The following is a 57,671-nucleotide window of genomic DNA, read 5'->3' as shown; positions in this document are numbered from 1 at the left end:
TTAAGCGCCGAAAATCAAGCCATCCTCAAACAGGATTATCGCTATTTCGATTTCAAGCCCGCCACAGTCGGATATTGGGCCAAGCCCTTCATCGACGTCGCGAGCGACCTTCATTTTTTGAACAAAAGCGGATACAGCGACTTCCAAAGCGATATGACAAGAGAAAACGTGGCGGAAATCCTCTATTATACGCTCCAAGAAACCGAGTTTCTGGAGGACTCTCAGTATAGTCAACAACTGGCGCAATCTTACGGTGATTTAATCAGCGCATCGGAACGCGAGCAGAAGTTCATCGCCGAGGCGCTTGCCAAAGGAATCATGCAAGGCTACCCGAACGGCTATTTTGGAGTCGGCGATAAAGTTACCCGCGCGCAATCCCTCGTGTTGTTGAACCGACTAACGGAGAAAACGAAGAGGATCCCGGTCGAGGTATCCGATGCCGACAGCAGCTTATTGCTCGCCGTTCCTACGATAGGCGGAGGAAAGAAAACCGTCGCATTCCCGGACCAAAAAATGCGCGATGCCTATGAGATATTGCAGCAAGCCGGCCAATTACGGGGCACTAACCAGGATCTGCTGGACACGACGCTTCGATTGTTCAGAGATCAGAAAGAGAAGGATACCGTGCTGGCTCTCTCCTCGTCTTCCGTGATCCAGAAGCAGCAGGCGGAAGCGGCATTGTGGCTCGACCCTCAATACAATACTTACGGAATCACGATCCAGCTTCGGGACGGAACGCGAGCAAGGAATCAGGAAGCGATCGAGACGTTCTCCAATTATTTGTTCGGCTATCAGGCTGCCACATTCGTCAAGTGGTTTACCGAAGTCTGCAAGCATGTAGAAGCCGGCACGATAGTTTCCTCTAAGCAAGTCGCTATCGGCGACTACGCGGTGGATATTCTGATCGATCCGGATACCAAGACTGTCGTATTCTCCATAGCAAAGTCGAAAAATTCATAAGACGGAACGACACCCCCGACCTGTGCAAGGTCGGGGGTGTCGTTCGATTAACCGCCTTGGCCAACGGGATATAGCGGGAGAACGTTAACCGCGCACGATTTGAACCCCGGCATGCGACAAGTAGGATCCAGAGCGGGATTCGTAACCTTGTTCACGTTCTGGACGTCTCCCCAGTGCATGGGCACGAATACCGCGTCTTCCCTTATGCCGGCCGAGTAACGGCTTCTCACGACGATGTCTCCGCGCCTCGACCGCAAGCGGACTAAGGATTGATCCTTGATCCCCAGCTTTCTCGCGGTGCGGGGATGGATCTCGACGAACGATTCGAAATCCCTGGCGGCCAAGGAATGGCTCCTTCGCGTTTGAACGCCCGTCAAATAATGAGTAAGCACCCTCCCCGTCGTAAGCGTTAAAGGGTATTCGCCGTCCGTAGGTTCGTCCGGCAAATGGTTCGCCACGCTAGCGATGTCCGCCTTGCCGCCCGGATGCGCAAACGTCGTTTCGAACAATCTGCCGGAGCTGTCGTGCGAAGCGGAAGGGCAAGGCCAATAGACGCCCTCTTCCTTGCGAAGCCGATCGTACGTAATGCCGTAATAATCGGCGATTCCACCCTTACTCGCCAAGCGAAGCTCGTTAAAGACGGATTCCGCCGACCTGAACGCGAAATGCTCGCCTTTGCCCATTTTCCCCGCGATATCGCAAAGAATTTGCCAATCATGCTTCGCTTCTCCCGGAACAAGACGGTTCGCTTCCCGCAGCAGCACGCGCCCCTCCATATTCGTTAACGTGCCTTCGTTCTCGATGTATGCGGACACGGGAAGAATCAAGTCGGCCAATCGCGCCGTCTCCGATAGAAACATATCCGCCACGATCAGGTAATCGAGCTTCCTCAACCCTTCCTCCACGAAATTGGCATTCGGATTGGAGACGAGCGGATTGGATCCCATGACGAACAACGCGCGGATTTCCTCTTCGTGTATCTTCTCCATCATTTCGTAAGCGGAGACGCCTTTGCCCGGCAGTTCGCTCGGATCGATGCCCCATACGCCCGCTACGTAGGCACGGTCCGCCGGATTATCGATCATTCGGTATCCCGGAAGCTGATCCGCCTTCTGGCCGTGCTCCCGGCCACCTTGACCGTTTCCTTGACCGGTGACGGCACCGTAACCCGAGCCGGGCTTGCCGATCTTGCCGGTCATGAGCACGAGATTCAAGAAGCTTCGGACCGCCATGTATCCGTCCGTCTGCTGCTCTACCCCGCGCGCGGTAAATACCATGCCCGTCGCGGCTTTGCCATATGCGATCGCCGCCTTGCGAATAAGCTCCTCGGAGACGCCGGTCAAGCCCGCGATTTCATCGAGATTCAATTGCCTCAGATGGGCTTTCAGCTTCTCGAAGCCAACCGTTCTATTCGCCAAGAACCCCTTATCCAGCAGCCCTTCCTCCAGAAGCACCTTCTGCATTCCGTTCGCGAGAGCGGCATCCATTCCGGGCTTTACTTTCAAGTGAAGATCCGCGATCGCCGTCGTTCCCGTCTCCCTTGGGTCGATAACGATCACGAATGCTCCGTTTTCCTTCGCTCTCGTGAAATACGGCATCAACGTCGGCTGGCATTCCGCGATATTCGTTCCGGCTAGGATGATGCACTTGGCTAGCGGTATATCGGATAAGGGGTTCGTCAAGCCTCGATCCATGCCGAAGGTTTTATTGCCGGCCGATGCTGCCGCGGACATGCAGAACCGTCCGTTGTAATCGATATATTTGGTTCCAAGCGCAATTCTGGCGAATTTGCCGAGCAAATAAGCGGATTCGTTGGTGAGCGATCCTCCTCCGTATACCCCGATAGAGTCATACCCGTAGCGACCGCGCAACTCCGTGAATTTATGGCGGATTCTTTCGTAGGCTTCCTCCCACGAAATCCGAACGAGCTCCCCGTCGATTCTAGCCATCGGGTGAAGAATTCGCTCCGCGGTAAGCGCGTGTTGGTACGCATTCATCCCCTTGATGCATAGTCTGCCTTCCGAAGCGGCATTGGGCTTAGGAATGACCGTATACGTCGGCCGTTCGGTACCCGTTCTATGCTCGATCACCTGCATCTTGCACTGCACGCTGCAGAACGGACATTGCGTATCGAATACGGACTCCCCGCGTACGGCTTGCGCCGCAATCGACCTCTCGTTACGATTCATTTACTCCACCCGTCCCTGCGCGACCGTTGGCTGCCGCTCCGTTATTTTCTCCAAACCGCCCATTCGATCCGCCTCCGCTTGCTCGATCAACCCGTATCGGTAAGCTTCGTCAAACAATTGCTCCCTTAGCGCGACAAGTCCCACCCTATCGATCCAGTTCCAGGTCGTTTCGCCGTAATGCGCCTGCTCCCGGTAAGCCTGCAAGAAAGCGACCGCTAATTCCAGCGCCGCTTGATCCTCGGACGGAGTATCGAGTAACCGCGCCTGCAGAACGGAGTCCCGCGTGCTGCCTCCGACATAAATCTCCCAGCCGCCAGGCGCTCCGACCAAACCGACATCCCGGGTTAACGTCCCTGCCCGATGAAGTGGGCTGGCGGATACGGCAACAGACAAGGGCGTCGGCAAATGCATGCCCTCGACTTGGCGTTCGAGAGCGACAGCCATGGCTACGGAATCCCTAAAGGCAAACCGGTCGTATCGCAAGCCTTCGCACGCCGTTACCGCGATCGGGTAGCCGCCGTGGCTGGCGTTCGCTACGGGCAATCCTAATTCCGATATCAACTGCCCCAGACTTTCGCGGGGAATTCCGAACAATTCGAAGCGGGCGCCTCCGACTTTCGCATGCGGCACATCGTATTTATCGATGACATAAGCGATTCTGCGCAAATGCTCGGGCCGAACCAAACCCCCGTGAATCCTAGGAACGACGGAATACGTGCCGTCCGCTAGCGGTATGGCCGCCTCGAACGAGACTCCTTGGTAATGTTGGCCTATATAATAATTAAGCGCGGGATTGCAAACCGAGCAGCCCTCTTCGCTCTTCCATCCTAGACCTAATCGGGCTTCGCGTAAATTAATGAATCGATTCGACTGAACGGCTTTCCTCAATTCCTCATGATCGAGATTCGTGCACTCGCACACGGTTCGCTTCTGTATGTCCGACTCTTCGCTCGACAGGGTTATTCTCAAGATAGAAGCAACCAACGGCTTGCAACCTCCGCATGAGCTAGAGGCTCTCGTGCATTCCCTGACCTCCTCGAAGGTTTCGAGTTTGTCCTCCCGGATAGCCGTCGCGATCGCCCCTTTGCTTACCCCGTTGCAAGAACATACCGTTTCTTTGTCGGACATCGCATGAATCGCGTCATCATCGGAATCCGTCCCGGCGCCGGCTTCTCGATCCAGCACCGAGACGTCGGCACCTTGCTTGATGTACCCGAGGAGCTTGTTACCCTCGCTACTGTCACCGAACAAGACGGCGCCCACGATACGGTTATTTCTGAAGGTGATTTTTTTATACCGTTTGCGAATTCCGTCCTGCAGCTTGAAGTTCGCGTCGCACTCGGCATCACGGATTTCCCCGGCCGAGAATACTTCAACGCCGGACACCTTGAGTTGAGAATATAAAACCGAACCTTGATAACCTTCCGTATCCAATCCGCAGATCGCCTTGGCCAGCACTTTCCCCTGCTCGTAAAGGGGCGCGACGAGGCCGTAAACCATGCCGCGATGTTCCGCGCATTCGCCGACGGCATAGACTCCCGGAATATTCGTCTCCATCCGGTCGTTAACGACGATCGCCCGATTAACCTCGATGCCGCCTTCCGCCGCGAGCTTTACGTTTGGCCTGACGCCGACGGCCATGACGACCAGATCGGCCGCGACCCTCGTGCCGTCCTTGAACAAGAGGCCCTCTACTCTTTTCCTGCCCAGGATTCGTTCGGTATGCTTGCCGAGCAGAAACCGCATGCCTTGATTCTCCAGTTCCTTCCTCAGCATCTCCGCCGCGTCCGAATCCAACTGCCTTTCCATGATATGAGAGTTGATATGCACGACGTCGACTTCCATTCCGAGATTGAGCAGCCCCCGGGCCGCCTCAAGACCGAGCAACCCCCCGCCGATTACTACGGCTTTCTTGTATTTGCGGGATGCATCCATCATCGTATTGCAATCACTAATATCACGGAACGCGGTCACTCCGGGCAAATCCGATCCGGGGAGCGGAAGCATGAAGGGAAGCGAGCCCATGGCCAAGATCAAGCGATCATAGGGTACGACTACTCCCTTGAAGCTCGCGATCGTTCTTGCCGTCGCGTCTATCTTGACGATAGGATCGCCGGCATGCAAAGTTATGCCGTTATCCTTATACCAATTCCAATCGTTGATCGTGATGTCGGCGATCCGCGTGTCTCCTTGCAACACTTTGGATAACATGATGCGATTATAGTTAGGGTGAGGCTCGCCGCCGAAGATCGTAATATCGTAAGCCTCGGGTTCCAGCTTAATGATTTCTTCGACGCAACGAACGCCTGCCATCCCGTTTCCGACGAGCACCAGCTTCTGTTTATTCATTCGTCCACCCTCCCGGAAAACCATCGCTTAAAGAGAGGGCGAGCGGTGCGAACGTATTTCGATTCATGAATTTTGCCGTCATGGCTTGGTTGGCGAACAATACGGGTAAATGCAACAAAACGGAGGTAATCATGATGCAGCTCTCCTTATGAGACAGAATGAGAAACGCGTTACAGAAACTCCAATAAAGCAGAGACTCCGTTGTCTCATTCCAAACCGCATGGAAAAGGGGGATTCTAGCTCGCAAGAGACGTCTTTGTCTCCTGGTTTATTTGTAATGTATGGTTAATTAACGTATGATGTCATTAACCGGGGTAATAATCGCCACGAACGCGATCAAATGTTATGAATAATTACATTTATATTTTTAACTTTAACTCAATCTCCGCCAATTTTCAACGGACATTATTCCAATTCACCTATATATCAGCATTCGAGTCATATAAGTTGACATTTGGGCAAAAGAAAAAGAGCACCTCTCGCGGTGCTCTCCTGCATAGCTTGGTTATCCGATTGAGACGCCTTTACGAAGGGACTTCTGATCCCTGCTTGTGTTAACAAGCTGCGGGAGCATCTTCATACCGCTTTCCATCGGGGTGTGGCACAACCCGCAGGTCGGGACCGTTTCGAATGCGAAATTATCCCTCATCCACCCATTGCATCCTTCACTCGTGCAGGACCAGACCGCCGTCATTTCTTCAGGAATTTCTTCGAATACTTTTTTCCGTGAGTACATGGACGAGCCTCCTTTTCCTATATAGCATAACCAAAAAAAATGCCCTTAACTAACCGTTAAGGGCATTTTTGTACTGGATTTACAGTTTAACAACGTTCTCCGCTTGTGGTCCGCGGTTGCCTTGTACCACATTGAATTGAACGCGTTGTCCTTCGTCCAAAGTTTTGAAGCCTTCACCCGTGATCGCGCTGAAATGCACGAATACGTCGTTGCCGCCTTCAACCTCGATGAAACCGAAGCCTTTGTCTGCATTGAACCATTTCACTGTACCTGTTTGCATGTAATTCACCTCCAACTTCTATTGCCTCATGAACTTTTTTATTCATACGAATAAAAAATCCACAGAATGAAAAGGGTTAAGTTTTACAAAATAATAACCCTTTCCATTTTGTGAATCCAGGTCACGATTTCGATAGGTCTTATCATATCAGGTTCCCGGCTAAAATGCAAACGGATTCTCCTTAAGACTTCATTTTCGCAACACCTTTTTTACGACAATCGCGGTTACCAGCCGACGGCCAGGCCATCTCCGCGGGGATCCGCAGCCCCGTTCAAGCAGCCTTTATTCCGGTCGATCAATATCCCTTGCGCTTGGCCCATGATCCAATCCCAATCCTCTACCCGTTCCACTTCGTGGCCCTTCTCTCCCAACAGACGAAGCTCCGCATCGGGGACCCTGCCCTCGACCTTGAGGCTATCGCTTTCCTGCCCCCAAGTTCTGCCGTACACCCATCTCGGATTCGCAATCGCTTCTTGAATCGTGCAGCCGTAATCCAGCACGCCGGTCAGGATCGATAGCTGCGTTTGCGGCTGTCCTTCCCCGCCCTGCGTTCCGAATAACAAATACGGCAAACCGTCTTTCAACACCATGGCCGGCATCAACGTGTGAAAAGTACGTTTGCCCGGCTGCAGACAATTGATATGTCCGGGATCCAGCGAGAAGAAGGAGCCCCTGTTCTGCATAATTACTCCCGTACCGACCGGCATATAGCAGGAGCCGAAATCGAAATACAAGCTTTGAATGAACGACACCCCGTTCCCTTCCTCGTCCACGACAGCGGCGTAAGCCGTGTCCTGCCCCATGAAAGGAGAGTGATGAGCGCCCGCTGAATTTAACGATATCCCCTCCGCAAGAAGATTCGCGTATTCTTGGGAAAGCAAACGTTCCAACGGAATATCCGCGAATTCCGGATCCGTCAGATAGAGATCGCGTTCGCGAAACGCTCTCTTGACGACTTCCGTCATCAGGTGATAATAATTCGCGGAATGGCGCGGAATCGCGTTCAAATCGAACCGCTCGAGCATATTCATCATGATAAGGGCCGTGAAGCCCTGAGAATTCGGAGGCATCTGGCAAATCCGGTAACCGCGGTATTCCGTGGAGATCGGCTCTACCCATTGGCCGGCATGGGAGACGAAATCCGTTTTATCGAGCAAACCATCGTTCCGCGCGACGTCGGCGACGATCCGCTCCGAGATTTCGCCTTTATAAAAAGCATCACGCCCACCCTGCTGCAGTAACCGGAGAGTGTGCGCCATATCGCTTTGAATAAGAGTTTCTCCCGGGAGCGGGATAATCCCTCCGGGCATGAATACCTTCTCCATTTCCCCGTTTTGCCTAATCAGTTCCTCGTCCCGGCATATCCATTCGTATAGATTGCGGGAGACGGGAAACCCATACTCCGCGTATTGGACGGCCGGTTCTAGCACCTGTACCCAAGAGAGCCTCCCTCTTCCCGTCCAGACCTCCCACCAAGCATCGACCATCCCCGGAACCGTTACGGCGCTAAGCGGCCCGCGTAACGGGATTGCGGTTAATCCCTTGTTGGAGTAGAAGGAAATATCGGCGCGCGCCGCGGATCTGCCCGTCCCGTTATAGCCGATCAATTCCTTGGAATCTGCCTTATATATCATGAAGAAGGCATCTCCGCCGACTCCCGTCATATGCGGGTATACGACTCCGAGCGCGGCGCTTACGGCTACGGCCGCATCGAACGCGTTGCCTCCTTGCTCCAATATTCTGGCTCCGACCATGCTAGCCAAATAATGAGGAGAAGTTACCATTACATGCTTCGTAACCGGCATTACGTTATTCATTCGCCTTCTCCCCTCTCAAGTCTTGCGACTTCGGCTTTTGCCTGTTTTAGTCCGATTATTCACCTCATGCGAGCAAGCGTCAAACCATTCCGCCGCCTTTTGTTACATATAATAAGATAACAACCCCGCTTTGTGCATAGACACGTTTCGGTCTCCCGATAACGTGAAGAGCGCAACTTAAATACCGCCTTCCTCCGCGGAAGACGGTACGATGTCTAGCGATTTCTAGATGTCGTTACCCTTTCAGCAACGACTCGGCACCGTCGATATACACTTTCGTGCCCGTTATAAGCGAAGATTGAGGCGAAGCAAGGAACAATACGAGATCCGCAACCTGCTCCGGGGAACCCGCATGATGCTCGAGCGGACTCGAGCCTTCGGGAAATTCCACCGGAATAGCCGCCGCTTCCGCCTCGGCCGTCCTATTCGTGTTCTGGCCGATATTCGTCTTGATCGCCCCGGGACATATGGCATTTACCCGGATTCCGAATTCCGCCAGCTCCAACGCCGCCATCTGCATGAAAGCAACCTGCCCGGCTTTGCTCGTGCTATAAGCGCTTGCCCCGATGTTCGAGAAGATGCGGTTGCCGTTAACGGAGCTCGTGATGATGACGCTTCCTCCTTGTCGCTTAAGATAGGGAATGGAATATTTCAATGTGAGAAAAGTCCCCTTGAGGTTGATGTCTATCGTCCGATCCCAATCCTCTTCCATGAGATCCTCGATCGTGGTCCAGGTTCCGTTGATGCCCGCGTTGGCAAAGACGATATCCAGCCTGCCCCAGCGCTCTGCCGCGTGAACGACCGCGGACCTGAGCGAATCCGCGTTGGAAACATCGGCTTCGACCGCAACGGCTTCGCCACCCCCGTGTACGATTTCCTCTCTTACGATTTCCGCCCGCTCCCTTTCCCGATCGATCACGCACACGTAAGCCCCATGCTCCGCCAATCTGAGCGCGGCGCCTCTACCGATTCCCGATCCTCCGCCCGTCACTAGCGCTACTTTGCCCTTGAGCTGTTGTTGTTGGACCATCACTCCATCCTCCTCTTCGTAAATGCCCTATTCCTCGTCGTCGAATCCATTGTTTCCCTGCCTGATATTTCTTACCCAAACAAGCAGAGAAATAATATCCTTTACGAATCGGGTTAAGAAAACCGGCTCTTCTGCCATTGGTTGAACGTATTTGATTAAAGTCTCTTTTTCGGATGAAGGGGCCACCTTATAGCTGCTGCCTGCTCGTTATGGTAGGAAAAACCGACTTTGGCGGGGTTGTGGTGGGGCGCTTTGAGTGTTTCTGCTCGTTATCGTCGGAAAAAGCGACTATGGCGGGGTTGTGGTGGGGCGCTTTGAGTGTTTCTGCTCGTTATCGTCGGAAAAAGCGACTATGGCGGGGTTGGGGTGAGGCGCGTTGAGTGTTTCTGCTCGTTATCGTCGGAAAAACCGACTTTGGCGGGGTGGTGGCGAGGCGCTTTGAGTGTCTCTGCTCGTTATCGTCGGAAAAACCGACTTTGGCGGGGTGGGGGTAAGGCGCGTTAGTCGGAAAAACCGACTTTGGCGGGGTGGGGGTAAGGCGCGTTAGTCGGAAAAACCGACTTTGGCGGGGTGGAGTGGGGTGGGGTGGACCCTGCCGCGTTGCGGCATGTAAGTCTAATAGTACAAAAAAAACCTCCGATAACCGCGTTAACGCGGTTGTCGGAGGCGATCATTCATCGTCTGAATAATTCTGCCATTCCGAAATTACCCACCCGAGACAAGCTGCATGACAAACAACTTATCGCCGGGCTGGAGCGGAATTTCCCAGTTGTCCAGCCAATCCAAATTGTCTTTGTTGTAGCAGAGGAGCACGTGTTTCCTGACTTTCCCCGATTCATCGTACACATGGCGCTTCAGCATCGGATAGTCCGCGAACAACCGCTCTACCGCTTCCTTCAATGTATCGGCTTCTAGAGGAAACTTTGCCCTGCCGCCCGTGCAATCCGCGAGCAAGCCCGGCACTCCAATTTCAATCCTCATCCTCCGCCTCCAGTATCCATGGCTTGACGGACAGAATCCGCGACAGCTGTCCGGGGAGCCGCTGCCAATTCACGCCGCGGTCCAACGAACAGAACAGCTCGCCCGACGTCGTGCCGAAATAAATCCCGTAGGGATCCATGGAATCGACCGACATGGCGTCGCGAAGCACGCTGACATGCCTTTGCTCATCGGGTAGCACGTCGCCGATCGGAAGCCATTCTCCCTCGTCCCGGTGCCTGCGGTACACGAGCAGCTTGCCGTCCCGCATCGAACGTTGCTCCGAACTCTCGAGAGGAATGATGAACAGGTCGCCCGTCGGCGATACGCAGAACGGGAAGCCGAACGGCTCATCCCCTTCTCTCAGCGTCAGGCCTTCCTCGAAGGGAATCCAGCTATCTCCGCCGTCTTCGGACCGGAAAACGCCGCAATGCTCCTGCATGTAGAGGTTGTCCGTGTTGTCGGGATCCGTAACCATCTTATGAATGCAATAGCCGACTTTATCGAAAGGCTGGCCGGTAGGAACGCGCGCCAGGCCCGCGTTGCGGGCTTGCCAGGTTTCCCCCCCGTCATCCGACCGGAACACGCCAACCGCCGATATCGCCACCCATATTCTCTGCGGGCGGTTAGGATCCACGATGATCGTATGCAAGCACATTCCGCCCGCTCCCGGGAACCAACCGGGACGAGTCGGATGACTCGTTAACCCGCTAAGCTCTTTCCAAGTGATGCCGCGATCGTGACTGACGAAGATTCCCGCTTCCTCGACGCCCGCATAGAGCGTATTCGGTTGCGTCGGCGCCCCCTTCACTAACTGCCAGATCCGATTGAGCGAGAATCCGCTCTCCTCGGAATACCGCGGACCATCTTCGATCTGAGTCCAAGATTCTCCGAAATCGTAGCTGACCCGGATCGACGGTCCGTATGCCGCATGCGAGGTTCCCGCGAACAAAGCATGCCCGTTGCGGCTGTCCCCAAGCACGCTGTACGCTTCCCATCCGCTAAGAAAGGGTCCGCTAAGCTTCCAATCTTTCCGTTCTTCATTCGAGGAATAGACAAAAATGCCCTTGTTCGTTCCTACCAACAATTTCACTCGCTTGGCCAAGAAGTCCCCTCCTGACAGATTATCGATACTCAGTACATATGTTCGGTAAAAGGAAGCTATTTCCTTTATTTTTCGAATATAACTCTTTATTTTTTTACGGTATACTGGGCTATATGGAACGAAGTATGCAGGGAGCAAGAATTGGAGCGTGATCGTAAGCATGCCAACAACCACCGAAACCAAAATCGTCCGCTCGGTATGTCCCTTCGACTGTCCGGACGCTTGCAGTTTACACGTGACGATGCAAGACGGAGTTATCGAATCCATCGACGGAAATCCGGAGCATCCGGTTACCCAAGGCGCGATATGCAACAAAGTGCGCCATCTGCGCGAGCGCGTTTATCATCCCGATCGAATCCTTCATCCGATGCGACGGATCGGCCCCAAAGGAACGCTGGAGTTCGAACGCATTACCTGGGATGAAGCTTACGAGGAAATCATTCGGCGGATGAGAGACACGCTTGCGGAAAAAGGACCGGAGTCTATTCTTCCCTACAGCTTCTACGGAAACATGGGGATTCTCAATGCCGAAGGAATGGATCGCCGATTCTTCCATCGCCTCGGCGCCAGCCAATTGGAGAGGACCATATGCAACGCGGCCGGCTCTGCGGGATACCGTTATACGATGGGAGCCGCGGCGGGTATCGATCCCGAGGATACCGTGCATTCGAAATACGTGCTTGTGTGGGGCTGCAATATCGTCTCTACCAACATGCACCAAGTCGTTTATTTGACCGAGGCTCGCAAGAGAGGCGCCAAGATCGTTCATATCGACGTCCACCGCAACAGAACGTCCGCGTGGGCGGACGAATTCATCGGAATCCTCCCGGGAACGGATACGGCTCTGGCGCTCGGAATGATGCACGTGCTTATTAAAGAAGGCCTGACGGATCCCGAATTCATCGCCCGTTATACGAAGGGGTACGAAGAGCTTGTCGCCCAAGCGGAGCTGTATCCACCAGATAAAGTGTCGCAAATCACGGGCATACCTGCCGACGCGATTACGCAATTGGCCCGCGATTACGGGAACGCTTCGCCATCGTTCATCCGGATCGGCAACGGCCTTCAGCACCACGATAACGGCGGAATGGCCGTGCGGGCCATCGCATGCCTTCCCGCGCTGACTGGGCAGTGGGGCAAGCTTGGCGGCGGCGCGCTCAAGGGCAACGGTTATTATTCCGCGGTCAACAGCTATAAGCTGGAGCGCCCGGATCTCATGCCCGATCGCAACGTTCGCTCGATCAATATGAATCGCTTGGGAGAAGCATTGCTCGATTCGGAGCCTTCCGTCGATTTCATGTTCGTCTACAATAGCAATCCGGCCGTTGTGGCGCCCGACCAGAATCGGGTCCGTCAAGGCTTGATGCGTGAGGATTTGTTCACCGTCGTGCACGACTTGTTCTTGACTGACAGCTGCCAATACGCGGACTTAGTTCTGCCGGCGACGAGCCACTTCGAGAATCGCGACCTATACGCTTCCTACTGGCACTTATACCTTCAGCTGCACGAACCGATTCTCGAGCCGATGGGAGAATGCAAATCCAACTTCACCTTGTTCAAGGAGCTCGGCATGCGAATGGGCTTCGAGGCGGAAATCTTCGACATCACCGAAGAGCAGATGATCCGGCAAGCGCTAGATCGCAATAGTCCTTACTTAAACGGACTTACTTACGAGCAATTGGAGCGGGACGGCTGGGCGAAAATGAAGCTGGATAAGCCGTCGATGTTCCCGGATCGGATCCCGACGCCTTCGGGCAAAATCGAATTCTATTCCGAAGCCATGCGGAGAGCGGGTCTTCCTCCGGTTCCGGAATACGTACCGATCCAAGAGCCGGAGGAGCTTCCGTTCCTGCTCGTGACCGGTCCGAATCACAGCTTCATCAATTCGACCTTCGGCAACCAAGACCGGCTGAAGCGGCTCGAGAAGCAGCCGACCGCGGACATGAATGCCGAGGACGCCGCAGCTAGAGGGCTGCAACACGGAGATCGGGTCCGCATCTGGAACGAGCGCGGGGAATGCCGCATCGCCGTGAAGGTCGCCAACAACGTATTGCCCGGCGTACTCGTTACCCAAGGCTTATGGTGGGAGCATGGCAACGAAGGCGTTCAAGCCGTCAACTCGCTGACCTCGCAGCGGTTATCCGATATGGGCGGCGGCGCTACGTTCTTCTCGACACGCGTGGACATGGAGAAAATCGAATAAAATAGACGGTTTGAAAGAAAGGACGCCTCGGAGACTTGTACCGTCTCTAGGCGTCCTTATTTGTATCTTTAGAACATTAAAGATTAAGCTCGTTAACGACGCTTTCCCATTCGGCCAACGTCGCGTCTTTTTTCACCAACAGAACCTGTCCCTTGCCGTAGCTCCGGCGAATTTGAACGGGTTCCTCCGATAGAGGCTTGGCAATAAAAGAGGATAGTCCGAACACCTCGACATAGAAACGCGAGATATCGTTCAAGTAGACGTTCTCCGCGTTTTTCTGGAAGAGGTCGGTCGTGACGACAAGGCGGCCGCCCTTTTCCGCGAACCTTAGAAGAGCATCTTCCAGCGCCGGCTCATGCACGATTTGCAATGGGACGACCAACGTATGGAGTCCTTCCAGGTTGTCCGGCGAGAATACGATGCGATGGGCTTTATTTTCCCTATATAGACTCTTGTAAACCGTGTCTATCACGTAATTCGGGTAATGCAGCCGATGGTGGATTTGCGCGCCCCACAAGCTGATCGTGTAAGCCCAGGAGCTCTCGAAGTGGTAGTACATGCCGACTCCGGATGGAGCGAACATCGCGTCTCGGCTCTCCTCGACCATGTTCGGACCGGCCGACCATTGTTCGAGCACCCGATAACTGTCGGTTGGCTCCCCAGTCAATGTGACCAGCTCTTGCAAGCCTTGCTCCTGTCCGAACGGGAAAGGCTTGAACTTGAATATCGTCATCCAATCGCAGCCGCGGCCTTGCAGCTGAAGCATTCCGTCCCGCAGGTTGTTCACGCCAGGCCCATACTCTATGAACCACGAAGCGCCCGGCTTCAGGCTGTAATTGGAATCCGCGTAGAACGCGATCTCGTGCAGCTTCTCGCTATAGAGGTCGATGCCGGCGACGTCCATATCCCGCATCAGATCGGGCCAGCGGACGTTGTCTCCCCATATCAGGGAAAACCGGTTCGTCGTGATCGGACGTTTCGCGCCGTCGTTGTGCTTGCGTATATGACGGGCTTGCTCGCTGCAATAGCTTACGATCGCGTCCGAACAGAACCGCCAGTATTCCATCTCGAGGCTCGGGTTATTTTTCAGCGACAGGTCGGCCGTATACTTCATCGGAGTCTTAATCTGCGCGAACGTCTGATATTCCATTGACCAGAAAACGTTGCCCCAACGCTCGTTCAATTCTCCGATGCTCTCGTACTTGGCTTCCATCGCCGACTGGAACGCGGCTCTGCAATGGTCGCAATAACATCTTTTCTGTTCGCCGCCGAACTCGTTGTCGATCTGCCAAGCGACCGCGTTCGGATGTTTGCCGTAACGGGCGGCCATCTCCTCCACGATTCGAAGCGAATACTTCAAGTAGGACGGAGAATTGTAGCAGCGATGCTGTCTCGCCCCGAATACGTTGCGCCGCCCTTCATCGTTGACCGGGAGAACGTCGGGATGCTGCTCGACCAGCCAGATCGGAGGGCAAGCCGTCGGCGTGCAGAGGATGACCTCCATGCCGTATTCCATGGACAATGCCATGAACTCGTCCAGCCATGCCCACTCGAATGCCCCGTTGTCCGGCTCCATTCTCGACCACGCGAATTCCGCAATCCGCACTCTCTCGATTCCCGCGCCTTTCATCTGCTCCAGATCGCGGCCCCAATGCTCCCGCTTGTTGTGCTCCGGATAATAGGCTACGCCCAGCTTCATGGCTCCCACTCGCTTCCCGTTTATAACGCCAGTAGAAACTCCACCATATGAACGTTTTGTCAGCTTCAAATGGCGGATCAACCGCGACGATACCTTCATTATCCTCCTCGGGAGGCTTAGCGGGATATGAGACAATTCGGTCTTTCTTTGACTTTTTATGCTCAATATTGAATCTAGTTAGACATAATTAGATGGTTAGACGTGCTGTCTCTTTACAGCTTAACGACCGTTCTTCCCTGCGACTTTCCGCCAAGAAGCATTTGCAGCGCTTCGGGAATTTGCTCTAACGTAATTTCCGAGCAGATCGAATCCAAGGAAGCGGGTTTGTAGTCGGAAGCCATGAGCTTCCACGCTTGCTGCCTTGCTTGCATCGCAACGTCGACGGAATCGATTCCGATCAACCGAATGCCCCTTAGGATAAAAGGAAATACCGTCGTGGGCAATTCGCTTCCTCCCGTCAGCCCGCTTATCGCAACTGCGCCGCCATACTGCACGGCGCTAAGAATGGAAGCCAGCTGTTTGCCCCCCACGCAATCGACGACTCCCGCCCAGATAGGCTTTTCCAGAACGCGCGCCTTTGCCGGCATGAGCTCTTCCCTCGATATGACCCGAGAGGCTCCCAAGCTAGTTAACTCATCCGCCGAGTCTTGCTTGCCCGTACTGGCTACGACTTCATAACCCAACTTAGCAAGAATGGCGACCGATACGCTGCCCACTCCGCCCGTTGCTCCCGTGACCAGAACCGGTCCCTTATCGACCGTCAACCCGCTCTCTTGCAAAGCCAGCACGGACAGAGCCGCCGTAAATCCCGCCGTTCCATAGATCATCGCCTCTTTCATCGACAATCCCGGAGGTAGCTTTACCGCCCACTCGGCAGGAATCCTCGCATATTCGCTATATCCCCCGAAATGACTGACGCCCAGCCCGTAACCCGTCGCTATAATTTCGTCACCCGCTTTAAATCCGTCGCGTTCGCTTGAGATTACGATACCGGCCAGATCGATTCCGGGGATTAACGGGTACTCTTTAACGACGTTTCCGTTCGGAACGCTCGCGAGCGCGTCTTTGTAATTCACGCTGGAGTAGGCGATCTTCACCGTCAGATCACCTGCGGGCAACAGCTCTTGACTCAGATCGCGGATATCTATCTTCATGTCGTTGCCGTTCTTATCGATGACCAAAGCTTTGAACGAATCCACTTTAATCCCTCCCGTGAACGAGTACCGAATGCTGGGTTACCGTGTGAAGGTCTCTCCATATCCGGTTTAACGCATGATCCTCCATCAGAACAGGCATTCCGAGCAAAGGAAAAATCGCATGCGCATATGCTAATGCATCGATAGATAATCGCCGACAAATTTCGTCGATTTCGATCTCCATTCGATCTTCCATGGATCCTTGTTTGATGAATTCCGTCCAAGTCCGTTCCACAGTTTCATATAATTCATCGGCAACGGCTTGCAGTCCAGTCTCTTTCTCGCCGAGCGTGCGGATCAGTTTCTCCATGCGTTGCGGGTGCTGCGGGCGAACGTTTGTCCCGTCGGCCAACTTTGCGGTTGCGAATGCGCGGGCTTCCTCCAGGAAATGCCGGCAGATGCCAAGACACACCGCCGCGAACGAGGTTTGGGCGAAGGGCAAGAACGGATAACGGAAAATGGGATCGTCATAGTGAGGATCACTCATAATATCGAAGGTCCGTTCTACCGGCACGAAAGCCTCCGTCACCCGGATCGAATGGCTCTCCGTCGCCTTTAGTCCGAACGCGTTCCAGTCCCGAATGATCTCAACCTGCTCGGGCAAGAAAGCAAATGAACGTATGACGGCATTCTTTCCGGAACCGTCTTCGATCTTGCAATTGGCGGTGAATAGGCTGGCATAAGTAGAACCGCTGCAATACTTCCACTGTCCGTCGACGACATATCCGCCTTGGACCGGACGCGCGATACCGTTCGCGTGTCCGCTTCCCGCCACGACGGCTTTGTCATGTCCGAACAATAGCTTGGATTGTTCCGGAGGGAGCGTCGCCGAGAAAAATCCTCCGCCGGAGCCGATGGTTACGAGCCAGCCGAAGCTCCCGTCGGCCCATGAAGCGCGCTCGAACACGCGCAGCGCCTCGGGCAACGGAAGCATTCGTCCGTTTAGCTCCTTGGGCACGAATAGCTTGAAGAGCTTTTCTTCGTACATAAAGTCCAATGCCGCAGGGGAAAGCATGCCCTCATTGGCGCGATTGACCGCGCTTTGCCTAATTTCCTCTACGATGCGTTCGGGAATGATCATGTATAGGTTACCCTCTTTCTGGAATAAACAATTGTCTTACCGATAGACATTTGTTTGAACGTAATATAAGCTATGTAAAGCACCTTTGATCTGAAGGGAGGAAAGGCAAATGGATCGCGAACAACAGATACTTGAACTGATACGCCACAATCCTTTTATCTCCCAAAACGAAATCGCCGGCCATGTCGGAATCTCGAGATCCGCCGTTGCCGGATATATCGCGTCGTTGACCAAACGGGGAATCATCCGCGGAAGGGCATACGTAACCGCTGAAGAAAATACCGTTCTTTGCATCGGCGGTGCGAATTTAGATAGCAAGGCGACAACTAAACAACGAATTCGTGCCGCTTCGTCCAATCCGGCTAACGTTATCGATTCTTGCGGCGGCGTTGCGCGTAATATTGCCGAGAATCTCGCGCGTCTGAACTGTTCAGTATCTTTGTTGACCGTCGTCGGTGATGATCAGGCCGGACAATACGTATTAAAGGAAACCTCGAGAGCGGGCGTAGATACCAGCTTATCCATCGTACTCCCCGACGAGAAGACCGGCAAGTACACCGCTCTCCTCGACGTGAACGGGGAAATGTTCGTCGCATTCGCGGACATGGACATCTACGATAAATTATCCGCGCGGATGCTTCAGGAGAAATGGTCTCACATCGCATCGTCCAGGCTGGTAGTCGCGGATACGAATTTACCCGCTGCCGGATTAAGCGAGCTTGTGCAGCGATGCCGGGATGGCGGGCTTCCTCTGTTCATAGACCCGGTTTCCTCGGAGAAAGCGAAGAAGCTTCCCAATGACTTACGCGGGGTTACCGCGATTTTCCCGAATCTGGAGGAAGCAATCGAACTCGCCGGAGCTAGACCAACGGATAAGCCGGTCTATACCGAGTTAGCCCAAGCGATCCATAAGCGCGGCGTTCTGCATGTATTCATTACCGCCGGCGATCTTGGCGTGATGTACTCGAGCAGTGAAGGGGCTTTACTCATCCCGGCGATTCAGACCCAGATCGTCGAAGTGACCGGCGCGGGAGATGCATTCGTAGCCGGGGTAGCTTATGGTTTCCTGCATAACCATTCTTTCAGGGACGCCAGCCGATTCGGTCTTGCCGCCGCGCATCTAACTTTGCAAACCGCGGATTCCGTTTCCGGCTTGCTGAACGAACAATCCATTCAATTAACCGCCAAGGAGAGATGATAATGAACAACTATTTGACTTTCACGGATGAAGTACAAGACGCATTGATCGCCAACAAGCCGATCGTCGCTCTGGAAACCACGATTATTTCCCACGGAATGCCTTATCCGCAAAATATAGAGATGGCTCGCAAGGTCGAGCAAATCATTCGGGATAACGGCGCCGTACCCGCCACGATCGGCATATTGGATGGCCGCATCAAGATCGGCTTGAACGAGCAAGAGCTGGAGGCTTTCGCGACGACCCCTCGCGTGGAGAAGGTCAGCCGCCGCGACTTTCCATACATTTTATCCTCCGGCAAAATCGGCGCGACGACGGTATCCGCCACCATGATCGGCGCCGCTCTGGCCGGCATCGAAATATTCGCGACCGGCGGAATCGGCGGCGTTCATCGCGAAGGCGAAACGACGATGGACATCTCCGCTGACTTGACGGAGCTCGCCCAAACGAACGTTGCCGTCGTATGCGCCGGCGCCAAGTCCATTCTCGACATCGGGCGCACGCTGGAGTTTCTGGAAACGCATGGAGTACCGGTCGTCGGATACAAGACCGACGAATTCCCTTCCTTCTATGCCCGGGAGAGCGGTTACCGCGTTGATTTCCGTCTCGACGAGCCGGCTCAGGTCGCCGACGTTCTCCGGAAGAAGTGGGAGCTCGGGCTAAACGGCGGCGCAGTCATTGCCAATCCGGTTCCCGTCGAATCCGCGCTGCTGCAGCAAGACATCGAAGGGGTTATCCAACAAGCCCTCTCCGAAGCGAAGGAACAGAATATCGCGGGCAAGAAAGTGACTCCGTTCCTATTGGCTCGCATTAAAGAGCTGACTGACGGGCGCAGCTTGGCCACCAACATCGCGCTTGTCTACCATAACGCGCAAGTAGCCGCTCGGATCGCGGTTGCTCTTAAAGCTTAATTACTAACTAATATCCGGCGGCCGTCCGGATTTTCCGTTCATAACGGATTAACCCGGACGGCCGCTTGTTTGCCGCTGAGCTGAAGACCCGTCTCTTTTTTGCCGACCGTTGCCAAGTCCTTCACTAGTCGTTCCAGAAGCTCCTTCGCTTTCGGCCCTTCTTTTCCTTGAATCTTCACGACGAGCTGAACGGCGTTGCCTGCGGCTAACAACTTCTCGGCTTGACGCTGCTTCGTCTCGTAATCATGCTCCTCGGTATTCGCCGTAAGCCGGATCTCTTTCAGCTTCGGACCCTGATCCTTTTTCCTCGCATCCTGCTTCCCCTTTGCCGCTTCTTGCTTGGCCGCTCCGCTCGAAACCAGCTTACACGGAGGAGGACTGCTGAATAACGAGGTACAGACGAGATCCACTTTCAGCTTACGCGCCATAGCTAGCGCTTCGTCTCTTGAAACGACGCCCAAACTCTCTCCGTTTACCCCCGTCAGCAAGATCTCGGACGCTTTTATTTTTTCGTTCATAATAAGCACTCTTCATACCTCCGGCTTTTTTTCAATCATTATAGCATAGCTGGGTTATTCTATTGATTAGCGAGAAGCGCTCTAAACGGCTATCCGCTGCTCGATTTTTTCGAGTATCCAAGTTCTTGCCATCAAAAATACCGCCAGCTTCGGGTTAGCGAAGACTGGCGGTTTAATGGATTTGTTACTAGAATTGTTACACAAAGCGGCTCCCTCGGCTACGCCCGCTCCAACGCTAGCTCTCCGGTAGCTTCGTTCTTCAGCACGATTCGCGCTTCGTAGGCTTCTTCTTCGGCTTTGCCGAACTTGAGCTTCGCCGTCTTGCCCTTCTCGACCAACGATTTCACCATCGTATCGGTCAACATGCGATCGAAGCTTTCCTTCCATATGACGAAGCCGCAGCCCGTCTTGTAGTTGCTGCATCCGTAGCCTTTGCGACCCATGAAAATGTGTCCGCCGCAGCCGGGATTCGGGCAGCTACCTATCTTGACCGGCTGCGTAGGCTTCGCGACGGTATCCGAAGACGGCGTACTCCCGGAAGCCTTGGCCGGAGCGGAAGATGCCGCTCTAACTCTCTTCGGCGCTGCCGCAGCTCCCGCTTCTCCACCGCCATCCGCCGAAGATTTCCGCTTGCCCTTCGCCTCTTTCGCCGGAGGCTCAGGTCTGGCGAACGCGTTCTTGGCCGCGGGACGCTGCACCTTAACTTTATCGATGATTTGCCACGTGAATTTCTTTACGTTGCCCATGAACGCATCCGCGGAAGCTTGTCCCCTAGATATTTCCGTCAGCCGGCGCTCCCATTGACCCGTCATTTCCGGCGACGTAAGCAGCTCGACCCCGGCTCCGCGGATCAACTCGATGGCCGTCCGCCCTTTGGGCGCGATCATGATTCTCTTGCCCTGCATGTCGATATACCCGACTTGCTTCAATCTCTCAATCGTCGCCGCGCGAGTAGCCGGCGTTCCGAGCCCGGAGTCCTTCATCGCGTCGCGGAGCTCCTCGTCCTCGATCTGCTTGCCCGCGCTCTCCATCGCCTTCAGCAGCGTGCCTTCCGTAAAATGCTTGGGAGGCTGCGTTTCCTTCGCTTTAACCTCGACGTCGGTGCATACGACCGGCTGTCGCGGATCGATCTCGAACGGAGCATCCGTTTCCTGCTCCTCGTCCTCCGCGCTACCCGCCCCGTCTTCCTTGCCGCCGTCTTTTCCGCTGCCGCCGCTGTCCTTCGTCGACTTGGCCTGATCCGCATAGATGATTTTCCACCCTAAGCTGAGCAGCTGCTTAATCGTCGTCTTGAAGCTTTCCTTCTCCACTTCGGTCATGACGGTGTGCACTTTGTATTCCGCCGCCGGATAGAAGTGGGACAGGAATCTCTTGACGATTAGATCATAGAGCTTGCGCTCGTCGGGGCTTAAGCCCTGCGGCTTCTTCATCGTCGGCATGATCGCGTGGTGATCCTCGACTTTGGCCGGATTGCACACATTCTTGTTGTTGATGTGCACGAGCTTCTTGTTCGCGTCCTTCACGAAATCCCCGTAATCCGGGGAGCTGCGCAAACCGTCCAATATTTTGTGCATCTCGGGAATGTTCTGCTCGTTCACGTAGTTGGAGTTCGTACGCGGATAGGAGATAACCTTGTGCTTCTCGTAGAGCGCTTGTGCCGTATCCAACGTTTTCTTGGCGGAGAAGCTGAATTTCCCGTTCGCCTCCCGCTGGAGCAGCGTCAAATCGTATAGCTTAAAAGGATACTCCTTCGTATCCTTCACCTCGTAGCTGGCTATCGTTCCCGTTTTGCCTCTTACCTTGGCGGCAATCGCCTCGGCTTTGTCCGGATCGGTCAGCCTGTCTCCTTGCCATATTCCTCTATAGTTGGTCGCCTCTTGCGAGAACAGTCCCGATATGTCGTAGAACTTCAAAGAATCGAAAGCTTCGATCTGCTTCTGCCTGTCGTAGATTAGGGCCAGAACCGGAGTCTGCACGCGGCCGACGGACAACAGCTCGTTATGCTTCGTCGTGAAAGCACGGGATCCGTTCATTCCGATGAGCCAATCCGCTTCGCTTCTTGCCCGCGCAGCTTGCGTCAGATTCTCGTACTCGGTGTTGTCCTTCAACTGGTCGAAGCCCTTGCGAATGGTTTCCGCGGTCAGATCGGATATCCACAGCCGCTTGACCGGTTGTTTGAGATGCAGATGCCTGACGATGAGGGAGAAAATATGCTGACCCTCCCGCCCGGCATCGCAAGCGTTCACGAGCGCTCCGCTCCTCGCGGCGAGCTCTTCGATGACCTGCAGCTGATCCTTCGTCCGCGGATTCGGGAGCAGCTTGAAATCGTCGGGGATGATCGGCAGATCGCCGAACCTCCACTTTTTATATTTGTCATCGTAGAGGTCCGGCTCCGCCAGCCCGATGAGATGGCCGATCGCCCAGGTAATGATATAGTTTTCGCCTTCTAGATAGGAGCGCTTATTCTGAGCTTTGGGCTCGATGACGGCGGCGATGTTGCGGCCCATGTCCGGCTTTTCCGCTATGACCAACGTCTTCAAAAGGGTCGTTCCTCTCCGAGTGGAATTACGCGATTTTCGTCTTATTATACCATAGGTCGCATTTCAGCGGACTGCGGCGCAACGCGTGACGGCGCGAAAAAAAGCTGCCCTCGCCGGTATCCACCAGGCTCGGACAGCTTAAAGCGTTGCAATCGCGTATTACCAAGTAAGTAAAACGGCTATCAGAGCCGCAGCAGCCGGAATGCCTTGCACGACAATAATCGAGCGCTTGGCTGTGAAGCTGCCGTAAATCGCCGCTATCAAAACGCAGGCCAGGAAAAACGTCTGAATTTGGTAGCCCGTGGAAACGTCCGGGTACAGAAGTCCCCAAATCAATCCCGCCGCCAAAAAACCGTTGTAAAGGCCTTGGTTCGCCGCAAGAGCCTTCGTTTCCTTGGCGAAGCTTTCCGTCGTTCCGAATCTCTTCCTAACGTTAGGAGACGTCCACAAAAACATCTCCATGAAAAGAATATACAAATGCTCCAAAGCTACAATGCCTACCAATATCGCGGCAACCACCACCGTCAATCCCTCCGTCTCGTCGATCAGCTATCCCCTATCTTAACCTACTATTTATTTATTCGCGAGAGGAAGGGGTTTATCGCTTCTTTTCGGAGGATTCGAAGGCTCCGGCTCAGGCCGCTTACGTCCAGGAAACCACCAGCTTGCCTTGCCGAGCAGCTTCATCGTAACCGGAACGAGCAGCATCCGGATGACCGTGGAATCCAGCGCGATAGCCACTGCCATTCCGAATCCGAGCATCTGAATCGGAAGGACTCCGGAGAACGCGAACCCCGCGAATACAGCGATCATCAGTATAGCCGCGCCGGTAATGAGCGGGCCGGTCTTCTCCATGCCTTCGGCGATGCTCTCTTCGTGCGCTCCCGTCCGATCATGCTCTTCCTTCACTCGGCTTACCAGGAACACCTCGTAGTCGGTACTCAAGCCGAACAGCAACGCGAGCAGCAGAATCGGCACGAAGTGAATAATGTACCCGTTCGATTCCACGTTGAAGATTTCGGAGCCATGGCCGAGAGCGAACACGAATACCAGAATTCCGCAGGTCGCGGCAACCGAGAATAGATTCAGAATAATCGCCTTGAGAGGCAACAGAATGCTTCTGAAAGTAAGAACTAGGATGAAGAAGATAAGCACGAGCATGATTCCGAGCGCGGGAAGCAAGCTGTCGCTAATCGCCTCCGACGTTTCAATGCCGTTCATCGCATCTCCACCGATGCTATAGACGGTCCCTTCGGGGAGGGCAACCCCCGGCAAGACGGTATTCCGCAAAACGTTCAAGGCTTCCCTGCCGGCTTCGCTCGATCCAAGCTGATCGAGTTGGACTTCCAGTACCGCGCTATGCCGGTCCGCGCTCACGTAGCGATTGACCATGAAGCCGACATCCGCCGGCAACGAACCGCCTCCTCCGTTTAATAAGCCGGAGACGATATCCGATCCCATCCCGGGGAAAAAGGACGCTACCGACGATACGCTGGAAACGTGCTCTTGTTTACCGAGCTCTGCTTGCAACGCCGCTATACTCTCCAACGCCGCCGGCTCGCTCAAATCGCTGCCTTCATTGCGCAGCACGATGCTGATCTGACTCGACGAGCCTATCCCGAACGATTCCTGCATCAGCTCGAAGCCTTGACGAACCGCCGTATCCGCGGGAAGGGTTCGAATGTCGGGAGCATCGAGCTTCATGTCGAGAGCGGGGGAGGCGAATACTCCTAGAGCGATCAAAGTGAGAACTAGGAATACAGCCGGGCGGCGCATGATCGCTTTCGTCCATTTTTTCCAGCCGCTGATTCCGGTCCGTTCGCGCGGCCGCAAGAAAGGTATGCTGCCTTTGTTAATGCGAGCGCCGAGGATGACAAGTACCGCGGGTAGCAACGTCAAGCTAGCCAATCCCGCGACGAATACGACCGCGATGCCGCCGAACGCGATCGCTCTGATCGCATCGATAGGAACGATGAACAAAGCGGATAAAGCGGCGATAACGGTCAACGCCGAGAAAAATACGGTATGACCTGCCGTTTGCAACGTTGTCATTATCGCTTCCTGCTTAGTTTTACCCTTGTTTTCAAGCTCCGCCTTAAACCTGCTGACCATGAACAAGGAATAATCGATGCCGACGCCTAACCCCAGCATCATCGCCGAATTGGTCACGAATACGGAAAGCTCTACTTCACTAGCTACCAGATATACGATCCCCATGGCGACGAGCACCGAAGCGATCGTAACCATAAGAGGAGTGATCGTTGCCATGACCGACCTGAATACGAGCAATAGAATGATAATGATCAAAGGGAACACGATGATCTCGGCCTTGGCTAGCCCTTCTTGGCTTTGTACGCTGCTTTCGCCGAAGAATGCCGCTCCGCCTACCAGATAGGCTTCGACTCCAAGACTTTCGGCTTGCTCGACGACGCGTTCTTGGTAATCCGGTACTTTATTGATGATGAAATCCAGCTTCACGTCCATGTCGACGAAAGCGATGCTGAGATTCGGATCCTTGCCTACCAATCCCGAACCGATTCCTTCGGAAGCGTCCAATACGCTGAATACGCCGGACACGCCTTCCTCCGTCTTCAGCCGATCGACGATTTTGCCCAAATTATCTTTGTATTCCGCCGATCCGACCGCATGCTGCGGGTCTTTCAACACAAGCGTCATCGAGCTTTCCGACCTGCCGTCGAACTCGGTCGCCAGCAGCTTGCCGGCGGCTAACGACTGCGATCCGGGTACATCCCATCCTCCTCCGCTAAGCAGAGGCGTCAGCTTGCTGAAGGCGAATCCTCCGAACAAAGCGATAACGATCCATAACGCTACGACTACCCACCGTATTTTGTACAAAGCCTTTCCCCATCCGCGCAACAATCCGTGCATTTCTCTCCACCGTCTTTCTCTGTTTATTGGGTCTGTAATACTCGCATAAAAGATATATGTCGTTAATTGTTTGATCATTCAAACAGTTAACAATAAAAAAGAGAGGATGGCACTTATGTTTCTCTCTTTGCGGATATCTTCTCGTAGTATGCTCCGACAAGCTCGGCAAGCATCGCGTAGGCTTCGTCATACTTAAAGTCCGGATCCGCGACCTTCTGCAGTCCCAGTCCCTCAATAAGCGAATACAGCAGAGACGAGAAAATATCCGCTTGTTCCCTAGGGAGACCGGCTATGTCTCCGACCGTGTCGCTAATGTGCTTGCGTTTCGTAGCCAGCATTTCTTTCAGCGTCTCGCGAGCCGCCTCGTTCCGAAGACCGATCGCGAACAGCTCGTAACGAAGTCGAAACCAATCCGGTTCCTCGAGCGCTCTGCTCTTCGGTATCTCGAGAATGTTCGCTATAAGCTCCAACGTTATGGGTTTATCACCCACATCTATTAATCCGTCGAAGGACTCGCAATATTTTTTCGTTTCCCTGCGAAATACTTCGGCGAACAACAAGTCCTTGCTCGGAAAATAATAATTGATCAACCCTTGTGCCACTCCGGCCGTGCTCGCGATTTCCTTGGTCGAGGCCTTGTCGTAGCCTTTCTCAGACAATACGTCATAAGCGGCCGCTATAATTCTGTCTCTCTTGTCTGCATCGGTCATCTGTACACACCTTGTTTCGTATTTTGTGGAGCATGGATCGTCGTTTGAAAAATGAGGCTTTGTGGAAAATGCGGCTTTAGCGGAAAATGAGGTCATGCGGAATGACGGCTGAGTATAACCGGCCATTAAAGTTGAATGAACGTTCAAACAGATATTAGCACGTCAATTACATATATGCAAGCTGAATTATCCAAATTTGCCCATTTTTTTGTCCGTTACAACCGGGGAACTTGGGGAATGAATCGGCCGCTAGCTGAATTAACGAACTATCTTCGCTAACTCCGACGTATCTGCTTACTGCTTGCTGAATTAACGAACTATCTTCGCTAACTCCGACGTATCTGCTCACCGCTCGCTGAATTAACGAACTATCTTCGCTAACTCCGACGTATCTGCTCACTGCTTGCTGAATTAACGAACTATCTTCGCTAATTCCTTCTCATCGGCTCGCCACTCGGCAGGCTACCCGAAACCATTAAGAGGCCGCCCCAAAGTATTAACCGGGACGGCCTCGCGTCAATTCCATATGGCTACAGCGCCTTTAACCAACTCTCTACTTCCTGGAACGTTCCATCGTTCGAGAGAATTCCGTCGTGGTCGGCATCGAGTATGGTAGCGACCTTAGCTTGAGTATGCTGGGCGAATAGCGGAGCGTATTGTCCCGGAATGTGTACCTCTTCCTTCTCGCCGACTAGAACGAGAGTCGGTTGGGTCATCGCCTGTAAATAACGCGCGTATTTGGCCTTCGTGAATCTGGACATCAGCAGCCGATAGCTGACCTCCAAGGTTTCCCTGCCATGCCTGCGGTCCAGCGGCTTATCGTTGCGCATGACGATCCAATGGTTAAGAAAGCGAATGCCGGCAACGTTAAGAGCATCGAGAAACGCGACCTTTCGGGAGTCGATCCGAATCGTGCTCCACGGATCCTTCTTATGGTTAATCGGAGCTTCGGGATGGATGGACGGCGCCAACAGTAGAAACCCGCCGATATCCTTCGCCAGCTTGCGGTGGGCGGCAAGCCGGATCGCGTTCGCCCCCCCTCCGGAATGTCCGGCGATGATCAGTTTGTCCGCCGAAGAAAAACGCTGCCTGAGCCAGTTCGTCAAATCTTCGATATCGTCGTCGTACTGACCGATATATTCCACGTCGCCTCTGCGAATAGGATGCATGCCGTAACCTCTGAGATCCGGCACGACCACCTGGGCTAGTCCTCGCTTGGACAGGAAATCCGCTAACGGTCGAAGATAAAGCCCATCCTCCGATATGCCGTGCAGAAGAATGACCATTTTATTCGAATTCGCAGGATATAGACGGTAACATAACGATCTTCCGTCCCTGGCGTTATAAGTTTGAACCGGGGGCAAGTCTCTGTCCGACATGAAGGGCCTCCAACGATCGCTCATCTGCGCACTATCGCGCGACTATCATTTTCCAATTATAACCGTTATTCCGAGTTTATCATACCACAACCATGCTTTGAGGCCTATTAAAATTAGGCATATAGACTTATATCTGCCTCGGTTTTATTTTTACGTTCATCCTGTTTATACTAGTGGGAGGAGGGGACAAGCGATGTGCGGAAGATATACGATCGTGGTTTCCATGGAAGAATTGATGCTGAGGTACCTAAACGAACAACCAACGGACCGATACCATACACCCAAGTACAACGTGGCTCCCATGCAGAACGTAACGGCGGTCATCCACGACGGGGAGAAGAATAAGCTTGGAGAGCTGCGCTGGGGGCTTGTGCCTTCATGGGCTTCGGACGATAAAATAGGGAGTAAAATGATCAACGCGCGCGCGGAAACGATTCTGGAGAAAGCTTCTTTCAAAAATCTGATCCGTCGCAAGCGCGCGATCATCCCGGCCGACGGGTTCTACGAATGGAAGCAGCTCGGGAGCAAGAAGCAACCGATGCGCATTACGATGAAGGACGGCGCTATATTCTCGATGGCCGCCCTTTACGATACATGGCTGGCGCCGGACGGACGAAAATTAAGCACCTGCACGATTATCACGACGACGCCGAACAGCCTTATGGCCGACATCCATGATCGGATGCCGGTCATTTTGAGTCCCGAGGACGAAGCCTTATGGTTAAACCGCGCCAACGACGATGTTGAAAGGCTGACGGCGTTGCTTCGTCCTTACTCCGCCGATTTGATGAGGGCGTATCCGGTTTCCCCGATCGTCGGCAACGTCAAGAACGATACGCCGGAGTGCATCGAAGAGCAGATCTTACTGTTTTAGCCGCCCAGATTCCTCCGCCTGTTTTAAAGCCCCTTAACCATTCCGCCGTCGACAAGAAGGGATTGACCGGTTACGTAAGTGTTGGCGAACGAACCGTAGAAAACGGCATGCCGGGCGAATTCCTCCGGAGTGCCGGGCCTTCCCAAGGGGATCTGCTTGGCGGCTTCCGCTTGAATGTCCTCCACCGCGCGATTGCTCGCATCCGCTCTCTTCCGATCCAATTCCACGATACGGTCCGTCGAGATTCTGCCCGGCGATACCATATTGATCAGAATGCCGTCGCCGGCCAGTTCGGACGCGAGGCTCTTCGCCAAGGAGTTTACTCCCGCACGGAATACGTTGGATAGTATAAGTCCGTCGATCGGCTGCTTAACGGACACGGATGCCAGATTCACGATCCTTCCTCCGTCCGGAGCAGCTTTTAGATACGGCAATGCCTCTCGGATCATCCGTATGGTGCTCATCAAGGTAAGCTCGAACCCTTTCGTCCAATCCGCGTCATCCATGTCGATAAAAGTTCCTGCCGGAGGACCTCCGGCATTCGTAACCAACACGTCCAGTCCGCCGTTTGCCTCCGCCGCGATCCGGATAGCATGGCGAATATCCTCGCCATCGGAAGCGTCCATCCGAACGATCGTCGCTTCCACGCCGGTAAGCACGAGGATCTCGTTCCGCGCGTTCGCGAGATCCTCCATATTTCGGCTAGCTATCGTCAGCCGCGCTCCCTCTTTCGCGTATTGCAGCGCGACGGCCTTTCCGAGGCCTTTGCTAGCAGCCGCAACGAAAACCGATTTCCCCTTCAACATCAAGTCCATGAAGATCGAACTCTCCCTTATATCAAATAATGATTGTTATCTGCTTACGAGTATTATGCACTAATCGTCGTTGATTTGAATATGGGGATCGAAGTCCGCCACGACGAGAACGTCCATATGGCGGCCTTCCCGTAAAATCGTCTTCACGACGGACTTGCGAAGCAGCGACTGCCAGAAACCGCGCGTCGATTGTCCTACGATCATCTGGCTCGCGTGATATTCGGCGGCTTTGGAGAGTATCGCGCCCGGCAGCAGCGGCTGCGACTTGACTTGCGCGGTCTCGAACTTTCCTCCCAGCCTCCCCGTCAAATCGTGCAGGGTCTGCAGCCTCTTCCGAACATCTTCGGAGATCGCATCTCCGATATGGACGTACACGACATGCCATTCCGCTTTAAGGCGATGGGCGATTCGAAAGCCGCGTCTGATCAATCGATCGGCGTTGCCGCTCGTCGTCACGCACACGAATATGCTTTCCCGCTTCCGCCAAGGCCCCCTTAACGAACCGCCGCTCTGTTCCCACGCTTCCAACCTTTCATCTACGTCGTCCGCGATTTCCCGTAACGCAAGCTCCCTCAATGCGATTAGATTGCCCGTTTTGAAAAAGTTATCCAGAGCCTGGGTTACCTTCTCCATCGCGTACACTTTACCTTCGCGCATTCGCTCCTGCAACGCTCTTGGCGCCACGTCGATCAGTTCTACCTCGTCCGCCATACGCAGAATACTATCCGGAACCGTTTCTCGTACGCGCACGCCCGTAATCTGCTCTACGGCGTCGTTGAGGCTCTCCAAATGCTGTACGTTCATGGTAGAGATGACGGAAATTCCCGCATCCAATATTTCCAGGACGTCATCGTAACGCTTCTTATTTTTGCTGCCGGGCACGTTCGTATGAGCAAGCTCGTCGATCAAGACGACCTCGGGATTACGGCGGATAATGGCCGGAACGTCCATTTCCTCGAGATTGGCCCCTTTATACTGGATTTCAGCTCGCTGTATCGTACTTAGATCGCCGATTTGCGCTTTCGTCTCTTCGCGTCCGTGCGTTTCCAGAAGACCTATCGTGACGTCTACCTTCTTCCGAAGCAAATCGTTTCCTTCCCGAAGCATCGTATAGGTTTTGCCGACGCCGGGAGCCGCGCCGATGTACACCTTGAATTTGCCCCGCTTGATCCGTTCGATCTTCTGCTCGATTTCCTCCGCGCTTAACCGGCGGTAAGCATCCGCAGGCGCTCGCCGTTTTTCCGATATCGTCGGAAGCACCCTTTCCCCGTCGTAGTCCGAGCGGTCCGCCATGAAAAAGACGTCGACGTTTTTCGTTTTCCTCAGAATGCCGTCCGCGATCGAGCCTCTCCAGAAATCTTGCCAGAAGCTCTGCTTGGAATGGCCGAGCACGATTCTCGTTACGTTATTGAGCGCTGCATAGCGGACTAGCCTACCCGGCATTTTCCGCCGGCTGGGTAGCGGCAATTCCTCGAATACGGCATCCACTTTGACGGCTAGCTTCTCGATCGAACGCTTAAACGTTGCGGTTTCCTTGGAAAGGGCTTTGCCCCGCTTGGCGAACGTAACGATTCGTAGATCCCCGCCCAGCCGTTTGGCGATTTGCTGGCCACGGCGGATGTGGATAGAACCGTTCCAATGATACTGCGCGGATACGAGAATCCTCTCAGTGGCGCCCGAAGGTCCGATCAGCCCTTCTTTCTCGCGATGCTTCTCGAGCGATTCGTTCACGTCTTCGGCCATCAACCGCAAGGCGAGCTCGCGCAATTTTCCGATATTGCCTCTCTTCAGCAAAGCCGAATCCTTGATATTCATGTTGCACAGATTTCCTTCGTCCAGCCGCTTCAAGATCGTCTCCGGACTGACGTCGATCAACCGCACTTCATCGGCCAAATCCAGCGTATTCGCGGGAATCGTGGCTTCCACGTGGATGCCCGTCAGCTTGTGGGCCAGTTCCTTCACGCCCTCAAGCTCATACACGTTAACCGTCGTGATCACGCTGATTCCCCGCCCGAGCAGAAACTGGATATCTTCCAACCGCGTCTTGAACCTGGCGTCCGGGCGATTTCGATGCGCGAGCCCATCCACCAGGAGCACTTCCGGGTTCCTTTCCATGAGAGCTTCCAAGTTCAAGTCTTTTTTCTCCGTGTCGCCGGACATCCAGTGAATGCTAGGAATACGATCCAAATTTCGGAGCTGCTCAACCGTCTCCGGACGACGCATCGTCGATACGGCGCATATGACGACGTCCAGCCCTTGTTGCTTAAGAGCATGGCCTTCGCGCAGCATGTGATAGGTCTTGCCCGAACCGGTAACGGCCCCGATATAGACTTTCAGTCGGCCCGTATGAACCTTGAATATCGAATATAATAATTCCTCAGGCGTCTTGCGGCGAAATCCTTCCATCCCCGTCGTCTCCCTCAGATAAAACAGCATAGCTCTGCCTGTGCAGGGACAGGCAGAGCGTTTGCGTTCGTATTCTATTTATTTTAACAGAGGTTGTAAATCCAGGTTAAGCTTCAGCACGTTGACTCGCGGTTCGCCGAACACGCCCAAGTCGCGGCTTTCCGTGTGCTTATCTACCAATTGTTGAAGCTGATCCGCCGATAATCCGGTTAACTTGCTGATTCTAGGAATTTGTACCTCGGCGGAATCGGGCGTGATGTGCGGATCAAGCCCCGATCCCGAGTTCGTGATGAGCGCGACGGGCAACCGGTCGATCGGAACATCCGGATTGTCCTTCTTCCACGCTTCGATGGAGTCCTTCGTCCGCTGCAGCATATCGGGATTGGACGGCGCGTAGTTATTCGAACCTGAACCCGCTCCGTTGTACTCGATGCTCGATACCCTGCCTTGGAAATACTTCGGATCGGCGAACGTTTGTCCGATCAACTCCGAGCCTACGGCGTTGCCGGCGCTGTCCTTGATAATGCTGCCGTTCGCGTTGTGCGGCATAATAGCCTGCGCGATTCCGGTGCATACGAGCGGGTAAATAATACCGCACAATATAATGAAGACGATGCTGGCCCTCAGCGCGATAGCGGCATAGGACGCGCCGGTAGAACCGGGTAAGCTTGCTGCTTTATTCATGACTGTAACCTGCCTTTTCGGATTATATCCACAAATGAACGACCAGATCGATCAGCTTGATTCCGATAAACGGGACGATAATGCCCCCCAAGCCGTAGATGACGATATTACGCGATAACAGCTTCGACGCGCTCATCGGCTTGTACGCGACGCCTTTCATCGCAAGCGGAATGAGCAGAGGGATAATTATGGCATTAAAGATTAACGCCGATAATATCGCCGATAACGGCGAGCCTAAGCCCATGATGTTAAGAGCTTTCATCTCCGGAATAGCCAGGATGAACATGGCCGGGATGATGGCGAAATATTTCGCGATGTCGTTGGCGATACTGAAAGTCGTCAACGCTCCCCGAGTCATAAGCAATTGCTTGCCGATCGATACGACTTCGATGATCTTCGAAGGATCGGAATCCAGATCCACCATGTTGGCCGCTTCCTTGGCCGCGATCGTACCGCTGTTCATGGCGAGTCCGACGTCCGCTTGAGCGAGCGCGGGCGCATCGTTCGTCCCGTCGCCGGTCATGGCGACCAGCTTGCCGTCGGCCTGTTCCCGGCGAATAAGCGCGATCTTGTCTTCCGGTTTGCTCTCGGCTACGAAATCGTCGACTCCGGCTTCGCGGGCGATCGTAGCTGCTGTCAGCGGGTTATCCCCGGTACACATGATCGTCTTGATGCCCATCTGGCGCAACTGTTCGAACCGTTCGCGCATTCCCGGTTTAACGGTATCTTTCAGGTAAATCAATCCGTATATCCGATTATCCACGGCAACCGCCAGCGGCGTGCCGCCTTCGCGAGCTATGGAATCGCTGCCCCCGTCCAGGTCCGTCGGAATGCTGCCGCCTTGAGCCGTTACCCATTTCTTCACGGCGTCGACGGAGCCTTTGCGCACCTTGCGTCCGTCCTTTAGATCGACGCCGCTCATGCGCGTTTCCGCTTTGAACTCGATGAAATCGGAACCAGCGGCGATCGATTCGTCGAATGTCAGCAGCTGCTTCTTCATTAACTCAAGCACCGAACGTCCTTCCGGCGTTTCGTCGCGTACCGAACTGATCGCCGACCATGCCCCTACTTCTTGAATGCTGGCATTGCCTACAGGCAAGAATTCGCTAGCCATCCGGTTTCCGTAGGTAATCGTTCCGGTTTTATCCAATATCATCGTGTTGATGTCGCCGGCCGCTTCGACGGCTTTACCCGACATGGCAAGCACGTTGAATTGCGTAACGCGGTCCATTCCGGCGATCCCGATCGCGGATAACAATCCGCCAATCGTCGTTGGAATGAGACATACGAGCAAGGCGATAAGAACGGGAATTTGAAGATCGATATCCAAATAACCGGCAATCGGGCCTAACGTAACGACGACGATCAGGAAAATAATCGTCAAGCTGCTCAGAAGCGTGTTAAGCGCCAGCTCGTTCGGCGTTTTCTGGCGTTTGGCGCCTTCGACGAGCGAGATCATCCGGTCGATGAAGGATTCGCCGGGATCGCTCGTAATGCGTACGACGATTCTGTCGCTGACTACTTTCGTACCGCCGGTGACGGAGCTGAAATCTCCGCCCGCTTCCTTAATGACCGGCGCGGATTCCCCGGTAATCGCCGATTCGTCCACGGAAGCGAGGCCTTCTATGACTTCGCCGTCGCCGGGAATCATCTCGCCTTGGGCAACGACGACAACGTCTCCTTTGCGAAGCTCGGTCGAAGGAACGACCTTCACCACGCCTCCGACAAGCTTATTCGCCGACGTTTCTTTTTTGGAGTTTTTCAGCGAATCCGCCTGTGCTTTGCCTCTGCCTTCCGCCAATGCTTCCGCGAAGTTGGCGAACAGAACGGTAAACAGCAGGATCAAAAACACCGTCAGGTTAAATCCGATATCATCCTTCGTATCGAAATAACCCGGAAACAGAGTCAAAAGAAGCACGATAAACGTACCGATCTCGACGACGAACATGACGGGGTTCTTCGCCATCGTTTTAGGATTCAATTTAATGAAGCTGTCTCTGATCGCACGACTGATGATCGCGGAAGACAGCATGGATTTACGATTAGCACTCATGAAAGTTTCACTCCATCCTTAGCCTAACTTCAAATGCTCTGCGATCGGTCCCAGCACGATGGCCGGGAGGAATGTCAACGCGCCGATGATCAGTACCGCGCCGATCAATATCCCATAGAACAGCTTATTATCCGTCCGGAACGTACCTACGGTCTCAGGCACCCATTGCTTGCGAACAAGCGATCCGGCCACGGCTAACATCGCGATGATCGAAATGTAACGTCCAAGCATCATGACGAGTCCCGTCGTGATGTTCCAGAAGGGCGTATTATCGGCCAAGCCCTCGAAGCCGGAGCCGTTATTGGCTGCCGATGACGTATATTCGTACAGAACTTGCGAGATCCCGTGGGCTCCTGGATTCGTAATGGAGCCTTGTCCGAGATCCGTTAGGAACGCGATAGCCGTCGGTACCAAGATAATGAAGGGATGCGCCAGAATCGCAACCGCGATCAGCTTCATCTCGCGAGGCTCGATCTTCCGTCCCAAAAATTCAGGCGTGCGCCCAACCATGAGCCCGCATAGGAATACGCCAAGTATCGCGTACATCAGCATATTGACAAGCCCGACGCCTTTTCCTCCGAACACGGTGTTAAGCATCATTTCGCCCAATGTTCCAAGTCCGCCGAGAGGAGTTAACGTATCGTGCATATTGTTGACCGTTCCCGTCGTCGCCGCTGTCGTTACCGCGGAGAACAAAGCGGATTGCGGAATGCCGAACCGGACTTCCTTCCCTTCCATGCTGCCTTGCGAGGCATCGACTCCCAATGCGTTGATGGCAGGATTGCCCCGCAGCTCGGAGAAGTAGATGAGCGATAAGAACAACAGGAACAATGTCATCATGGCGCTGAATACGACCCAGCCTTGTTTACGGTTTTTCGCGAATCGGCCGTATACGTATGGAAGCGAAGCAGGCAACACCCACATGGACAAAATCTCGATGACATTCGTCAACGGGCTCGGATTCTCGAACGGATGCGCCGAATTGGCTCCGAAGAAACCGCCGCCGTTCGTTCCGAGATGCTTGATCGATTCAAGCGCGGCTATCGGCCCCATCGTTATGCTCTGCGTGGCGCCTTCAAGCGTCGTTACGGTGAGCGTCGGATCCAACGTCTGCGGGACCTGTAAGGCTACGAGCACTAAGGTAACGATCACAGCCGCCGGAAGTAAAATACGAGTGTGCGATTTCACGAAATCCTCGAAGAAATTCCCAATCGTTTCTCCTCTGCTCGTTATACCGCGAACGAACGCTATTGCAATCGCGAAGCCTGTAGCAGCCGAGGTGAACATCATCATAGTCATGACGGCCATTTGCGTGAAATACGATACCCCCGATTCCCCGCTGTAATGCTGAAGGTTCGTGTTGGTCATGAAGCTGACAATCGTGTTAAACGAAAGGGTCTCCTCCATGTTATCGATGCCGCTTGGATTAAAGGGCAAATATTTTTGCAACCGCAAGATTAAATATCCTACCGCCACAAGAATAATGTTCGTTAACAGGAAGCTTAAAGCATACTTTTTCCACGTCATGCCGTTACGGTGCTTGAGCCCGATCAGCATGTAGATGAATCGCTCGAACCATCCGTAGATCCGGTCGGTCTTGTTCGGTTCATTCGAATAGACGTGGTATACGTAAGACCCGACCGGCTTAACGAGCAAGACAAGCACGGCCAGGACGATAATGATTTGCAAAATACCCATCGAACTTCCTCCTTATCAACGGTAACGCTTCATTAGAATTTTTCCGGATTGACCAACGCATAGACTAGATATAGAAAGATAAATACCGTAAAGGCGCCTACGATAATCATTTTCGATCTCCTCCCGTATCTTCGACAACCCGATCGCACCAAGCCATGAAGCCGTAGAACACGGCGAAAGTGACGGCTAATAACAGAACCATGTACAGGTCGAGCATGTGACAGCCTCCTTATTTTTTTACCTTGAGATCATCGGTGATCAGGAAACCGAATTCCTGAGCATTGCTATGAATGACGTAATCGACGCCCAACCCCTTGTATACATGACGAGGGTTATGGCTTCCGGTCACCACGTAAATCGGTTTGGAAGTCCAGCTTCGGCATATCTGGACGTACCGGCAGCATAGGGTCAAGCTTTTCTCGAACAAATACACCCTGCCGACGTCAACCTCCGGAAGCATCCAAGATTGTTCCTTGGTCGTATTTACCACTATAATGTGTTCCGCGCCGAGCTCGGTTATACGTTCATATTGCGAAATATTATTGACGATCGCGGCGAACGGGATGTCCCGTTTCTTCAGCAATTTCATGAATTGCTCGCCGGCAACGTTCGGGGCCGATACCAATACGACGTCCCGGTTAGACATTTCTCTTCTCCTCCTGTTCTCGTTCGCGGAGAAGGCAACAAAAAAGAAGCCTTGGGAAGAGGAACTCTTCTCGTGGCTTCTAGGCGCGCGGCGCGAGCATAAACTGCATTCGCCGAATCTTCGGCGAATTAGCGTTTATGTCGTAGCAATCGGATGAGCATAAGGAATTCGAAACCTTATGCTTTCCGGTTGTTAGTAACAAACCGTGTCCATTCACGATAATCGTTGCCTCTCTCGGTACGCTTGCGAGGTTAGCTGTCGGATTCGGGCGTGAGAGTCGCCCTACCTCGCGTCTCAAGTTTCAAGACGCTTGGATTCACCCCGTGGATTTCATTAAGCGAAAATCAATGAAATCCGGATGGTTCCCCCGTTCCCCGTAAGTCGGGGATTCAGCGTGGTGCATAGCAAAGACCGCAAGAAATTGATCCCTGCGGCCAAGTAGGTCACAAGCTTCATCATCCTCTCTCATTAAAAACGACTCCTTCGTCCCTTCTTCAAGGACGGAGTTCGCCGTTTCTATCGTAGACCCTTCGGAAATGGATAATCGCGATACTCATACATTTCCTATGGATCTAGCACAACGCTTACGAGGTTAGCTGTCGGATTCGGGCGGTGAGAGTCGCCCTACCCGAGCACGCGCATCCTAGGCGCGGCGTGCTCGGGATTCACCCCGGACGGACGGTAGCCGGCTCTCACACCGACGAACGTCCGCCATTGGTTCCCCCGTTTTCCTTGTTCGGAAACTCAGCGATTACGAATGGAACTTGTTGGTTATCCAATTCATGAATCGAATATTACTCCGGCCCCGATACTTTGTAAAGCATGCCCGAGCGCGGTTTTGCACCACTTTCTTCCCGTCTCGGGAGTTGTATCGCTTACAATGGGGCCGATCTCTAAAATACTCTCGCTAACTCTCTATCTCTCTGCATTTCGTCTAATCCGTTCTATTGCCGAAGCCCGTTTTCGCATTGATTTCGAATGAATTTCGATAGCTGGAGATTAGCCGAGATAGAGAGCCCGAAATGCATGAAATAGCTATCTTTTATGGCATAATTCACGGAAACGGGAAGAATTCGTTCGTCTGCGGTTCCCCTTCGTATCCCGTTCATTTTACAAGCTCGGAATTTCGGCGTAATATTCATTTCGGTTTATTGAAAAACGGCATTATGCGGTTGCTTGACACCTTGGCGATCGTTCGTTTATATTGGACGAACACAACTAAATTCATTTGTACCACTTACGACGGAAGCACCCGTAAGCAAAGGCCGATAAAGCCTTTCTTGCTGGTGCTTTTTGTCGTCCAAACCAAAGGAGGAATTGTTATGCCCGCTATTCCCGCTACCTTGTCCGCTAACGGAAAAACTGTTTCATTCGCTTTGCGTTTCGTGCTGTTATTCGTCATCGCGTTCATTCCCGTTCGCCAAGTATCCGCCGCGACGGTAGAACTCACCGTACCCATCAAAACCTCCTTCGACAAGACTGTAGCGGCAGCGACGGATAAACAAATATCGGCGAAGCTGAACTTGCTTTACGTTGACTTCGGAACGCTTCTGAAGCAAGACCTGACCGACGAAGCGAAGATCAAAGCGTTGCATTACCGCAATGAGGAAGACTTGATCGCAGTACGCAAGCAGATTCGCGACATCGACGCGGACAAGCTAAGCAAGCTTACTTTGCAAGTCAAGTCCACCAAGGATCGTTACAAGCCATTATTCGAAGCCTATACTTCGGCGAACAAGCAGATCACGCTTGCCAGGCCGTTCAAGAACAAGACTCTAAACGCCCTGCTCCGAGCTCAGGCAGACGCGCTGAAGCTATCCGTTCAATATGCCCGCGAAGATATTAAGGCGAAGGAAGCCGCGCTATCCGCAGCCAAGACTTCAACCTCCCTCAAGATCAAAAAGGCACGGGAGTCGTTATCCGCAATCGATCCGCTCAACGTTCAAATACGGGCTCACCGAAGCGCGGCCGGGCTTCCGCGCGGAAGTCTTTCTCCCGTATGGACGAATTTCAAGTACGCCATCAAGAAAACCGAAGCCAAAGGCACGTTGGATTCCCTGTCTACCCTTGTCATGCTTTCCCGCCAAATCGCGGACAAACAGCAAAAGATCTATGCTCTTGAGGTTAGAATCGCGGATATCATTGTCCAAACCAAAACCCAAATCTATAATGCGCGCTGAAGAAGTTGTATAATGGAATCCACGCCCTATCGCGAATAAGCCTTCCCGCTAAGGAAGAAGGAGTCCTCCCAATGGCATTAAACATCCGTTTGACGTCCGATCAAGATTTCGAAGAGGCGATGCAGCGCCAGGCTCGCATTCGCGTCTTCAAGAACGACCACATGATCGACAACAACGGGATTATCGTCCGCTTCGACCATCAAACCGTCGTCATCCAATCCGGTATCGGGGATATGGCATACCAATCCAGAGCCGAGTGCGAATTTTTCGAATTGCGGAAACGTTAGTCCGAACAAATATTGAAATTTGTTACTTCCTGAATCGTGCGAAAGAGCCTTCGGAAAACGAGATGATCTCGCTTTCCGAAGGCTCTTTTCTCTTACTACTTAGGTAAAAAGAAGCTCTCTTGGACAGATATCTAATAGCAATGTGTTTCATTGTTATTTCAATGCATGAGCCAAATATAAGTTGGATAAGGATGTTTATTATCGCTATTGTTCTACATTTACCGTATTTCTTCCGAATATTCGATCAATAGCAATGTTCTTCATCCTACTTTGCCTCCAATAGGGCTATTATGCTTGAATAACGATGATTACCATCCTACTTACCTAGAATCACAACCCTTGCTACGCCAATTCATACCAGCAAAGACCATATTCCCCGACGTCATGCATATATATGAACATGACAATCCGGGAGGCTACTTCAATCATGAAGCTAACGCTTTGGTGCCGCGTCCTTATCGTTCTGTCCGCATTGCTATTCATCCCTGCCGTCGTTACCGCCCATGCGGCGGCTGAAACCGTTCAATTAGAGAAGAAATTCACCCAGTACGAACAATTCATCAAAATCGACAAAGCTACCAACAAGCTCTATTTTTTCGAGAAAGGGAAGCTGGTCAAGTCGTTCTCCGTCGCCACGGGGAAAAAGCCCTCCTACACGCCGGAAGGCTTGTTTACGATTCGGGAAAAAATCAAGAACCGACCCTATTACAAGGAGAATATTAAAGGCGGCGACCCCAAAAACCCATTAGGCGATCGTTGGCTCGGTTTGAAGGTGACCCTTAACGGCAAAACCTCTTACGCTTACGGCATCCACGGAAACAATAACGAAAAATCGATCGGAAAATACGTATCCGCCGGTTGCATTCGCATGCACAACAAAGATGTCCGCTGGCTCTATGAGCGGATCAAGACTTCTACCCGCGTGTATATCGTTTCTTAACGGGGATCCACTATCGCCGAAGTCCATCCCCAGTAAAAGGCGTCCCGATCCCAAGCCGCTTTGCCTCCGTGAAGCTTCTTGAACGCTTTTTTGACGTCCTTGTCTATGGAAGCGTGTCCCTTATCGTTCACGTATACGAATCGATCCCCAAACTCGCTTTTAATATGGTTAACGGCATCCGTTTGATATAATACTCCGGCATTTCTTAGTTCCTGGAACATCCATTCCGCAACGTCTTCCGTCGTTTTCTCCATGTCGAACCGCTCCTTAGTTAATTACTCGTGCCAAAGCAAAAGCCCCAACCTCGTCGGTCGGGGCTTATTCCCATTCATGCGCGGGAAGGCCATCCTCGGTCTTGCCTATCCCATGATCTGATCTATCTCGCTTTTCAACAGAAGATAGCGATGAACGCTTCTCATAATGGGCATCTTGGTAAGTCCTTGCTTCTCCACGTATACTTTCATCTGATCCTTGGAAAGCCCGAGCAAATTGCCGGCTTCGGTCAGCGTGAGTACTTCTTCCGTGCTAGTGGCATTGAAGGTTTTCTTGGCCTTCTGGTTCCAGTCTTCAAATGATTTCATGATTTAACAACCTTTCTTCATTTCAGCCTTTGCGCTTCCAGGCTCTTATGCCGATCGATTCTCTGAATGATTACTTTCATTATAGCATAAAATGGCGCCGATTATCAGCACGGATGCTGGATCTCTCGCAAGTTAAGAGATCCTTTTCGAGTGAGGTTTCCTGACATGATTTGAAAATGTCTGTAATCATTTCAACGAAAACTGTCGATATATGCTTAGGAGTATCAGGAGAAGAAAAACTATGAAGCAAAGATATGGGAGTGGGAATCATGCAACTATGGCATAGGCTAGGTTTATCGTTAAAATTGAATTTGATCGTTGGATTGGTGGTTCTTCTAGGCGTTAGCACCCTCGTCTTCACGAATCAGCAATCTCGGTATCGCAGCTCCATGGAACAAGGAGAAATGACGGCGCGGCTCGAGCTGCACGAAGAATCGGAGGTCGTTTCGAAGCTTCTCGATAACACCAACTCCACGCTTCGCACGATCAAAACGGCACTCTTGAACGAAAAGACTTCCGACCGGCCCGATCGGGCTCAAATCGTAAAATTGCTTAAGCAGGAATTGGAACTTCATCCTCAAGTATTGGGACTATACACGCTCTGGGAGCCTAACGCTTTCGACGGCAACGATTCCGCGAACCGCAATCTTTCCAGCGGCGACGACGACACGGGTAGATTCATCCCTTACGTCGTCCGCAACAAAGGCGGAATTTTCATCGAACCACTCCGTGACTATGAAGTGGACGGAGCGGGAGATTACTACCAGATTCCGAAAAAAACGAAAAAAGCGACTCTCGTGGATCCTTACCTGTACGAAGTTAACGGTGCAGCTACCCAAATGACAAGTTTGACGATCCCGATTATCGACGGCAGCGGTAAATTCTTAGGCATCGTCGGAGCCGATCTACTCGTTTCGCAGCTCGAGGAAGCCGTGAAGGGGATCAATGCCTTCGGCGGATATGGGACCGTATTTACGGCTCAAGGCAATTACATCGTCCACGGAGGGATTCACGAGTTATCGGGCAAACCGTACGGCGGCTCGGAGGAGAAGCAGCTTGTCTTGGACAAGTATTCCGAAGGCGATAACTTCGTACGCTTTACCGACGATAAAGGACAGTCCGCGATCGGGCTCGTGCAAAAGGTGGAGATCCCGGGGATCGAAGCTCCATGGTATATCGAGGCGGTCATGCCTCTGGAGAGGATAATGGCCGATTATAATCGGCAGATGTGGACATCCATCGTAACCGTAATTATTCTGCTGGCCGTCCTGAACGCATTGATTTATTTCGTACTGCAGAGGCTTGTCATTCGCAATATCCGTAAAGTTATCGACCTTTCTCAATATTTATCCAAAGGAGATTTTACTCACAAGCTCTCGATTCGCAATAAAGACGAGTTCGGCAAGATGGCCGACCGCTTTAACGAAACGATAGATAACTTAAGCGGCATGATTCGCTCCGTTACGGATGCGAGTCACTCCGTCGCTTCGTCCGCTCAGCAGTTATCCGCAAGCTCCGAAGAAACCAGCCAGGCCGCCAGCGTCATTTCCGAATCCATTCAACAAATCGCCCTCGGCGCCGACTCTCAGGTCCATAGCTCTGCTGATGCCTCCAAGGCCATGAACGAAATGTCCGCCGGCGTCCAAAGAATCGCCGAATCCGCCGCAAGCGTCGCCGATTCGGTAGAGGCGGTAACGGAGAAAACCCGGCTCGGGAACGAGAACATGAAAGAAACGATCGCGAGAATGAACCGGATCAAAGAAGCCGTCGATCAAGCTTCCTCCAACGTGGTGTCTCTCGGACAGCAATCCGGCAAGATTACGGAAGTCATTCACTTGATTCGCGAGATCAGCAGCCAGACGAATCTCCTCTCCCTTAACGCCTCCATCGAAGCGGCTCGCGCGGGAGAACACGGCAAAGGATTCGCGGTAGTCGCGGAGGAAATCAAGAAGCTATCCGAACAGGTTCACGACGCAACGAACCAGGTGTCCGCGATCATAGATCAGATCCATAAGGAAACCGAGCAAACGATTGCCACGATCGACGAAGGAGCCCAAGCGGTCGCAAACGGTTCGGATTCCGTGCTTAGAACGGGTAAGCTGTTCGAGGAAATCTGGCACGAAATCAAAACCGTCAACGAACAAATACAAGATGTTTCCGCGGCCTCCGAACAAATTTCCGCCGGCTCCGAAGAGGTCGGCGCAACGGTTGACCAGCTGGCCACCATCGCCGAACACGCTTTACAAGGCTCGAATCACGTAGCAGCCGCGTCCGAGGAACAAGTGGCCTCCATGCAAGAGGTGGCTTCTTCCGCCCAAATGCTTAACAAGATCGTCGTGGAGCTTCAAACGACGTTGGACAAACTCAAAATAGATTAGACAAGCGCAAAGCCGGATCCCGTAATGAGGGATCCGGCTTTTTCATGCCTCTATTCCGTATGACCAACCGCGCTATTGCAATACTCCAAGCCCCTGGTATAGGTCGCTGTATAAGCCCTTCTTGTCTAGCAGCTCCCGGTGGGAGCCTCTCTCCAGCAGTTCCCCGTCCTTGAGCACGAGAATCTGATCCGCCCGTCGTATCGTATTGAGCCTGTGCGCGATGACGAAGCTCGTGCGCCCTTCCATCAGACGCTGAAGCCCCTCTTGAATTTTGATCTCCGTAACGGTATCGATGCTGCTCGTCGCCTCGTCCAGCACCAGTATGGCCGGATCGGCCAAAATCGCGCGCGCGATCGCGAGAAGCTGTTTCTGTCCTTGGCTGATGCCGCTTCCGTCCCCGTGCAACTTCTTATCGTACCCGCCTGCCAGTCTCGCGATGAACGAATGGGCGTTCGCGAGCTTGGCTGCCGCCACGACTTCTTCGTCGCTGGCATCCAGCTTGCCGTATCGAATGTTATCGCGGATCGTCCCGTCGAACAGAAAGGAATCCTGCAGGACGAACGCCATATGGGAACGCAGGCTTTCTCTTCGAATCGACTTGATGTCGTGCCCGTCGACCGTGATAACCCCGGCATCCGTTTCGTAGAAGCGGGATAGCAACTGGATCAAGGAGGTTTTACCGGCGCCCGTCGGCCCGATGATGGCGACCGTCTCCCCCGGCCTCGCTTCGAAGCTGATATCCTTCAGCGTCGTTTCTCCCGCATTGTAGGAGAACGAGACATGGGAGAACGTTACGGCACCTTGAACGGCGGCGATCGGCTTAGCCTCTCCCTCGTCTTTCGCTTCCTCTTCCTCGTCCAATATCTCGAACACCCGCTCCGCTCCGGCAAGCGCCGACAGCAACGTATTCCACTGATTCGCCAAGTCGTTTAGCGGCCTCGTGAATTGCCTGGCGTATTCGACGAATACGACGATCACGCCGACCGTGATCGCGCCGCGAATGGCGAGGATGCCCCCGACGCCTGCGATTATAGCGAAGCTAAGATTATTAAGCCCGTTCATGACTTTGGGTATAAAACCCGAGATCGCCTGCGCCCAGAATCCAGACAGCTTGATTCGCGCGTTGCGTTCGCCGAACTCGCCGATCACGCGTTCTTCTTGCGAGAACGATTTTATAATTCGTTGACCGGATAACGTTTCCTCGATATAGCCGTTCAGATCCCCCAGATTGCGTTGCCGTTCCTTGAAAAGAACCCCCGTTCTCCGCGTGATCCACCTCATGCCGACGGCCATCAGCGGTACGACCAAGAAAGTCAGCAAAGTCAGCAACGGACTGAGGATCAGCATCACGACGATCGTACCGACGAGAATAAGTACGCTCGAGAACACTTGGATGGCGGAGCTGTTCAAGGTCGAGCTCACGTTGTCCATATCGTTGGTCATCCGGCTCATGAGCTCTCCGCGTTGACGCTTTGCGAAGAAAGGAATGGGCAGCTTATGCAGATGTCCGAACAGGTCTAGTCGCATCCGGTAAACCGTTTCCTGCGCTATCGCGATCATCCATACGTTCTGCAGCCAGCTGACTAGCGAATTCAACACGTATACGACGGCCAAGCCCGCCAAGAACAGAATCCATGGCGTACCTCCGGGACCTTCCAGATAATGATCGATCGCCCTTCCGATCAGATAAGGGCCGAGCAGGGTAAGACCCGAGCTTAGCAAAACCATGAGGAGAACCATGCTAAGCTTGCTCTTGCGGTGCGATAGATAGTGCCAAATACGCTTCAGCGTCGTTTTCCAGTCCTTGGCTTTCTGCTTGCCGCGTTTGCCGGGCGGATTCTCTACTCTGACGCTTTTTTCCTGCTCGGCGGTTTCCCGAGGCTTGCGATAGCGAAAGGGTTCACTAAGCGCGTCCCACATGCGACCCCTCCTCCCCGAATTGCGATTCATAGATGCGGCGGTACAAGTCGTTAGTCGCCAATAATGGCTTATGCTTCCCTTGAGCGATCAGATGGCCGTCATCCAATAGCAAGATGAGATCGGCGTTCAAGGTGGAGCTGATTTTCTGCGTGACGAGAAAAGTCGTGCAGGACATCTCGCCAAGCGCTTGCAACAAAGCGGCCTCCGTCGCTACGTCCAACGCGCTCGTGCTATCGTCGAGCAACAGAATCGCAGGCTTTCGAACTAACGCCCTGGCAATGGATATCCTTTGCTTCTGACCGCCGGATAGATTAATCCCCCGTTGCCCGAGCATCGTATCGTAACCGCTTGGAAGCTGAACGATCGTATCGTGGATTTGCGCTTTTTTAGCCGCCTCGATGATCTGCTCCATGCTTGCGTCATCGAATCCCCAGGCGATATTCTCGCGAATGGTTCCCGTGAACAACAGAACCTCTTGCGGCACGTAACCAATGGAATCGTGAAGCTGTCTCAAGTCCATATCGCGAACGTTTCTTCCGTCGATCCGAATGGAACCCTTGTCCTCCTCGTATAACCGCAGAATAAGCTGCATCAGCGAGGACTTACCCGAGCCGGTCGCGCCTAGAATGGCGACGGTCTCGCCGGGGCGCGCTTCGAAAGAAATATTCTCAAGTACCGGCGCGTCCGTATCCGGGTATTGAAAGGTTACCTTCTCGAACGCGATGCCTCCCTTATCGATATATCCGACGCCTTGCTTGCCTTGCGTCCTTTCTTGCGACTCGCTATCTGTCAATAAGGCTTCTTCTAACCGTTGAGCGGATGCCCTGGCTCTCGAGAACGCGGATACGAGCATCGACAGAGCCGATAGGGCGCCTGCCGTCCGAAGCGAATAATTCACGATTGCCACCACTTCGCCGGTCGTCGCGCTTCCCGCTCCGATCTCCAGATGTCCGAACCATAACACGGCTATAATCCCCGCGTTCATGATCAATACGATGAACGGTAAAGTAATTTCGGTTAGCCGAAGCGCCGACGTCGAACTCTGCATCAATTCCCCGCTATGCTTGGCGAATCGATCGGCCTCGAGCTGTCTACGCACGAAAACGCGGATAAGGCGCATTCCGCCCAGATTTTCCTGCATGACTCCATTCACCGCATCTAGCCTTTGTTGTACTCTATTGAACAGCTTTGCTGCCTTCTTCACGATCCATACGATGAATAGGAAAAGCGCCGGCACGGTAAGCAGAAGCAGAAAACCGAGCTCCGCGTGTACGACGAGCGCCATGATCATGCTGCCGATGACGACTAACGGCACGCGCAGCATGAAGCGCAGCCCCATGAACGTCGTTTCTTGTACCTGCGTCACGTCGTTGGTCAGTCTCGTGATGAGCGATGACGTCGCGAATCGGTTAAACACCGCATAAGAGAACGATTGTACTTTGCCATAAAGCTTTTCCCGGATGTCATACCCTAAGCTTTGACTGACATGCGACGCGTAGAAGGAACTAAGAATGCCCGCCCCGAAAGCGAACAGCGTTCCGGCTACCAACACTCCGCTCCAGAGGAGCACGACGTTCGTGTCGCCCGGCGCGATGCCGTCGTCGATGATCTTCGAGATCAGCAACGGCTGCACCAACTCCACGGTCAGCTCGACCAGCATGAGGAACACCGCCATGACGGCGGCAACGCGATAAACTTTAAGAAATTGAAAGATTTGTTTCATTCCGTGTCCTCCGATGAATGGGATGCCCGATATGCTCACCGCTCTATTTTACCTCAATTACGTCCAAGCATGGGAACCGGAAGACGACTTTTTCGACGTAAAACGAATTTAAGAGCTTGAACGAGCTTCGACCCCCCTAGCGAGAGAACGATGCTTTTTTATTGCCCTGCCCCATCCAAAATTCATCGAAATCGAAGAATAGCACTTCTATATGGCAACCTCTATCGTTTTACAAAAAACCGTCTCCCTAGTAATATTCTGTTCTATCGAAGCTTTAGTATGACTAAGGAGAGCACGAACATGGGCGAAGAAGAACGAATAACAAGCATTCAAATCTATCAATTCGACAATCCGCATGGATTGCATTACGGCACCTGCAAACAAGGAAACGAGCACTGCCAGTACGGTTTGCTTAGAATTACCTGTTGCGGGCATACGGGATGGGCCAAATGTACGTTATCCGCCGACTTAAAGAAAATCGATCTGGTTCAATGGGCTTCGTTCCTGCAAAATTTCCGCAAACCGACGCTCGAGGAAGCTTACGAAACGGTTAATCAGCATCGAGATTGTTGGGGGATTGCCAAAACGGAGCTGGTTCGGGAGGCGCTTAACGACCTCGACGCCCACTTGCACGGCAAGGAGAGCCCGGTTCGACTGGGAATCGACCCTAACGGCTTGTTGGAGCCGGACGCGCTAATCGTCAATTGCCTCGCTCATTACGAGAATCTATAGATCGCGACACCCAATAGTCCCCCTACCTCCGAAATCCCTGCCAGACGTCGATTTGCGAATCGAGAATGCGTCCAGTGGATTCCTCTTCGATCAAATGATATGATACGAAAGGATATAGAGGACAAGGGGGACTTTGAAATTGAATATCTCGAACAAACGCTTGGCCGCTTCCCTGCTCACGATTATTGCACTTCTGCTTATCGTAACGGGTTGCGGAGGTAAGAACAATTCAAACAACTCATCCGATGCGACGGCTACCGGAAACGGTGCGGCATCCACACAGGAGGCTTCCCCAATGAACGGCGTAGACACTTCCGGCGATAACCCTATCGTCACCATCGAAATGGATAGCGGCAAGATCATCAAAGTCGAGCTTTATCCTAAAGTAGCACCGAACTCGGTGAACAACTTCATCTCTCTCGTGAAAAAAGGCTTTTACGACGGCACGATTTTTCACCGCATCATTCCGGGCTTCATGATTCAAGGCGGCGATCCGGACGGTACGGGAATGGGCGGACCGGGCTATTCGATCGCGGGGGAATTTTCCCAGAACGGCTTCGAGAACAACCTTAAGCATACTGCCGGAGTTCTTTCCATGGCTCGCTCGCAAAGTCCGGACAGCGCCGGTTCCCAATTCTTCCTGATGGTTGCCGACGCGCCTCATCTGGATGGAGCATACGCGGCATTCGGTAAAGTTACCGAGGGCATGGACGTCGTCAACGAGATCGTTCAATTGCCTAAAGGCGCTAACGATCGTCCGAAAACTCCGCCGGTCATGAAAAAAGTGACCGTGGACACTCGCGGAGTCGACGCTCCCGAGCCTGAGATCATTAAGTAAGCTTCGACAAGCAATCCATAGCAACATCACAAACAAATGGCTTTCCGAATGGTCGTTGACGACCTCTCGGAAAGCCATTTTTGATATACGGATTATGCAATGTCTCTAAGCCGATCCGCTAGCACCTTCACCATGCCCTTCAGAACGTCGATCTGCTGGAAGCAGAAGGAGAACACCTGATGGCGGTGGAGCCTGAGCAGCACCGTGCGCTCGCTAGCCGTACAATCCGCCGAACGGGGACCGCTGTCGATGATCGCCATCTCTCCGAAGCATTGTCCAACGCCAAGATGAGCCAGCGTATCGGTTCCCCGGTGAACTCGGATGCCCCCTTCGATGATCCCGAACATCGAGTCGCCGTATTCTTCCATCCGGCAGATGACTTCGCCCGGCTCGTATACGACCTCGTCAACCCGATGCGCCAGCCGGACGATGTCCTCTTGGGAAAGATGGGTGAAAAGCTCGATCTTCTGAAGCACGAGTACCCGTCGCAGAATGACCTGACTTTGCGGCTCGTTAGAGATCACCGTCACTTCCGCCGTCGCGGCGGCTTCAGATGCGTATGCGGCGGCGGCCGCGTCCTCCGCTCCGACGACCGGCTTCGGCTCCGTCAACATCGCCGACCTCAGCTTGCGCGATAATCTCTTCATCATTTCCAAGGCCAATTCCGTCCGGTCGAACATCGCTTCGTAGAAGTCGGATGAATTCAGCCGAAGCAAGCGCAGGTCCGTTTCCGCGCGAATCGTCGCGGTGCGCAGCCTTCTCGTCAGCACGGCGGTCTGGCCGAAGCTGTCCCCGGCCTCTCGCCGATCGATTAACTCTCCGTCGCGATAGACACCCGCTCGTCCCTCCCGAACCAGGTATAGCGAATCGCCCGGATCCTTTTCCCGGAAGACGTATTCCCCCGCGGGAACGTGGATGACTTGCGCGTATTGGACGACGGACAACAAGTCTCGGCTCTTGAATCCTTCGAATAAGGAAGACTTCCTTAGCGCGTTCATTGCCCACATTCTCTCTCGAAGCGCTTCATCATCCGCTCGGGCTTCATCCGGCGATCCTTCGCCGATCATCGGATCGGCGAAGCTTATATCGCCCTCTAGCGACGCATACCGAATAACTTCCCGAACGCCCTCTCCTCCATGCTCGAATAACCACTTCCAATGAACCTCCTTACGAGCGTCCCCCGTGTCCGAAGACGACGTCCTCGATACCAGCATCCAACGCGTCAATTCCGTCCTCAGTTCCCCGTGAAGCAACTGATCCATGACCTCGGCGGCATTCGCCTGACGTCTAGCGTCGCCTTCCGACCATCCCAAGAACACGGCATCGATCGTCTTAACGTCGTAGTTAAGGCCTAAGAGATGGAACACTCTGCGGATCGTCGCCACCCTAAGCTGATCGACCGCGTCTCGAACTTCCGACTCGCCAGCATTGTTCGCGTTCCATCCGTTATGCTCGGCGAATCGTCCGTAACTTTCGAGCTCCATGAGCGCCAATCTTTCCATTTCCTTGAAGTCCATCTGAACCTCATCGCTTCTCATTCCGACGAGAGCCTCGAGCAGCTTGTCCCTCATATCGTAGCTTACGCCCGAATATTTACGGAGAAGGATTTGGAAAGCCGCTTGCGTTCCGATTCGCTCGAACACCTTCGGCACGTGCAACGAAGCCGCTCCTCCTTCCAAATAGGGCTCAAGCAGAGGCAATACGTTCTTGGCGTCATAAGCGGCCAGGGCGTCGATCGCATCTGGCCGCGTTCCGCTTTCCTGCAACAACGGCACCACATAGTGAACCAACTCCGGCACCTGCAGTTTGCCCGCCGAATCCAAGGCGCATTTTCGAACGTCCACCGACGAATCCTGCAGCAACGGAATGAGCGGCTTGTGGAATTCGCGAATGCCTATTCTTCCGAAGAGGGAAGCCATGGCGGTCCGTTCCTCTTCGCTCGCGCTTTCGATCAATGTTTTTAGCGTGCCCACGGCTCGGAACATGCCTTCAATGCCGTAATATTTAATCAATCCGGCAATGGCTCCGGCCCGGATCTCGACATCGTTGTCTTCCAGGCACAGCGAGATTCGATCCAGATCCTCTTCCCTTGCGTATGCGGCCAGGGTGATCAGCGCTTGGGATTTAACCCGTCGATCTCCTTCCCGGTCTCCGATGATTCCAAAGAGCTCCTCTTCCATATGTTCCGGAGTCGCGCGCTCAACGTAGAGTAATGCCTCCACCCCCACTTCGGGGGACGGATGACGCAGCAAAGCGGGAATATATGGCGACAAATCGAAGCCTCCCAATTGACCTAACACTCTAAGCGCATACAACGCCTGCTGCTTGTCCGGACTTTCAAGGGCACCGATCAACAGCTGCCTGCTTGCCGGATCCATTAAATCCAGATCGCCGTCTTGCATGTCGTTGCCTCGAGTCTCCAACGTCGACAATAGCATGCTCAGATAGACCTTCTTAACCCGGACCGCCGCATAGATCCCGACGGCGATCAGCGCTAAGATGACGAAGCTGAACTCGCGCGCGCTTAAGATCGGCGATAAGATAATCAAGCTTATAGCGGCTAACCCTTTGGCGCCGTTGCGAATGACGCCGTCCAAGAAGCTCTTGGCGCGATTTCGCCATTTCGGCGAGATCGGAAACATGATGAGCTGATTGACAGAGGAATATATCGTATCTCCCAATACTTTATCGCTGCCTTTGACGATAATGGCCATCGCCAAGACAGGGACGAGGATTACGCCGATGCTGCCCGCGAACAGGGCTATCGGGAATACGAGTATCGAAGTCATGACTCCGAAGCGGCTAAGCAGCTTACCCGCGACGAACAATTGAACGAGTAGCGCGCATATTCCCGAAAACCCGTAGAAGCTACCCATAAATCCAGCCAAGGCATCGCCCTGCAAAGTTTCTCTCAAAATAACCTTGAATTGGTAGTCGATGAACGTAAGGGAGAGGACAAGCGAGGCAGACAGTATCGCGATATACTTTAGATGAGGTACGCTCCGAAACAGTCCGTCGCTCGCGCTCGATTCCTTCGTTCGTTTGTCGGCTTTCGGTTTCGCCTGCCTCGGATTATCGAAAGCATTCGCAGATTCGGGGCTCCATCTTTTCACTAGGTATACCGCTAGCAATGCAAGCAGCTGCAGAGCCGCATAGAAATAAATGAGATTCGCGGTGCCTGTAAGCGGCGCGATCAGCTTTAAGCCGAAACCGCTGACGATCCCGCCGACGATACCTCCGCTTCCGACAAGCGGAATGGTTTTCTTCGCTTTCCGTTGATCTAGCACGGAGGAGGCGAATTGCCAGAAGCAGACGATCATCAGAAAGTTGATGACATCGTAGCCGACGTAGATAGTCGGATAAACCCACATCAAATCAAACCCGACGCCGATCCTAGACAAGACGACCAGCAAGGACAACGCGGGGATCAAAATCAGGATGAGACGATCCAAACGAATTCGGCTGCCGTAGCGTTGGAATAGAAAGCCCGCTAGGATGAGCGATGCCGCCTGGGGCAAATACATTAAGGACAGCTGAGAGGAATCAAAACGCGATAGGAATAACGTATCGGCCGCCGTTCTTCCGATGGTTGAAGCCGAAACCACGCAAAACAAATAGAAGAACAACCCGGCAACGCGGGCGTTCTCCTTCCTGTCTTCGTCCGATATTCCCCATAACCTGCTTAAAGACATAACCCCGTTTTTTATCATCCGCCGCCGTACAGCTCCCTATTAAACTCTAATAGGTAAATTGTACTACATATCTATTGCATTGGGCACTGCAATAACGGGCATCTTGATCATAATTCCTCGAAAAACCAACTAAATCGCCGATACTTACAATACTTTCGACAGGAACGCTTTCGTCCGCTCATGCTTCGGTTGATCGAACAATTCGCTTGGAGGGCTAATCTCAAGAATTCGGCCTTGTTCCATGAACACGATACGGTTTCCGACTTCGCGGGCGAAGCCCATCTCGTGGGTCACGACGACCATCGTCATCCCTTCGCGAGCTAGATCCTTCATAACCCCGAGCACCTCTCCGATCATCTCGGGATCAAGCGCGGAAGTCGGCTCGTCGAACAGCATGATTTTCGGTTCCATCGCAAGCGCTCTCGCGATAGCCACGCGTTGCGCTTGCCCGCCGGAGAGAGAGGTAGGGTATGCATTCGCCTTATCCGCTAACCCCACCTTGCCGAGCAGCTCCATCGCTTTTTTACGCGCCGCTTCAGCCGTCCATTTCTTGACCTTCATCGGAGAGAGCATAATATTATCGATGACCTTCAGGTGCGGAAACAGGTTGAATTGCTGAAATACCATGCCTACCTCGGCTCTAACTTCCTCTATCTTCGTCCCTTTGTCCATCAAGGAACGTCCTTCTATCGTGATATCCCCCGCTTGCGGGGTTTCCAGCAAATTCAAGCAACGCAGGAAGGTAGACTTCCCGGATCCCGAAGGGCCGATAACGACGACGACTTCATTCCGGCCTATCTCCATATTGATATCGGAAAGGACAACGTTCGAGCCGAAAGACTTCGATAGGTCTTTCACTTGTATGATCGGGTCCATGGCGTCACATTTTCCTTTCCAGGTAAATTAATAGCTTGTTCAAGGAGTATGTCAAGGTCAGATAGATCAACGCCGCGGTCAAGTACGGCTCCCACACTCTTGCATATTGCGAGCTAGCGCCCTTCGCCCAATACATCAGTTCCGGTGCCGCGATAACGGCGACGAGCGAGGAGTCCTTGATCAAGACGATGAACTCGTTTCCGAATGCAGGGATCATTCGTTTAATCGCTTGCGGAAGTATGATATAACGCATCATTTGCCAGTGGGACATCCCCAAAGACTTGGCTGCCTCGGATTGCCCGCGATCTATGGACTGTATGCCCGCGCGATAGATTTCCGCGGTATAAGCCGCCGCGTTCAACGCTAATGCCACGATCGCCGCAACGACCGCGTCCGTTCTTCCCAATATATTAGAAACGACCCCGTAATGTACGATAAAAATTTGCAGCAGCAGCGGCGTACCGCGGAAGAAGTGGATGTATCCTTGCATGGGTAACCGTAAGTACCACTTCTTGGACAAGTTGCCGAATCCAATCGCAAGACCAAGAATCGATCCCAGAATAATTCCACTTAGCGAGATGCCTATGGTGTATAGCGTTCCTCTCATAAATAGAGGAAAGTATTCCCCAATGATGTCAAATCTAAAGTCCGCCAAACGATTCCCCTCGATTCGGTAGTATTCGGACGAAAAAAAGCATGCGCAACGTTGCCATTACGCATGCTCTCAACGCTCTTACTTTTATTACATATCCAGCAAGCGGGTCATATCAGGCTCAACGCCGATCCACTTCTCGAACATTTCTTTGTACTTGTCGCTTGCCAGAACGGTCTTAACCGCAGGATCCAGCAACGCTTTAAGTTCTTTATCCTTCGGAAAAGCAATTCCGTAATATTCCGGCGCGAAATTCTCCGTATCCAAGATCGTCGTAAACTTCTTATCCGGGTTTTTCTTGACGTAATCCTTCACGACGGCGCTGTCGGCCACTACGGCATCCACGCCGTTGTTCGCGAGCTCCAAGAGAGCTAGAGCATTGCTTTCGAACTTCTTCAACGACGTGTCGCCGACTCCCATAATGTCCGTCATAAGAGTATCTGCCGTCGTTCCGCCTTGTACCGCGACTTTCTTGCCTTTAAGATCTAGCGCTGTTTTTATTTCGCTACCTTCAGGGACTAGAATCATATTGGTGGATTCGAAATAAGCCGGCGAGAAATCGTAAGACTGCTTACGCTCGTCCGTTATCGTCATTGCCGAGATGGCTCCGTCGAACTCTCCGTTTTCCACGCCTATCAACAAGGGATCCCATCCGATATTCTTCACTTCGTACTCCAACCCGGCTTCTTCCATAACCGCGGCCAGAAAGTCGATATCAAAGCCGACGATATCATCCTTGTCCATATTTTCCATTGGAGGATAGCTTGCATCCGTGGCGAATACGTAAACTTTAGATTGAGCTCCGCCTTCTTCATTTTCTTTCTTCGCGCCACACGCGGCCAACGTAATAGCCAAGCTCGCGATTAGAACGAGCATAAACGCTTTTTTCATTGTTGTTCCCCCTAGGTACTATTCCATATTATTATCAAAGTTTAGCAGGTGACAAATTGCTTTGGCAACTAAAACTTTCATTTAGCGTTATTAAATATGACATTGCTTATTATATTTGATTGTAACAACCAAAATCAATATGATATTTTAGGCAAATATGTAACATTTAATCACGTAAACCAAGCTTTGTTTTTCAGAGGGACGGACCATTTTACAAAATGTTGTATGCAGGTTGCTCGTTATGTGGATTCTGATCGTTCTTGTGGAAATATTCGCTTTCGATCGACGGCGACAAACGTGGCTAGTATACTCATTCGAATCTCGCCGCCGTCGACCGATAAAGAACGGCAGCGAGAGATAACGAAGATCCGGTTTAACGCACCCTATACAATTTAACATTTATCGATTATGAATTAAAGTCCTCGAAAGGAATTTCGAATTCGGGCATGCCTGCCGCATACGGCGTGTACTCGTATTGTCCGAAGGTAATGACGATGCCGTTATGCTTAAGGAAAAATTCCCTGTCCGGCTCGATCGTCTTGAACGGTTCGATCAAGTCGAGTCCCCGCGCCTCTATCTGACTCTTGATTTTGTCGTTGATAATCGAAACGTATTTCCCATCGCCTCCGGCAGCCTCTTTCAAAGTAATCAGCTCTCCAGAAGCAAGATCGAAAGTATACGGTACGCGGACGGTTAACCCGTGCGCTCCGCCCGTATAGCTATAGTAGTCTACGTATAAACTGAGTTTTCCTTGCTCATTATAAGTTATCGTATAAGTGCCGTCGAAGGAAACCTCCGTAACCGAAGAATCATCAAGCCCCTTCACGGCTTCCGCCAAAGCTTCTCTTGCCGCTTCGGCCTTAGCCTCGGCTTCCGACTTCAACAACGAGTTTATATTGCTCTGAACGGCATCGTTAGAGAAGCCCGACAGTTGCGGGTAGTTGATCAGCAACGATTTGCGGGCGCCGTCCTCCTTGATAACCGCCGTAGCGACATGGATATCGTTTTCTTCAATTGCCTCAATGCCGACAACTTTAGTCTCGGCATCGTAGGAAACCCCAAAGCCCATTCTCTCCAGCAAGTCGCGAAGCGGCAAGTACGTCGTATTGTTCTGAGCGATAGCCGTTAACCCGTAAACCGTTTGGTTGTTAAGCGTAGCTCCGCCGCTCTTCAGGTTCAAGACAAGCACGCGATCGCGACCGGTTACGGTAACCGTATTCTTAATTTTATCCCACTTCGTATTTAACCCGATGCTCGCATTCAGGCCGCGAACGGCAATATAATTCGTATTGTCCGTGTTCAAAGCCGAAATTTCCGTACGCGCTCCCGCGATTTCGATCGGTTGTTTAATGATTTTGTAAGCCGGGACCGCTGTCGCACTCGCCTGCTGCACGTTCGATAATAGCGGAACCGACACAAGGGTTGCCACCATCGCCACTCCGATAACACCTCTAATTAAAGCCCTCGATTCGCTCTTGTTCATCATCCCGCATCCTCTCTCCTATTAAATACGTAGCCTTTTGACCATCCAACTGCCGCTTGAAAGAAACTTACCCTTAATAGACGTAGTTGAGACGGCATTAGTTCATTCGCTTCGATAGCCCCGCCGCTTATCGCCGTAATAGCAGAATCAACTCGGTCTAAGCTGGTCACCCCTATCTAATCCTATTATAATGAATCTATCTATTAACGAACGGAATAGGCGGTGTTGTAAGGGCAATGGACAACGAGAAGAAGCGAGCCGCTAGAAACCGGACGGTCACGCTTACCGATGCGGAACGTACGACATACAGAGGGCGTTTGCTCAGCCTTTCCTCTAAAGCCGACCCGGAAGCGGTACTGAACCGGACGATCAACCAAGATCTCTTCGAGGCGATCGATTATTTGCCCGATGAATTCGTAGACTTGCTGTTCGTCGATCCTCCTTATAATTTAACAAAAACTTTTAACGGAAAAACGTTTAATCAGATGAATAATCAACGCTATATCGAGTGGCTCGATTCCTGGTTCTCCCGCATCGTTCGAATTCTGAAGCCCGATGCCACCGTCTACCTATGCGGCGATTGGCGGTCAGGCCATGCGATCTTCGAGGTCGCTTCCCGCTACTTAAACGTAATCAACCGAATTACATGGGAGCGCGAAAAAGGCCGAGGAGCGCTCGCCAACTGGAAGAACGCTTCGGAGGATATATGGCATTGCACCAAATCCGGCGACTATAAGTTTTACGTCGACCGCGTCAAGGTAAAGCGCAAGGTTATCGCCCCATATCGAACGGAGGATGGAACGCCGAAGGATTGGAATGACGATGCGGACGGTAAATTCAGGTTAACGCATCCTTCCAACGTGTGGACGGACCTCACGGTACCCTTCTGGTCGATGCCCGAGAATACGGATCACCCCACGCAGAAGCCGGAAAAGCTGATGGCCAAAATCATCCTGGCAAGCTCCGACGAGAACGATGTCGTATTCGACCCGTTCGGCGGAGCCGGGACGACCTCCGTCGTAGCGAAGAAGCTGAACAGGCGATACGTTACGGTCGAAATAGATGAAACCTACTGCTGCCTAACCGAGAAACGCCTAGAGCTAGCCGATGGCGATGCCGGAATCCAAGGCTATTCCGAAGGCGTTTTCTGGGACCGCAATACGCGGAGCGAGCAAGCCAAAACTAGACGGCCGATGGAAAGCTAGACACCGCTTCGTTTCCAACTCCCAATAGCGATGTTATTCAAAGTATTTTTGAAGCACGTCCAAGCTGTAAGGTGATGTAAAGTAGTCTGTGTACCAAAATTTGGCGCCTTCTCAGGCAACAAAAAAGTAGGGTATTCTCGGGGTTACGAAGCCAACCAAGAAGGAGCCCTACTCGATGACTAATATACCCGAAAATGCGTTTGACAATCTACTTGAAAATGCTGTAACTAAGTTGGTACAAGAGAAGGTGGAGCTGCTGCTCCGCGAAGAAATCAAGAATTATATGCGCTTTGAGCAACCCGATCAACATAACAGTCTAAACGGTTACTATAAGCGAACGTACCAAACG

At 52.9% G+C, this 57,671-nt stretch carries 46 protein-coding genes, 1 pseudogene and 2 riboswitches (1 of these 49 running past the window's edge); of the genes and pseudogenes, 13 read left to right on the top strand and 34 right to left on the bottom strand.

Annotation, left to right across the window (positions count from 1 at the left end; all coding sequences use genetic code 11):
• On the top strand, positions 1–960 hold the 3' portion of the coding sequence (locus DFP95_RS04570; RefSeq protein ID WP_115991414.1) for an S-layer homology domain-containing protein. The gene continues 288 nt to the left of window position 1, outside the view; 960 of the gene's 1,248 nt are visible here — the last part of the coding sequence; its start codon lies off the left edge, out of view; the stop codon is at positions 958–960.
• A 47-nt stretch (positions 961–1,007) separates the two neighbouring features.
• Here the strand turns inward: DFP95_RS04570 and nasC are convergent, their stop codons facing one another.
• From nasC to DFP95_RS28625, 9 genes are all read right to left on the bottom strand, one after another.
• Positions 1,008–3,149 carry an assimilatory nitrate reductase catalytic subunit NasC gene (gene nasC, locus DFP95_RS04565; RefSeq protein ID WP_115991413.1) on the bottom strand — a complete coding sequence of 714 codons (2,142 nt, stop codon included), beginning with the start codon at positions 3,147–3,149 and terminating at the stop codon, positions 1,008–1,010.
• Positions 3,150–5,498 carry a nitrite reductase large subunit NirB gene (gene nirB, locus DFP95_RS04560; RefSeq protein WP_115991412.1) on the bottom strand — a complete coding sequence of 783 codons (2,349 nt, stop codon included), beginning with the start codon at positions 5,496–5,498 and terminating at the stop codon, positions 3,150–3,152.
• A complete protein-coding gene (locus tag DFP95_RS28780; RefSeq protein WP_181907250.1) occupies positions 5,491–5,631 on the bottom strand; it encodes a hypothetical protein in 141 nt (46 codons plus the stop codon). The genes nirB and DFP95_RS28780 overlap by 8 nt, the downstream gene beginning before the upstream one ends.
• Before the next feature lie 372 nt (positions 5,632–6,003).
• Positions 6,004–6,234 (bottom strand): cold-shock protein, encoded by a 231-nt coding sequence (locus DFP95_RS04555; protein ID WP_115991411.1) that lies wholly within the window; start codon positions 6,232–6,234, stop codon positions 6,004–6,006.
• A gap of 79 nt (positions 6,235–6,313) precedes the next feature.
• Positions 6,314–6,514: a cold-shock protein gene (locus DFP95_RS04550; RefSeq protein ID WP_041059099.1), complete on the bottom strand. Its 201-nt coding sequence runs from the start codon at positions 6,512–6,514 to the stop codon at positions 6,314–6,316.
• 224 nt (positions 6,515–6,738) lie between these two features.
• Positions 6,739–8,331: a gamma-glutamyltransferase gene (gene ggt / locus DFP95_RS04545; protein ID WP_115991410.1), complete on the bottom strand. Its 1,593-nt coding sequence runs from the start codon at positions 8,329–8,331 to the stop codon at positions 6,739–6,741.
• A 235-nt stretch (positions 8,332–8,566) separates the two neighbouring features.
• Positions 8,567–9,361, bottom strand: coding sequence for an SDR family oxidoreductase (locus tag DFP95_RS04540; RefSeq protein ID WP_115991409.1), 795 nt, complete (start codon positions 9,359–9,361; stop codon positions 8,567–8,569).
• A 705-nt stretch (positions 9,362–10,066) separates the two neighbouring features.
• The gene (locus DFP95_RS04535) at positions 10,067–10,342 is read right to left on the bottom strand and encodes a MoaD/ThiS family protein (protein WP_115991408.1); all 276 of its coding nucleotides are present in this window, start codon (positions 10,340–10,342) and stop codon (positions 10,067–10,069) included.
• Positions 10,332–11,444 carry a WD40/YVTN/BNR-like repeat-containing protein gene (locus DFP95_RS28625; protein WP_181907249.1) on the bottom strand — a complete coding sequence of 371 codons (1,113 nt, stop codon included), beginning with the start codon at positions 11,442–11,444 and terminating at the stop codon, positions 10,332–10,334. The genes DFP95_RS04535 and DFP95_RS28625 overlap by 11 nt, the downstream gene beginning before the upstream one ends.
• 160 nt (positions 11,445–11,604) lie before the next feature.
• Here DFP95_RS28625 and DFP95_RS04520 point away from each other — a divergent pair, with 160 nt between their 5' ends.
• Positions 11,605–13,647 carry a molybdopterin-containing oxidoreductase family protein gene (locus DFP95_RS04520; protein ID WP_115991840.1) on the top strand — a complete coding sequence of 681 codons (2,043 nt, stop codon included), beginning with the start codon at positions 11,605–11,607 and terminating at the stop codon, positions 13,645–13,647.
• Between the two features lie 76 nt (positions 13,648–13,723).
• Here DFP95_RS04520 and DFP95_RS04515 read toward each other — a convergent pair whose 3' ends face one another.
• The 3 genes from DFP95_RS04515 to DFP95_RS04505 all read right to left on the bottom strand — a co-directional run bounded on the left by DFP95_RS04515 (position 13,724) and on the right by DFP95_RS04505 (position 17,623).
• The gene (locus DFP95_RS04515) at positions 13,724–15,445 is read right to left on the bottom strand and encodes a beta-galactosidase (RefSeq protein ID WP_115991407.1); all 1,722 of its coding nucleotides are present in this window, start codon (positions 15,443–15,445) and stop codon (positions 13,724–13,726) included.
• A gap of 113 nt (positions 15,446–15,558) precedes the next feature.
• On the bottom strand, positions 15,559–16,545 hold the full coding sequence (locus tag DFP95_RS04510; RefSeq protein WP_115991406.1) for an acrylyl-CoA reductase family protein: 987 nt from the start codon (positions 16,543–16,545) through the stop codon (positions 15,559–15,561).
• A 1-nt stretch (position 16,546) separates the two neighbouring features.
• A complete protein-coding gene (locus DFP95_RS04505) occupies positions 16,547–17,623 on the bottom strand; it encodes an acyl-CoA dehydrogenase family protein (protein ID WP_115991405.1) in 1,077 nt (358 codons plus the stop codon).
• 109 nt (positions 17,624–17,732) lie between these two features.
• On the opposite strand from DFP95_RS04505, the gene DFP95_RS04500 reads away from it, so the two are divergent.
• Both DFP95_RS04500 and DFP95_RS04495 read left to right on the top strand, forming a co-directional pair.
• Positions 17,733–18,821 carry a carbohydrate kinase gene (locus DFP95_RS04500; RefSeq protein WP_115991404.1) on the top strand — a complete coding sequence of 363 codons (1,089 nt, stop codon included), beginning with the start codon at positions 17,733–17,735 and terminating at the stop codon, positions 18,819–18,821.
• Positions 18,822–18,823: 2 nt separating this feature from the next.
• Positions 18,824–19,732, top strand: a complete 909-nt coding sequence (locus DFP95_RS04495; RefSeq protein WP_115991403.1) for a pseudouridine-5'-phosphate glycosidase — start codon at positions 18,824–18,826, stop codon at positions 19,730–19,732.
• A gap of 38 nt (positions 19,733–19,770) precedes the next feature.
• Here DFP95_RS04495 and infC read toward each other — a convergent pair whose 3' ends face one another.
• The 6 genes from infC to DFP95_RS04460 form a co-directional block, all read right to left on the bottom strand.
• Positions 19,771–20,259 (bottom strand): translation initiation factor IF-3, encoded by a 489-nt coding sequence (gene infC, locus DFP95_RS04490; protein WP_245987362.1) that lies wholly within the window; start codon positions 20,257–20,259, stop codon positions 19,771–19,773.
• Positions 20,260–20,468: 209 nt separating this feature from the next.
• Complete coding sequence (locus tag DFP95_RS04485; RefSeq protein WP_115991402.1) at positions 20,469–22,790, bottom strand: type IA DNA topoisomerase; 2,322 nt, start codon at positions 22,788–22,790, stop codon at positions 20,469–20,471.
• 159 nt (positions 22,791–22,949) lie between these two features.
• Positions 22,950–23,309 (bottom strand): DUF1304 domain-containing protein, encoded by a 360-nt coding sequence (locus tag DFP95_RS04480; protein WP_115991838.1) that lies wholly within the window; start codon positions 23,307–23,309, stop codon positions 22,950–22,952.
• Between the two features lie 54 nt (positions 23,310–23,363).
• Positions 23,364–25,679, bottom strand: coding sequence for an MMPL family transporter (locus DFP95_RS04475; protein ID WP_181907248.1), 2,316 nt, complete (start codon positions 25,677–25,679; stop codon positions 23,364–23,366).
• 113 nt (positions 25,680–25,792) lie between these two features.
• On the bottom strand, positions 25,793–26,389 hold the full coding sequence (locus tag DFP95_RS04470; protein WP_181907247.1) for a TetR/AcrR family transcriptional regulator: 597 nt from the start codon (positions 26,387–26,389) through the stop codon (positions 25,793–25,795).
• A gap of 530 nt (positions 26,390–26,919) precedes the next feature.
• Positions 26,920–27,768: an alpha/beta hydrolase gene (locus DFP95_RS04460; RefSeq protein WP_181907246.1), complete on the bottom strand. Its 849-nt coding sequence runs from the start codon at positions 27,766–27,768 to the stop codon at positions 26,920–26,922.
• Between the two features lie 193 nt (positions 27,769–27,961).
• Between DFP95_RS04460 and DFP95_RS04455 the strand changes: the two genes are divergently transcribed.
• Positions 27,962–28,642, top strand: coding sequence for an SOS response-associated peptidase (locus DFP95_RS04455; RefSeq protein WP_115991397.1), 681 nt, complete (start codon positions 27,962–27,964; stop codon positions 28,640–28,642).
• Between the two features lie 23 nt (positions 28,643–28,665).
• Here DFP95_RS04455 and DFP95_RS04450 read toward each other — a convergent pair whose 3' ends face one another.
• The 7 genes from DFP95_RS04450 to DFP95_RS04420 form a co-directional block, all read right to left on the bottom strand.
• Positions 28,666–29,457: an SDR family oxidoreductase gene (locus DFP95_RS04450; protein WP_115991396.1), complete on the bottom strand. Its 792-nt coding sequence runs from the start codon at positions 29,455–29,457 to the stop codon at positions 28,666–28,668.
• Between the two features lie 60 nt (positions 29,458–29,517).
• On the bottom strand, positions 29,518–31,863 hold the full coding sequence (locus tag DFP95_RS04445) for a histidine kinase (RefSeq protein ID WP_115991395.1): 2,346 nt from the start codon (positions 31,861–31,863) through the stop codon (positions 29,518–29,520).
• A gap of 78 nt (positions 31,864–31,941) precedes the next feature.
• Positions 31,942–32,547, bottom strand: a complete 606-nt coding sequence (kdpC, locus tag DFP95_RS04440; RefSeq protein ID WP_115991394.1) for a potassium-transporting ATPase subunit KdpC — start codon at positions 32,545–32,547, stop codon at positions 31,942–31,944.
• Between the two features lie 22 nt (positions 32,548–32,569).
• Positions 32,570–34,600 carry a potassium-transporting ATPase subunit KdpB gene (kdpB, locus tag DFP95_RS04435; RefSeq protein ID WP_115991393.1) on the bottom strand — a complete coding sequence of 677 codons (2,031 nt, stop codon included), beginning with the start codon at positions 34,598–34,600 and terminating at the stop codon, positions 32,570–32,572.
• 18 nt (positions 34,601–34,618) lie between these two features.
• Entirely contained in the window at positions 34,619–36,298 is a 1,680-nt protein-coding gene (gene kdpA, locus DFP95_RS04430) for a potassium-transporting ATPase subunit KdpA (RefSeq protein ID WP_115991392.1), read from the bottom strand.
• Between the two features lie 32 nt (positions 36,299–36,330).
• Entirely contained in the window at positions 36,331–36,408 is a 78-nt protein-coding gene (gene kdpF / locus DFP95_RS29780; RefSeq protein WP_425453250.1) for a K(+)-transporting ATPase subunit F, read from the bottom strand.
• Positions 36,409–36,527: 119 nt separating this feature from the next.
• On the bottom strand, positions 36,528–36,944 hold the full coding sequence (locus DFP95_RS04420; protein ID WP_115991390.1) for a hypothetical protein: 417 nt from the start codon (positions 36,942–36,944) through the stop codon (positions 36,528–36,530).
• A gap of 224 nt (positions 36,945–37,168) precedes the next feature.
• Positions 37,169–37,349: riboswitch (cyclic di-AMP (ydaO/yuaA leader) on the bottom strand.
• Positions 37,350–37,511: 162 nt separating this feature from the next.
• Positions 37,512–37,704, bottom strand: a riboswitch (cyclic di-AMP (ydaO/yuaA leader).
• Positions 37,705–38,266: 562 nt separating this feature from the next.
• On the opposite strand from DFP95_RS04420, the gene DFP95_RS04415 reads away from it, so the two are divergent.
• From DFP95_RS04415 to DFP95_RS04405, 3 genes are all read left to right on the top strand, one after another.
• Entirely contained in the window at positions 38,267–39,124 is an 858-nt protein-coding gene (locus tag DFP95_RS04415; RefSeq protein WP_147304128.1) for a hypothetical protein, read from the top strand.
• Between the two features lie 71 nt (positions 39,125–39,195).
• Positions 39,196–39,411: a hypothetical protein gene (locus DFP95_RS04410; RefSeq protein WP_115991388.1), complete on the top strand. Its 216-nt coding sequence runs from the start codon at positions 39,196–39,198 to the stop codon at positions 39,409–39,411.
• A gap of 427 nt (positions 39,412–39,838) precedes the next feature.
• Positions 39,839–40,351 carry a L,D-transpeptidase gene (locus tag DFP95_RS04405; protein ID WP_115991387.1) on the top strand — a complete coding sequence of 171 codons (513 nt, stop codon included), beginning with the start codon at positions 39,839–39,841 and terminating at the stop codon, positions 40,349–40,351.
• Here the strand turns inward: DFP95_RS04405 and DFP95_RS04400 are convergent.
• Both DFP95_RS04400 and DFP95_RS04395 read right to left on the bottom strand, forming a co-directional pair.
• Positions 40,348–40,605 carry a DUF6953 family protein gene (locus DFP95_RS04400; protein ID WP_115991386.1) on the bottom strand — a complete coding sequence of 86 codons (258 nt, stop codon included), beginning with the start codon at positions 40,603–40,605 and terminating at the stop codon, positions 40,348–40,350. The genes DFP95_RS04405 and DFP95_RS04400 overlap by 4 nt on opposite strands.
• A gap of 105 nt (positions 40,606–40,710) precedes the next feature.
• Entirely contained in the window at positions 40,711–40,932 is a 222-nt protein-coding gene (locus DFP95_RS04395; protein WP_115991385.1) for a DNA-binding protein, read from the bottom strand.
• A gap of 269 nt (positions 40,933–41,201) precedes the next feature.
• On the opposite strand from DFP95_RS04395, the gene DFP95_RS04390 reads away from it, so the two are divergent.
• The gene (locus tag DFP95_RS04390) at positions 41,202–43,310 is read left to right on the top strand and encodes a methyl-accepting chemotaxis protein (RefSeq protein WP_181907245.1); all 2,109 of its coding nucleotides are present in this window, start codon (positions 41,202–41,204) and stop codon (positions 43,308–43,310) included.
• Positions 43,311–43,382: 72 nt separating this feature from the next.
• Here the strand turns inward: DFP95_RS04390 and DFP95_RS04385 are convergent, their stop codons facing one another.
• Positions 43,383–45,230, bottom strand: coding sequence for an ABC transporter ATP-binding protein (locus DFP95_RS04385; protein WP_115991383.1), 1,848 nt, complete (start codon positions 45,228–45,230; stop codon positions 43,383–43,385).
• Positions 45,214–46,953 (bottom strand): ABC transporter ATP-binding protein, encoded by a 1,740-nt coding sequence (locus DFP95_RS04380; RefSeq protein WP_115991382.1) that lies wholly within the window; start codon positions 46,951–46,953, stop codon positions 45,214–45,216. Before DFP95_RS04380 ends, DFP95_RS04385 begins: the two co-directional genes overlap by 17 nt.
• Before the next feature lie 300 nt (positions 46,954–47,253).
• On the opposite strand from DFP95_RS04380, the gene DFP95_RS04375 reads away from it, so the two are divergent.
• Both DFP95_RS04375 and DFP95_RS04370 read left to right on the top strand, forming a co-directional pair.
• Complete coding sequence (locus DFP95_RS04375) at positions 47,254–47,685, top strand: hypothetical protein (RefSeq protein WP_115991381.1); 432 nt, start codon at positions 47,254–47,256, stop codon at positions 47,683–47,685.
• Positions 47,686–47,824: 139 nt separating this feature from the next.
• Positions 47,825–48,523, top strand: coding sequence for a peptidylprolyl isomerase (locus DFP95_RS04370; protein ID WP_115991380.1), 699 nt, complete (start codon positions 47,825–47,827; stop codon positions 48,521–48,523).
• Between the two features lie 92 nt (positions 48,524–48,615).
• Here DFP95_RS04370 and DFP95_RS04365 read toward each other — a convergent pair whose 3' ends face one another.
• The 5 genes from DFP95_RS04365 to DFP95_RS04345 form a co-directional block, all read right to left on the bottom strand.
• Positions 48,616–52,233, bottom strand: coding sequence for an Npt1/Npt2 family nucleotide transporter (locus DFP95_RS04365; protein WP_115991379.1), 3,618 nt, complete (start codon positions 52,231–52,233; stop codon positions 48,616–48,618).
• A gap of 126 nt (positions 52,234–52,359) precedes the next feature.
• Positions 52,360–53,082 (bottom strand): amino acid ABC transporter ATP-binding protein, encoded by a 723-nt coding sequence (locus DFP95_RS04360; RefSeq protein ID WP_115991837.1) that lies wholly within the window; start codon positions 53,080–53,082, stop codon positions 52,360–52,362.
• Positions 53,083–53,095: 13 nt separating this feature from the next.
• Positions 53,096–53,698, bottom strand: a complete 603-nt coding sequence (locus tag DFP95_RS04355) for an amino acid ABC transporter permease (protein WP_115991836.1) — start codon at positions 53,696–53,698, stop codon at positions 53,096–53,098.
• A gap of 135 nt (positions 53,699–53,833) precedes the next feature.
• Positions 53,834–54,634: a basic amino acid ABC transporter substrate-binding protein gene (locus DFP95_RS04350; RefSeq protein WP_115991378.1), complete on the bottom strand. Its 801-nt coding sequence runs from the start codon at positions 54,632–54,634 to the stop codon at positions 53,834–53,836.
• A gap of 406 nt (positions 54,635–55,040) precedes the next feature.
• On the bottom strand, positions 55,041–56,120 hold the full coding sequence (locus tag DFP95_RS04345) for a PdaC/SigV domain-containing protein (RefSeq protein ID WP_115991377.1): 1,080 nt from the start codon (positions 56,118–56,120) through the stop codon (positions 55,041–55,043).
• 233 nt (positions 56,121–56,353) lie between these two features.
• On the opposite strand from DFP95_RS04345, the gene DFP95_RS04340 reads away from it, so the two are divergent.
• Both DFP95_RS04340 and DFP95_RS29775 read left to right on the top strand, forming a co-directional pair.
• A complete protein-coding gene (locus tag DFP95_RS04340) occupies positions 56,354–57,322 on the top strand; it encodes a DNA-methyltransferase (protein WP_115991376.1) in 969 nt (322 codons plus the stop codon).
• A 175-nt stretch (positions 57,323–57,497) separates the two neighbouring features.
• A pseudogene (locus DFP95_RS29775) lies at positions 57,498–57,671 on the top strand (IS256 family transposase); the annotation flags it as partial.

This window comes from Cohnella lupini (genome assembly GCF_003386205.1).
Lineage (GTDB): Bacteria > Bacillota > Bacilli > Paenibacillales > Paenibacillaceae > Cohnella > Cohnella lupini.
Note: the sequence above shows the minus strand (reverse complement) of the source record. Positions and strands in the feature narration are given on the sequence as shown.

What these genes read in the sequence shown, in the direction of transcription:
- DFP95_RS04445 (WP_115991395.1), bottom strand. Translation starts at nt 31,863, where the DNA reads ATGGAAGGATTTCGCCGCAAGACGCCTGAGGAATTATTATATTCGATA.
- DFP95_RS04550 (WP_041059099.1), bottom strand. Translation starts at nt 6,514, where the DNA reads ATGCAAACAGGTACAGTGAAATGGTTCAATGCAGACAAAGGCTTCGGT.
- DFP95_RS04500 (WP_115991404.1), top strand. Translation starts at nt 17,733, where the DNA reads ATGGATCGCGAACAACAGATACTTGAACTGATACGCCACAATCCTTTT.
- DFP95_RS04415 (WP_147304128.1), top strand. Translation starts at nt 38,267, where the DNA reads ATGCCCGCTATTCCCGCTACCTTGTCCGCTAACGGAAAAACTGTTTCA.
- DFP95_RS04365 (WP_115991379.1), bottom strand. Translation starts at nt 52,233, where the DNA reads ATGATAAAAAACGGGGTTATGTCTTTAAGCAGGTTATGGGGAATATCG.
- DFP95_RS04410 (WP_115991388.1), top strand. Translation starts at nt 39,196, where the DNA reads ATGGCATTAAACATCCGTTTGACGTCCGATCAAGATTTCGAAGAGGCG.
- DFP95_RS04355 (WP_115991836.1), bottom strand. Translation starts at nt 53,698, where the DNA reads ATGAGAGGAACGCTATACACCATAGGCATCTCGCTAAGTGGAATTATT.
- DFP95_RS04350 (WP_115991378.1), bottom strand. Translation starts at nt 54,634, where the DNA reads ATGAAAAAAGCGTTTATGCTCGTTCTAATCGCGAGCTTGGCTATTACG.
- DFP95_RS04460 (WP_181907246.1), bottom strand. Translation starts at nt 27,768, where the DNA reads ATGTCGGACAGAGACTTGCCCCCGGTTCAAACTTATAACGCCAGGGAC.
- DFP95_RS04375 (WP_115991381.1), top strand. Translation starts at nt 47,254, where the DNA reads ATGGGCGAAGAAGAACGAATAACAAGCATTCAAATCTATCAATTCGAC.
- DFP95_RS04520 (WP_115991840.1), top strand. Translation starts at nt 11,605, where the DNA reads ATGCCAACAACCACCGAAACCAAAATCGTCCGCTCGGTATGTCCCTTC.
- DFP95_RS04345 (WP_115991377.1), bottom strand. Translation starts at nt 56,120, where the DNA reads ATGATGAACAAGAGCGAATCGAGGGCTTTAATTAGAGGTGTTATCGGA.
- DFP95_RS04385 (WP_115991383.1), bottom strand. Translation starts at nt 45,230, where the DNA reads ATGTGGGACGCGCTTAGTGAACCCTTTCGCTATCGCAAGCCTCGGGAA.
- DFP95_RS04455 (WP_115991397.1), top strand. Translation starts at nt 27,962, where the DNA reads ATGTGCGGAAGATATACGATCGTGGTTTCCATGGAAGAATTGATGCTG.
- DFP95_RS04420 (WP_115991390.1), bottom strand. Translation starts at nt 36,944, where the DNA reads ATGTCTAACCGGGACGTCGTATTGGTATCGGCCCCGAACGTTGCCGGC.
- DFP95_RS04475 (WP_181907248.1), bottom strand. Translation starts at nt 25,679, where the DNA reads ATGCACGGATTGTTGCGCGGATGGGGAAAGGCTTTGTACAAAATACGG.
- DFP95_RS04505 (WP_115991405.1), bottom strand. Translation starts at nt 17,623, where the DNA reads ATGATCATTCCCGAACGCATCGTAGAGGAAATTAGGCAAAGCGCGGTC.
- DFP95_RS04380 (WP_115991382.1), bottom strand. Translation starts at nt 46,953, where the DNA reads ATGAAACAAATCTTTCAATTTCTTAAAGTTTATCGCGTTGCCGCCGTC.
- DFP95_RS04450 (WP_115991396.1), bottom strand. Translation starts at nt 29,457, where the DNA reads ATGGACTTGATGTTGAAGGGGAAATCGGTTTTCGTTGCGGCTGCTAGC.
- ggt (WP_115991410.1), bottom strand. Translation starts at nt 8,331, where the DNA reads ATGAATAACGTAATGCCGGTTACGAAGCATGTAATGGTAACTTCTCCT.
- DFP95_RS04495 (WP_115991403.1), top strand. Translation starts at nt 18,824, where the DNA reads ATGAACAACTATTTGACTTTCACGGATGAAGTACAAGACGCATTGATC.
- kdpC (WP_115991394.1), bottom strand. Translation starts at nt 32,547, where the DNA reads ATGAATAAAGCAGCAAGCTTACCCGGTTCTACCGGCGCGTCCTATGCC.
- DFP95_RS04555 (WP_115991411.1), bottom strand. Translation starts at nt 6,234, where the DNA reads ATGTACTCACGGAAAAAAGTATTCGAAGAAATTCCTGAAGAAATGACG.
- nasC (WP_115991413.1), bottom strand. Translation starts at nt 3,149, where the DNA reads ATGAATCGTAACGAGAGGTCGATTGCGGCGCAAGCCGTACGCGGGGAG.
- DFP95_RS04405 (WP_115991387.1), top strand. Translation starts at nt 39,839, where the DNA reads ATGAAGCTAACGCTTTGGTGCCGCGTCCTTATCGTTCTGTCCGCATTG.
- DFP95_RS04535 (WP_115991408.1), bottom strand. Translation starts at nt 10,342, where the DNA reads ATGAGGATTGAAATTGGAGTGCCGGGCTTGCTCGCGGATTGCACGGGC.
- DFP95_RS04340 (WP_115991376.1), top strand. Translation starts at nt 56,354, where the DNA reads ATGGACAACGAGAAGAAGCGAGCCGCTAGAAACCGGACGGTCACGCTT.
- nirB (WP_115991412.1), bottom strand. Translation starts at nt 5,498, where the DNA reads ATGAATAAACAGAAGCTGGTGCTCGTCGGAAACGGGATGGCAGGCGTT.
- DFP95_RS04400 (WP_115991386.1), bottom strand. Translation starts at nt 40,605, where the DNA reads ATGGAGAAAACGACGGAAGACGTTGCGGAATGGATGTTCCAGGAACTA.
- DFP95_RS04540 (WP_115991409.1), bottom strand. Translation starts at nt 9,361, where the DNA reads ATGGTCCAACAACAACAGCTCAAGGGCAAAGTAGCGCTAGTGACGGGC.
- DFP95_RS04390 (WP_181907245.1), top strand. Translation starts at nt 41,202, where the DNA reads ATGCAACTATGGCATAGGCTAGGTTTATCGTTAAAATTGAATTTGATC.
- DFP95_RS04470 (WP_181907247.1), bottom strand. Translation starts at nt 26,389, where the DNA reads ATGACCGATGCAGACAAGAGAGACAGAATTATAGCGGCCGCTTATGAC.
- kdpF (WP_425453250.1), bottom strand. Translation starts at nt 36,408, where the DNA reads ATGATTATCGTAGGCGCCTTTACGGTATTTATCTTTCTATATCTAGTC.
- DFP95_RS04395 (WP_115991385.1), bottom strand. Translation starts at nt 40,932, where the DNA reads ATGAAATCATTTGAAGACTGGAACCAGAAGGCCAAGAAAACCTTCAAT.
- DFP95_RS04515 (WP_115991407.1), bottom strand. Translation starts at nt 15,445, where the DNA reads ATGAAGGTATCGTCGCGGTTGATCCGCCATTTGAAGCTGACAAAACGT.
- kdpB (WP_115991393.1), bottom strand. Translation starts at nt 34,600, where the DNA reads ATGAGTGCTAATCGTAAATCCATGCTGTCTTCCGCGATCATCAGTCGT.
- DFP95_RS28780 (WP_181907250.1), bottom strand. Translation starts at nt 5,631, where the DNA reads ATGATTACCTCCGTTTTGTTGCATTTACCCGTATTGTTCGCCAACCAA.
- kdpA (WP_115991392.1), bottom strand. Translation starts at nt 36,298, where the DNA reads ATGGGTATTTTGCAAATCATTATCGTCCTGGCCGTGCTTGTCTTGCTC.